Below are 57,671 nucleotides of genomic sequence, written 5' to 3' on the forward strand. Positions count from 1 at the left end.
ATTTATAGGATGCTCCCTGTGCCAATTTCTCATATTTGGCCATACACTCCCTACTAAGTGAGAGCACGAACGATTCCTTTCTGTCCCTGAAACTTTCCGCTTTTAGGAACTGTTCGAACTTTTGTACAGCATATCCATTGCCTTCCGGTGCATTTTCACATTTTTGGGGTTTCGAATTACCAATAGCCGTAGTTTCGTCCTTTTTCTTAACGGATTTTCGCTCAAAATGTTGTTTGTTCTCCATCGTGGACTTGCTAGGCACCCGTTCGTTTTTCAACTCTTCCAGAACATCCACGGTTTTCTTGTTTTTCTCCGCCATTTTTTGAATAAGTCCTAGCGTATCCATTTTCCGTTGTTTTTTCATGATTCCACTTTTAACGCGTTAATTGGGCAACTTCCTTAAAAAAATGTTTGATATCCTTCTCCCCCAGCTCCTTATGTTGGGGAATGGGGTAGAGGGTATTTCGGTACCGTTCCTTGTAAATGGTTTTGTCCTTGACCACACTTTCCATCATCGGTATGTCCGCTTCAAGGAATTGTTGGCGCAGCACCGCAAATTTGTTTTTCTTGACCAACTTGTATTTGTTGAAGAACAGGTGGATACTCTTTAACATCCGTTCCTCATTGTCCAGGAAATTGTTTTTCAGGGTAAAATAAAAATGGGAAGTGCTATCGATTTCCAGTTCGTCATGATCGAATGGTACAAAGACATGCTCCACATATAAAAGACCTTTGACCATTTCCACGTTCAGGCTTCCGGGAAGATCAAGTATAATATAATCCACCCTCCCGTAGTGCTTGACAATGGTATCCTGTAGGGTAGCAACCGTCACAGGTTCTATCGGATAAAGTTCTATGGATTGCCTTTCTTCTTCATCCAACGATTCCAATTCGCGCTGTCTTTTATTGTAAATGGAATATTGAGGATTGTCCAAATCCAATAGTACCACTTTTTTGCCCTTGGCATAAAAAAGGTCGGAGGCCAAAATGATGTTCAAGGTCGTTTTTCCGATACCTCCTTTTTCGCCGACGACACTAATAATCTTTGTTTCCATAATTCATTATTTAGTTCGTTCGATAATTATTTAAATGACGTATTGATCAATGCACTAATCAATGATTTATACACCTAAATAGTTATATAATTAATGATGAATATAGAGATATAAAATGTTAATATACAAGCATTTATGAATTATTTTCCAACACAAGACCATATAAGACCATAAGGGTTTAAATGGGTACAGGGACTGAATCGATATGGTGTTACGGAAATTCTTTTCTATCTAAAAGGGAAGAAAACGAGATCGGAAACCGTGACTATTCCATACTACTTTTTAAGTGCGGGTAGCCTATTTGTTTGAAGAGATAAAATAGACCTTACTTCGGATAAACGTCAAAAGATACTATCGCCATGGAACGGTAAAAATCGATTGATCAATGCTCTCCCAAAGTTCCTGCGGAAGCCAAGGAAGCCTATCGGCGCCCTTGGCACCCTCGAAACCGCGCAAAAGCCCATGGGACGAAAAGGTCCCATGCACTTTTTTGGCCAATCACTATTTTTTACACTCAATTTACCGATTGAGACTTTTTTGGATTTTATATATACCGAAACAGCCGGCGGAAGTGCTACTAAATGACCGATTACGCTTTGAAAAGAAAATTAGAAGATGTCAAACAACTCCTTAAAAATTTGCATTGATGTATTTTATCCAAGAATCGATACACTTGTCGAAATACCAATTACTTAGCTAAAATAATAGCTTATATTAAAATTCGTAGAATTTTGCAAGATATGTTTTAAGTAACTTAAAACTACTACTTCTTACGAAGTGAAAAAACACAAAAGCGAGTAAAATCGGCTCCGAAATGGCACAAAAAACAGGTAGAAAACCGTTAGGCAAATACAAGAGGAAACATGATATCATGTTGCGCTTCAATGATAAGGAGCTTGGAATGGTCAAGAAAATTTTGGCATCCTATGATCTGGATTTTGAAAAGCGCGGTATTGCTGCACCATTTCTAAGACGCCTGATATTGGACAAAGAGGCGGTAGAAGAAAAAAAGCTACCTGATTTCTCGGCCAACCTGATCTATCAAATCAACAAAATAGGTATTAACATAAACCAATTGACCACAGTGGCACGGGCTAAAAACCTTAGAAGTCCGTCAGCCAAATTGGAAAGCGAAGTAGAAAGAGCGAACGAATTGTTGATGGGAATCATGGAGCTATTGAATGAAAAACTGCATAAATGATAGCCAAGATATTGTTTCGTGAAACTGTACATGGCGTGTTGAACTATGTATTCGGTAAGGAAGGAAGCATCATTTTGGGCTATCCGAACACCTGTTCGGAATTTGGGCTGTCGCCTGAATTTTTCACGAACGTACTTCATTTTCAAGGCCAACGCCATGCTACCGAAAACAGGTATGTACATATTACGATCAACCTTCCCCATGGCGAGCGGCTAGACGATGCCACTTTTTACCAACTGGGAAAGGATTATATGGCAGAGATGGGCTTAGGAAACCAACCCTTTTGTGTAGTCCTTCATGAGGATACAAAACATCAACATATACACCTTGTTTCAACGGTAGTTACCGAATCTGCCTCCCTGATCTCTATGTTCAATAGTTACCGGAGAAGTATGGCAACGCAAGCGTACCTTGAAAAACGCTATGGTCTTTTGCCATCGCCCCAAACCCGACAAAAACAGCACAGGGAACTTCCGATATACCGATTTCCGGAATTCCAGTTCAAGCCCGATGATTCAAATGGCACAAGGTTCTATATACAGGATGTAATGAACGGCCTCCTTCAAAAGCACAAGGTGCGCAGTTTTGCCGAACTAAAAAAATTGGCCAGACCCTACCACATCATCGTAAATACCATGACCCATGAAAGTGGAAGGGTAGGGGTGGCCTACGGAATCGATAACCAAAAAAAATACAAGACGCAATTTATAAACGGCTCGACCGCGCATCCGAAATTGAGCGGGCCAAAACTTGTGGCTATTTTTGAAAAGAATTCCAAATCGAAATTATTGGCGATGCACAAAAAGCGCTTGGAAAAGCAATGGATGACCACCTTAAAACTTTTTAAAAGCATTCGTCAGGAAGATCTACCGGATGTCCTGAAATCATATCAAAACATAGACTGCGAATTATCGTACGGAAAGAATAGACAATTGAACGAGCTAATCATTTATGACAAATCAGGTTATGTCTTCTTAGCCTCCGAGATCAGCTCCCAAATGGATTTTATCCATCACCCACAATTAGAGGACGATGTGAACGGTACAACCTGTTTGGACGAAAACGGGAAGCAATTTTTACTTGAAACCCGAAAACTCATAAAAAATGCTTTTTACGAGGCCTATTTACAAGCCAACAAAAGTGATAGGTCGTTATCCGAGTTTGTAATAACTAAAAATCTGAGGGATTTGTTGCCTCATATCGCAGGCTCTGAACGCTATTCTTTCCTAAACCATTATATGAGCCAGGATAAGGGTAAAAACCTATTGAAAGTTCTGAAAACCGAATTTGAGGGTACACGTAGGGAACTCCACAAAACCGAATCAAGAAAGGAAATGAAAACCTTGGAAGACAGAGTTTCACTATTCAAAAACGTGTTGGAAGCCAATGTGTTCGATGCTACCAAAAGCCTCTCATTTAATCTACTTCAGGGTTTGGGTCTCAAATATGTCGGGGGTAAAGTTTTCTTTAGTAATTCCAAAGCCCATTCCGTTGAATTACTTATTGAGGATTACAAAATGCCGGAAGTGGGCTCATCCTATATATCCACGGGTAGTATCAACCAAAACGTGAAAGTTCTTGAAACGCTCACAGAAACCGGAACAAGTAAGCCATCGGATTTGAACGCAACTTCTTTATTCCTTCCTTTATTGCTGCCCGAACTTTATGAATCGATGAACCCAGAATACCAAAAACAGTTTGAAGCACTCAGTTTAAGGGCATATCTCAGAATGGCCGAACAATTCAACTTACCTCTTGAAAAATCGCCCGTCGATTACATTAGGTTGTTCAATGCCAAAGGGTTTTATTTTGAGAAAAAAGTAGGGAAAGTTTACCTACGCTCACTTTATTCAAAAAATGAAACCAATATTCCGCTTTCTACGAAAACCCAGGCATATCTAAAATCCAGCACGGATTTGGATGCTGTCTTGGCTGCTCAAATGGAGACCGTCAACATATCAAACGAAAACGGTCAAATGAATCTTAAAAATTTATGGGTTTCATATCTCATCGAAAGAGGCGTTTACGGCAGGGCAGCCTACATGATGGTTTATGAGGGTGTACGACCGAATTTACATCGTGAAGCACTGGAATATCATAAGAAGAACGGGTTGCGGGAAAAAATACACGCTGAGTCCCAACAAAAAATCAATACCCAACAGGCGGCTATTTTACGCAAAAGTGTTTATTCGTTCAGTTCGCTTTTAAGCGGAAAATACAAGGAAGAGATGTTTAACGGCTTTAGGGACGAGCTTACGGATTATACAAATAAAAAAGGTCTTTTTAGATAATTGGGTTGTGAACTTTAGTTTCGAAATCGACCTGAACGATCATCCCAAATTTTTCCAGTTCTAGAAATGGTTGTATCCTTACGGAGTATATTGCTTAGTTCCATCATGAGCGTTTTACCAACTCCCCTGACTCTTTTAAAATCATACAAAGTAATGTCTTCCAAATAATCGAAAGGGACTCTGGATGTATATCGGGTGTTCTTCAAAAGGATATTTTGCAATCTTAAAGAAACACCTTGCTTGGACTGCAACCATTCCTTTATCGGTTTCTTTTGCGTCCTAAGAAGTTCACGGTCCCGATACATTTCAATAACATCGACCAGATGATCATGCAATTCGATGACCTCTGAATCATCCAAACACTGTATGAGCTTTTTTAAATCCATGTTGACTATACTATAATTTTAGGATAACCCGTTCCTTACACATTGGTCGCTTTATAACCAATGCTCTTTCTGGGTTTTCTCTCCTGCACGATAAGGTCTTTAATCGCATCGAAGACCACCTTGAATTGTTGGTCGTATTTCCGTTCCATGGACACTATTTGTTTTTCCAACTCCTTGTTCGATTCGAGTAATCTTCTTAATTGGACGAAGGTTCTCATAATTGCGATATTGACATCCAATGCCTTTTGGCTTCGCAGCACACTTGAAATCATGGCGACCCCTTGTTCCGTAAAGGCCATCGGAGCAGCTCCGCCTAAAACCCTTTTATTTTGTATCACATTACGTGATACCAAATCATCGATCTCGCTTGGCTCAAGTTCGAACATGAAATCTTTCGGAAATCGGTCAAGATTTCGTTTGACCTGTTGCTTCAGAGACCTATTTTCCACCTCGTAAAGCTTTGCAAGATGAAAATCCAGAATAACTTTATGGCCTCTAAAATATTGTATGGTTTCGGCGATGTTTTCAGGTAATATCTGTGTCATTTTCTTATACTGTTCTGAGGTATCACAAATTGTGATACCTCAAATAACTGTCCATTTTTTTGCATGTTTCAAATGTTTCATAAAGTACAATCTTGTTAGTCTATAGGTAACGGGCTCAATGGGGTCATTATGGGCTCAGAGCTTCTTTTTAAACTTCATCAAAGCCGAAACGATATCAGATTCCAATTCACGATATTCTTCCTGAACATCGGTCTGGTATACCACATTTTCGCCGACATTGTGCTTCATTATAAATTCGTTATCGGGCGAAAGGATCCAAGCGGGATTGTAGCCCAAGGTGTAATAGTACAGCACCATCTTGATGGAGGTATAGGAAAACGTCCCTCGTTCCACATTGACAAGAGTATAATAGTCTATACCAAAGCGCTCGGCCAGATTTTTTCGAGAAAATTCACTATCCCGTTTGTTTCCGGAATCTTTTTCGATCAGTTCATCGCGTATAAGGCGCAAACGTTCCCCGATGTAACTAAAATCCTCTGAAGAGGCCTTCATAATTTCATTTATATCTTTCATAATAGTATGTTATTGTGTTTGTTCATCTACCATTTCCGCGGGATAACTTGAATATAGATCGCCTAAATCCCCAATATTGGGGTTATCGACTACTTCTGTTTCTTTAACCGCCGAGACCCTTTCAAATGTAGGGATTTCATGTGCTTTCCTGAACGCATCCGCCAACTCCCTACTGGGACGTTTTTTATAATGTTTCATAAAATTTTGGGCGATCTCCTCTTCCTTTTCCAAGGATTCGCCGATCTGGTCGCCCGTTTTTGATTTGTCGAATACAGTAAATTCCGGTTTTTTCCCCGTGCAAATTTCATATTCCTCGGTTACCAGACCGTCAATATCCTGTATGACTTTTAGGAAATTGGCATCAAGTATCCGTTCGATTTCCTTATTGACGAACATCCTGTCCACCAATGTTGCAAGGAAGAGTTTCAAGGTGTCCTCGGTTCCCTCCTTTTTATTGATATGCCCGTCCAATGCCTGCAAATGGTCGTACAATTTGAGTTCGCGTGCCAATTTGATGAACTGCACCCGTTTTATGCTGTTCGGATAGTGCTTTTCGGCAAATGCGTCGATGTAGTACTTATAGAAACCGAGATAGTCCAATTGATTACAATCGATTTTTTGGATGGTTGCATGAAAATCAAGAGTCTGCATTAATTTCAAACGATCCTTGACAAATTCGCTATGGTTCTTGCTCCTAAAATCGGCATGGTCCGGGATTTCATATTTTCCCTGAATCTTCTTTGAAGCCATGTTGGGCCTGAGCAGCCCAAAACATAATTTCTGTTCGATTGGATGTTCAAAGGTATCCGCCACTATGCCCCCGAAATGCCCCGTGGACATGCTTGTGATCTTACTTTTCGGCAGTAATTCGGAAAGTATCGTGCTGAAATTGACCGTGGTATCGTTATTGGAAACGGCCTTGCTCTTTTTTTCCTGATGGATACGCCCGAAAATATCGCTGATACGCCGAGCCGTTTCCCCTTTGGCCGCACCGCTGAACACATTGGAGCAGTTATCGAAAATGACTTCCGCCAGTTCCCTGCCGTAGTCCGCAATCAATTGGGTTATACTCTGAATACCAAGCACGGTGGCCACATAATGCGACCTTCCGGTATCGATAATTTTTCGTAATCCCATAATGAATACGGTGGGCAGTTCGTCCAAAATCAATCCCAAAGGCCTTCCGCCAGGTTTGTTGACCACTTGTAATATTTTGTTGATATAAAGACCTATAGGTGCAGCGTAGATTTCCGAGCGATCAGGATTGTTCTGGATACAGACGATCTTGGGTTTCTTTGGGTTATTGATGTCCAACCTAAAATCGTTGCCGGTCATGATATAGTAGATTTCCTTGTTGGCCAACATCGATAGGGATATCTGTGCACTTGCGGTCTGTCCCGCCAATTGCTGGCCCGCCTGTCGTTCCATAGCATCCTTAAAGGGAATCATCAGGCTGCGTACCTCTACCTCACGCATCATAATGGTCAATAAATATTCAATATTGACCGTGGAAAGGGTAATCACGTGGGGCAGGGTGCAGATATTTTTACCCGATTCCTCCGATTTTTTCTTCAAGTACCATATCAGCCCCGAAACAAAACTGATGGCGCTTTTAGAGAAGAAATCGCTGCGCTTGATCCAGTCCTTGTTCAGATTCTTCATGATGATGGTCGCGGCGTCTGCGGCATCGGTCTGGTTGCGCATCAAGTAGGGGTCGATGGGGTTGCAGCGATGTGATTTTTCGATATCGTCAAAGCTCAGGGTATAGAATTCGGGCAGTTCGATAAGTTCGTCTGACTTTGCGGCCATTAGTCTTTCCTTTTTTCGCATCCAATAGTTATAGGCGATTTTGCTCAGGGTATCGAACTTAAAATCATAGATCAGCAGCGTAAATCCCTTTTCTATAAACTGCTCGATGATTTCCTCGATCAAGGCGAAGGACTTGCCACTACCAGGTGTACCGATAATCAAGAGCGCGCGAAAGAGGTTTACAAAATTGATCCAACCCTTCCGTAGTTTTCCTTTATGACGGTATTCATAGGGTATGTTGACGGAGTATGGGGTGTCCACCCGTTTTTCGGTCTGCCGAAAGGTCTCGTTCTTGTCGTTGAACGGGTCGTCCTCGGCCTCGTTACCATAATCCATTACCTGAAAAAGGTGTACTGCGCCTGAGACCGCGAAAATGAACCCGAGTATGTACAAAACTGCGGAACACCAGAACAGCCCCAAGTTGGCCGGTGCCAAATAGCCCGTTAGCAATAGCAACAGAACACCTAGGCCGAAATATAGGAGGCCTGTAAGAAATGACTTCCCTTCCCTTTTTCTGGGATTGTAGAGCATGACCGCGCCCAAGATGCACATCAACAACAGCCCACGGCTGTGCAAGGGTCGTTGTAAGGCCTCAAAACGCAATAAAAAATGGAAGCCGATTTCAGAGAGTTTGGAATCCCATTGCTGGTATTGCAAAATAGGATAATAGGCCATAAACCCGATAAGGGTAAAGACAGCCACGGATAATAGCATAGCCGAAAATGCGAGATTCTTGTCGTTCATGACGAAACCTTGGAATTGGAAAGCTTGTTCCGGTATTATTGGAACATCCGCACCTTCCATTGTTCGACCACAATTGAGGAGGCAATAGGGAATTCGACCTCCTTTTTTTCGATATAATCGATAGTCTTGTCCATTAAAAGACCGGCCTGTTCATTGATGAACCGAGCATAGGTATCCGCTTTTTGCAAACGGTGCTTTAGTTCCATATCGTTTTCCTCGATAAGTGCGTTCAAAAGGGAAACGTAGTATTGGTTGTCCTTTAATTCTTCGGATAATGGTTCCATGGTCTTCATGACAAATTGTTTTGTAAGGTATTGTTTTTTGAATTCATTTTTGATTTTTCGCTGCCTTGTTCGATAACCTGGGCAGCACTTTTCTTAAAATGGGAGTGTATGGCAGAATATGGAATGGCGTAGGTATAGTTCAAGCCAAAGTCGCATACCACACTATTTTTCTTTATGGATTTTACTAAACCTTGGTTAGTGCCACCTTCAGGGCCTTTGGTCGTATGCAGTTCGATTTTATCCCCAACTGCGATAACATTTGGAACAACTGCGTCCATTTTTAGGTAGGTTATGCTTTTGGAAGCGCGAAGGTCATCGTTCCAGTCTTTTCCCTGCGATTTGTGGAGGTCGGTCTGAAAAGGCAGATATAGCGCATTAACCGTATTCAGCAAGGTTTTGAACACGTTTTGCTTTAGTTCGATATGTGGCGTGTTGACTACTTCGTTCAGGGAGAACTCCAAAAGGATCTTGCCCGAGAACCCGACACAGCGTACAAGGTCAAAAACCAAATAGTCCTTTTCTATATCGCAAGTCAATTTTTCGTTTAGAATAGTCGTATGATGGGACAATTGCCCCCTGACTTTTTCGGTATAATGAATGCCCATACTCACTGTGCCATACCGAAATGCGGTTTCTATATAGATGTTCGGATTGTACCGATTGATGACCGCAGTAAAGATCTTTAGGTCGAACTCATGGCCTTTGAGGTCGTTGTCCGTGATGGATATCAGTTCTGTTTTCTTGGTTTGCAGTATTGGTTCGATCAGTTGAACGAAGAACTGCAATTTTTCTTGGTACACATTTCCCCCAAAGGACACGTAAAAATTATCGGGTTTTCCGTAAAGCTCGTGATAGGACAGCAGGTCGATACCACTTTCCCCGAATAGTATGCGAGCAGGTCGGTCAATAGGCTTGGAATGAAACAAAAAATGGTCTTTCTGGTTCAGTACCAATCGAAACTTTTTGATTTCATTGTCTTTTTTACTTCGGTAGGGTCTGTTGTAGAGGATGTAGTTTTTTGCGTTTCCTTCCAAATCGTATTTCGGAAAGGCAATATTGGCGATTTTTCCGCCATTGTCCCGAATGTGATAGGCGTTAAAAATTCGCCCCTTGAATGCTTCGGTGTTTAGCGTTTTTCTGGAAATACTTCGCTGTACCCTCAAATATTGGGAATTCCGCAAGGGCACAATATTGTAGTTGTCTTCCAAGGATTTCACAAAGGTGTTCGGTTTATTGGCCCGCAAAGCGGTATGTTCCAGGCCATAGGCTCTAGCGGCGATTTCCAGCCCCGCCTGCACGGCTTTATAAAAATTTTCGCTGCGTTGCATCAGGTATTTAAAGAACAATCCATTGTCACAGGAATCGTTCCGGTTGAAATAGGTAACGGGATTTCTTTTGGTTTGCAGTACGATCCGGTCTTCGTCATTTTGAAACTCCATGGAACCGGCACTTTTGGTTATGAGTTGATAACCGTTTTGGTGCAGGTACATGGGAAAATTGACCTCTTCATTGATCTTGGCGATCGACCGTTTATAATGTTCGGGATCATCCCTATAGTTCGGACTTTTCATGGGAAGGGTTTAAAATGGCCGACACGCCAAGCATATCGGCCTTTGCATTGAGTTAATTAAAAAAAGGAACTATAGGCTCATGGCGTTGCTAGGCTGTTTCTTTTTTTTTTCGCTGTCAAGGGTTGTCCCCGCTTTGACCTCCATATCCTTGAGTTTCGCTTTCTCCAAATCCCTGTAGAGAAAACGTTGCCCTTTCGCACTCCATCTGACCATATAGGTCAAAGGCCCTTTTTTGGTCTTACGGATAGTGATTTTGACTTCTTCCCCTTTGTTCATGGTGTCGGCCTGCTCCTTGGTCAATTGTTGCCCGAGTACGTACATATTGGCGGAAACTGCCGGTTTTGTACGGATATCGTTCAGTCTTGGCTCATAGTAGGCCAGTTTTTGGAAGGTGTCCCCGTTCAAGGAAGTACCGGTAAATTGAATGGTTTTGCCTTCTTTAACCATGGCATTGTATTCCTCCTTGGTAAATTGATATTGGTAGGCATTCGCATCTTCCAATTTGATCTGTTCGTTACGTCTGATCTGTACGTCCAATTTGGAACCAGTATTGGGATTATAGACCATTTGCACCATTTTGACAGAACTTTTCAACTGTCCATCACTGATATAGGTGGTCTTGATCAAACGCTCCTTGCCTTCCAAAAGGGATTCCTGAACATTATCGTCCAACTTTTGAAAACTGATATAGGCTCCTTCCAAACGCCTTTTTACGTCTTCCTTACCAAATTGATGGTCCAAGTTTTCCCGGATCTGTATGTCCTCGTTTTTTCCACCTTCCTCGTTCATCTTGGGCATTGTAAAGGTTCTGCCATCATCGGTTTTGACCTTATAGGTGTCCTGATCCTTGGAAATGGCTTCGCCCTTAAACCAGACCTGGCTTACGTTGACGAAGACTTTTTCGATTTGTTTTTCTGCTTGTTTTTCCATTTTTGAGTGATTTTTAATTGTTACGAAATTTGAATTTGTTACTTTTGAGTACATAACTGCAAATCAGGAGTGATTTGTGAGTTACGGAATTTGAAGGAAAGAGGGCGGGAGCGTCCTTTTTCCATTTTATAGTGCGATTCTATACTCTTTCCACTGCACCTCCTTCCTTTTTTTGGTTTGGCTTTCTGCCAATTCCCATTCCGAATACCAATTGTGGGATGTCGGTTTTAAGATTTCGATGGTCTTGTCCAAATAATTTTTATAGTACGACCAAACCAATAACCTTATGGCATTGGTCTCCAAAGGCAGGCGCACTTTGATCTGCTCCCCGTCCTTGGATACCATGATGCTATATCGGTTCAATCGGTTCTGGTCGATGATCTTATTGTATTTCAGAAAACTCTGGGCAAGTTCGGTATTGAACCGCCGCGTATGCTCATAAAATCGGGAAAAGGATTTCTCGTTTCCCATTGGGAAATCGATTACCATATCCCTATCGGTCAAATGCAGTTTAAAATCCGAATCCTCCACATAGGATATAAAATGCAGGTCGCGTAAATACCCCTCCAGTTTTTTATAGCCTGTAAAGCTCAAAAAAAGCTTATCCACCTTGGTCAAACGCTGGATTTGAAAAAGAATTCGTGTCGTTTGGGCATTGATAGCCCCCAAAGCGAGATATACGACGTTTTTAAACTGGAATTTTCTATGGAACGCCAACGCCTCTTTAGGATCTTTAAAAAGGAACAGTCCATCGATTTTTTTGGGAATATTGGAATACCACAACGAATGTTTGATGGCCGATTCCTTATAAGGGAGCACCTCTTGCTCGGTATCCGTAAAATACCCACAGACCTCGTTCTGGATATTGAACAGTGGAAATAGGACTTCGTCTTCCTTATTTTTGAAGATGCGCCCCTCAAAAGGTGCCATATCGTCCAAATTTTTGTAGAGTCCATCGGTGTTTTTATCCAAGGGTAAGGCATAACCAAGAAAATGGTTGAAATCTTTTGTTACTGTTTCAACGGTGCTTTCCGTATTGTCGCTAACCAATAAACTTTCTGTCCGTAACACCTCTCTATAATAGGTGTCCACTTTGTCCCAGAGCATTTCTTTGTCCATTCCCTCGGTTTTCGATACATGTTCGGTAATCAGATCCGAGGCCGATAGTTTTTCATCCGGGCGTTCTATTTTATAGTACAGATAGCCCTTTTCGGTGTTGAGGATAACGTATTGCGCGCCGTTACCTTTGTATAGATAATGTGTTCTTTCCCGTTGTACCGCTCGAAAGCCAAGATGCTTAAAAAGCTTCGGGAGGTCGATGCGATGGTCTTCTGTTAGCCAATTTTTTACCATTTCTTGCTTATTTGCAAATAATTTATAAATTTGTATATAAAGCAAATATATGAATTTTTTTGAATCTGCAAATTTATTAGGGAAAAAATTGCGAATAGTTGGACATTGCTATATCAGCGGTATGGGTCGAAAGGAACTGGCCCACGTGCTCTTTCTGATACTTCTTTGTCTTTTCTATGTCATCGGAAATAGTTTCGGTTTTTCGGATTCAAAACTTCGGGAAACAACCGTTGCCATGGAAAATTACGGGGAGCGGCTAAAGGACAATTTTAAAACCGACCGCTTTGATAGTACCATTTTGGATAAGGAACGGGAACATTTGTTATTGGCAATTGAAGAACGGATTGCCAAGTACCTGTATCAAATTCCGGATTACTCCTATATAGCTGCTTTGGAAACGTATTTGACATACCGACCGGAACTCCTGCACCAGTTTCCCTCGTGTGTTCCCTTGGAAAAGGGCAATTATTCATTGTCAAGTAGGTACGGCATGCGTACCCATCCCATTTCCAAAAAAACGAAAACCCATTTTGGTATCGATCTGGCCGCTCCATCAGGCAAGCCTATATATGCATCGGCCGCGGGAACCGTGTCCGAGGTCATTTATTCAGAAAATGGTTATGGCATCCATATTATCATCAGGCACCGGTTCGGTTTTAAGACCCTCTACGGACATTTGGAAAAGGTATTGGTCGCCAAAGGACAGACTATTGACCAACATGAGCTTATAGCAACGGTTGGTAGTTCGGGTAGTTCCACGGGATTTCATCTGCATTACGAAGTTTGGAAGAATGAAGTCAAAATCGATCCAAGGCCATCCTTTAACCTGAAGAAAACTATCTATGCCGAAGTCATGGATATTAAACCCAATACTCATGGAGAATAAAATCCCAATTTGGAAAAGAGCTGCACGCTTTGCAAGGCGCTTGTACCATACTGTCAATAATTACAGTCAAATGTCGAAAGATATAGATTTTAGGGCTTTTGGTAAGCTGGAATATGACCCGATAACCACTGATGAAGTCAAAGACCTTAAAAAGCTCGATTATATCAAACGGCTAAACCTTGCCAAAAAGGGCTATATCGATGGAAACCTTAAAAAGCTATTGGCCCAAGGCAAGGAAAAGGAACTACTGGTAAACCACGACCATAAAATCGTTCCTATCGGGAATTTTAGGATTTTGGAAAGCGATTCGCTTTTATGCACGATAAAATTCGGGTTTCAGTTCAATACCCAAACCTTTTTTATGGCCAGCACTACCCACGGTAATATTCCTTTATGGAAAACCTATGACGTTCGAAGCTTGCGTCAATCGGTTTCGGCCTTACATCCGGTAGAAAAAAGTTCGCTTCGATTTGAGCATTCCTTTTATGGGGCCGACCGATTGCAAAACGAAAGAAAGGATAACAGAAGTATTGCAGCATTTTATAATGATGCCGTCCAACTGACCTTCCAAAGCAATCCCTATTTCAAGGAATCGATTTTACTACCAAGCGAGCAGGTGGTATCCGATCCCATACAATATGTAGGCAAACAGTTCCATCTTTCGGAATTCGAAGGAAAATACAATATCATGACCCTTACGGAAGCTACGGAGCGCTACTTGGTGTTTCAGTCCTTTCTGGAGACGGCACCAAAATCCGAATCCCTCTATTTCGGCATGCAGGAATTCAAGGAACGCTTTCTGGACAGCAAGATAGAACTCATAGCCTATCTAAAGCACGGTCTACAACTTGGTATCCACAAAGGCATCCTTTATGTTCGGCGCAATGAGGAAGTTAACGGACATTCACGATTGCAATGGGAAACTTATAAAAAACTCATGCAATCCAAGGAAATTTCTGCCCAAGAAAGACTGTACCTCTCGAAAGAGGTCATTATCAAAAAGAATTTTGTGGTCGAAAAAGATGCCATTGTGCTAAAAAACAATGAAAGAACGGCGTTCCTCAAAAAGCATTACGGTACGGGGGAATGGCGTTTTGCGGAAGGCGAGAAAAATCAAGAGGAAATGAACTTTAGACCCATTGTCGGTTCCGTACTGCGGCATATCGATCGGCATTACTCGCACAGCAAAAATTTTCCAATTGCCTTGGTAAAACTAAAAAATAATCTAGCTGTACAGACTGTGCAAATGAAACCATCCTAAAATGGAAAATAAGTACAAAAAAATCGACGGACACGTTTTTAAAATGGCCATGGTAACAAATTCGTTCATTTACTATATCGGCGACAGCGAATGTGATGACAATGGAAGTATGAGGATGTACGAAAAAGAAACGGGCCATTTGGTATCGGATAACTATATGGCAAATCGGGATATGCACCAAAACCTACTGTATTTCAATTACGAGTGGATTTGTGAAAGGCTCAGATACTCAAGAAAATGTATGGTAGAAGAATGCAAAATCAATCTTGCCCAAGAATATTACCATGAAAATGAAATAGAACACAATGGAATTCTTGGTTGGTCCGAGTTTGCCAAGCGTAAATTCAACGATGCCCTTTTGACGAATTTAGGTTTTACACTTTCAAAATATGATTTGCGGGAAGTCCGTAAACAAATTAATCCAGATAAAAATAAAGGTCTGACTATGTAGCATAAGCATCCAATCAAATTCCTTAACTCACTCACTCATGAAATACTCAAAGAAAAGGTACCTCGACCATTTGGTCAGAACCTTGGACGCCCTCCACGCGCCAGAATCGGATCCGCATCTATTTATTAACAACCTTGGTTTTGGCAATATTTACGACATCCTCAAGAATGAGGAATATCGATCCGTTTTTTTGGAACGGTTGGAACGTTATTTCGGGCAGGAATATGCCCCGACCGTTCTGGCAAGCTTGGAAAAAAGTTCCCTCAATTCCTATTTTACACCTGTTCCCATTATACGGTCCATCGGTTCGTTCTTGAATGGTTTGCAGGGTTTTAAACCAGAGACCGTTTTGGAACCGAGCGCGGGCAACGGGCTTTTCATCCGGGAATTATTGAAGCAGTTTCCTGCGGCACGATACACCGCTTTCGAAAAGGAAATCCTGACCACCCGTATTTTGGAACACAATTTCAAACCGAACACCAATGTCCAGATTTTTGGGGTTCCCTTCGAAAATATGGCACAGACCGATGCCGGTAGAAAGTATGACCTTGTGGTCGGCAACATTCCCTTTGGGGCGAGCAAGATTTTCGATACCGCGTTAAATGGCCATCCATTACAGGCCCGGATTTCCAAGAACATCCATTCCTATTTTGTGTACAAGGGATTGTCCTGTCTAAAACCCGCTGGGGGTTCCGTTTTGATATGTACCAAGAATTTTTTGGACAAGGCCCAATATGCGCCCATTCGGAAGCACTTGATGGACACCAATAATTTTTTGGGCGGTGTCCGCCTGCCCGATACGGCCTTTGCGCAGGAAAATACTGCCGTGGTCACCGATATTTTGGTATTTCAGAACAATCAGGGGATAGAATCAACTGCCGAACAACAGAAGATCAATGCGCTGTTTTCCGATACCATAGAACAGGTGGTGGGCGAGAACACGGTCCAGTTCAGTTCCTATTTCTCGATATACGGGGATCGGGTCTTGGGCGAAATAGCTGAAGGCGGAATGTACGACCAAACCGATTACACCGTGCAAAACGCGATCGATCTAGAAGGCCTGCAACTCGCCATAACCAAGAAGTTGAGCAATCTTGGACTGGCCCATAAAACTAGGACAATAGAAAAAAAGCCGATTGAATTTAGCCCCAAGGAACCTTTGGCACCCATTCCGCAGTTGCAGTATAAAGGCATCCTAAAGGCCGGTAATCTGGTCATCAGGGAACAGAAAATCGCCAAAATCCTTGAAAACGGAACGTTGGAAGTATTGACCGTCAAACCCAAGGAATTCGACAGGCTTTCCAAGATATTGGGCTTGCGCGACACCTATCTTGAATTATTGGATACTGACAGGAGTAAGGGGCAACGGACTTTGGACAGCCTGAACTATCAATACGACCTGTTCGACTTTCAGTACGGGAAACTGCACGACAAGGCCAACTACCCCTTTGTAACCTTGGATATTCAGGGACCGATGCTCCTGGCCTTGGAAAGACCTGAAAACGGCACTTTCTTAAAGGCCGATATTTTGGTCAATCCTTGGAGCGGGATGGCCAAAACCCCTGAAAAGCTGTCGTTGGAGGATGCCCTCTATTTTTCGTTGAACAAATACAACGGCATCGATGCGGATGTCTTGGCCCAAATGACCGGGGAAACCAAGGAATCGCTCATCAAGGATGCCCTGGAACGGCAATTATTGTTTCTGAACCCGGAAGGGAAAAGGGTCGTTTTGGCTCCAAAATTCCTTTTTTTATCGGGAACCATCTACGAAAAAATCAATTTTTACCGAAGGAACGATTTTGGCCCGTACCAATCCTATGTCGATAAGAATTACATCGACAGATCCCTATTGACCTTGGAAGGGGTAAAACCGCCCATCACGCCCTTTGAAGATCTCGACATCAAACTGCACGAACCGTGGTTTCCGTTGGAAATTACCCAGGCCTTTCTCTACGACACCTACCAGACCTTGGCGCACATTGCCTATAACGAGAGTACATCCAAATACATGGTCAAGATCGAGACCTACGAATATCAGGAAGTCAGGAAGTTTTATGTCCGGAGCGAGAACCGGAGCTATTATTTTACAGATATTTTGGAAGGTGCCCTGAACTCAACCATTCCCTATATATCGAAAGGGCCAAAGGGGAACAAGAAAACGGATAAGGCTAGGATGCAGGAAATCCGGATCAAATTTGAAATCCTTTATAAGGATTTTCACAACTACATCATGGGGAAGCCCGATCTGAGGAAAGAACTGGAATTTATCTTTTATAAAATGTACGACGCCAAGGTACATCCCAAATATGATGGCAGCTATCTCAAATTCGAGGGGTTGCAACAGTTTACCCCATACCCCAGCCAAAAAGATACCGTGGCGGGCATCATCATCAACCAAGGGTTGTTGGTCAATAAAGAGGTGGGTTTCGGGAAGACCTTGGACATGGCCTTGGCCTCATACAAGTTAAAGGAACTCGACCTTTCGAAGAAAACCTTGGTTATCGGGCTGCGCTCCACAATAGTGCAGTTGAGGAACGAACTGCTCAATGCCTTTCCGAACATGAAATTATTGGTCGCCCATGACAAGGTGGTCAGTGGCCTCGCCAATCGCAATGCTTTTTTTGCCAAGATCGCAAGTACCGATTGCGATGTGGTATTGATGAGCCATGATACCTTTAAGTTCATTCCGCAGTCCCCAAAGGTCATCCACGACATCATCAGCGAGGAACTGGTGAACCTGGAACGCGACCTGAATGTCATCCATGAGGATAAGTATTCCATCAGCAAAAGGGTACTCAAAGGGCTACAGCAACGGCGCGAGAATTTGAAGGCCACTTTGGACGAGGTGTATTTCCAGATGCAACAGAAACAGAGCGAGGTCATCAATTTTGACCAAATGGGCTTTGGGCATATCATGGTGGACGAATCCCATAAGTTCAAGAACCTCATGTACACCACACGGCACAGTAGGGTTGCCGGGCTGAATACCAACAAGGGTTCGCAGCGCAGCAAAAACCTGTTGGTCGCCATTCGAACCCTTCAAAAGGCAAAAGAAAGGGACTTTCAGACCACTTTTCTATCGGGTACGGCCATTTCCAATTCGATTACCGAGGTCTATGTACTGTTCAAATACCTTATTCCCCATCGCATGCAGGAGATGAACATTACCTCCTTTGACCAATGGGCACAGGTGTTCGCCAACAAATCCTATGAATTTGAACCTACCGTTTCGGGCGATTATAAGGTTCGTGAGCGTTTCCGTTCCTTCAAGAAAATGAAATTGTTGTCCTCGCTCTACAACGAGATTTCGATTATCGTCAACGGCACCACCCACCAAATCGATAGGCCAAAAATGCAGCTCGATGTCCATACGTTAAAACCTACTCCCGCCCAATTGGCGTATTTTGACAGGATAAAGGAGTTCCTGCAAAGAGGGGATAGTAGCTTGTTGTACGGCGGAAAGCAATATACCGAAGAACAAAAAAGCGCTTTGTCACTGATCGCGCTCCATCATATGCGAAATGCCTCCATCGATCCGAGATTGTTGAACCAAGAATTGGACGACCCCGGGGAGGCCAAATTGCGGACCATTGCCTCTGAAATCTATAAAACGTATGTCGAAACCAATGCTTTTAAGGGTACACAGGCCATTTTTTCTGATTTGGGGGTTCCCAAGGAGCATTTCAATATCTATGACGAGCTCAAGCGTATTCTGGTCGAGGAATATGGTGTTCCCAAAGAAGAAATAGTGTTCATCCATGATTTTAAGACCGATAGAAAACGCTTGGAATGCTTCAAAAAGGTAAACGAGGGTTCCTATCGGGTCATCATCGGCTCCACGGAAAAGCTGGGGACCGGAACCAATATCCAGCAACGTTTGGTACGGATACACCATGTGGATATTCCCTACCGGCCTACGGATATCGACCAACGCAACGGAAGGGGGGTGCGGAAAGGAAACCTTGGTGCCAAGAAACATTTTGACAACAAAGTCGTGGTATCGTTTTACATTGTCGAGAACTGTACCGATGCCCTGATGCTCAACAATGTCAATATCAAAAAGAATTTTATCGAACAACTGACCAATGGCACGATACAGTTCAACAGATTGGATATGGGGCCGGTCAACGACGAGGGCTCCATTGATTACAAAACCCTGTTGGCCGTTGCCAAGAACGACCCTTTGTATCTGGAAAAGGAAGAGTTGGGCAAACAATTGGACGAACTGAAACTCGAACGTGCCATTTTTAAAAAGAACCGTTTGGAGGCGCAGAACAATATCCATTTCTATGAGAACGAACTACTGAAAACGGACAAAAACATCGCGAGTCTTCAAAACGATCTACCCTTATGGGAATCCCTCGCTGATAAAAGCATCTATTTTTTGAGTTTGCTCAGAGTGTTAAAAATAGAAGGTTCGACAGAAACGCTGGTCATTGGAAAAAAACTCCAGCATCTTTTAGAATCCAAACGAAAAACGATCGGGGAGCATATCATAGTCTCCCTCTTGGATGCCGAACTGAGGCTCAAGGTCATCGATAACGATGAACATCGGTTGTTTGTCAAGACCCCGAATGCCAGCTACGTCCATGGTTCCCAGAAAATCGTGGCCAATGCCCTAAGTATTGCGGAATATATGCACAATGCCTTGGCCAAGATACCCAAGAACCTCAATATGCAGACGGAGCTGAAAGACGATTTCGGCAAGGCGGTAGCGGCCAATAGAAAGGTGTTGGAACTGGAATTCGACAAGTCGGAACAGTTGGAACAAATGGAAGAACGATTGGAAGAAATCAATCTTTCCTTAGAAGATAAATACGATGTTGAACCCGAGGAAAAAGAAGAAGAATCAACTTCACAAACGAAGTCCGTCCAAAAAGTCTCCCATACGCCAAACATCTCTTTATAGGTTTTTGGGCGTTGGCCGGGCTATCCGCTATATCGCCTTTGCGGACCCCCAAGGTTTCGTAAGTCTTGAAAGAGCTCCGCTGTCGCTTTTCAAGGCAACGAACCCTAAGGAGGCAGCTGCGGTCGATGTCGCTGCTATCCCTAACGCTTGCGCCCTATCGGGCGCTTTTTATGGACTATGAGAAGTTTATTTTTTCTTTTTTCTATTGTGTCTTTTTTTAGTTTTCAAATAGTCATTAAAATCCGATTCGGCCAAATAATTGATTTGTCGTAATCCGGCCCGAAAAGCCTCCATTGGCGTTTTATAGAGTTCATTTTTTAAAAAACCCGTTTCTTTGTCTTTATCAAATTCTCGAAAATCATTCAGTACTAAGTAGCCTGTTCTATTGTTCACCTTGTCCACTCCGCCAATAATATTTATGTAATAGAATTCATCAGTGTCACCTAAAAGCACTTTTACTTGAGGGCTAAATTTTATAATCTTTTGCTGAGACCTTTTAACCAAGTACTTCGTTTCATCTATTGGATTTTCCAAGGGTCGGCCCCAATTATCAGAAGATAAACTTGATTGTTGTCTTGAAAATTCTATTCGTATTTCTTTGCGGCCTTTTCCTAAACTTTGGGTAAACTCATATTCAGGAAAAGCTTTAAGTATTTCTGATTCCAATTCCCATTGCTCATATTCACTTGTGAAATTAATCTCATACCTATCCTCGAATTCTACGATGACAATGGGTGCTTTAATTTCATGTTCCCTTAATAATCCTTGAATAAGTTCAATATCAGTTTTTCGATTTACAGTTAGGTTTAAGTAGGTTTCTATCATCACAAATTATTTCTCTAGATTGAACCTATCATTATACATAGATCGTCCAATATCAGATTTCCAGAAACTTTCAGGATCTTTCATTATTTCTTCTACAATTCTATCTTGTTGAGCTTCGCTTGGAAGTGGAAACTCTGCTATTTTTTTAATTCGATTGGTCATAAAAGTTGTTATCGGTTCATATTCTAACCTCTGGGGGATTTCAATACTCCCCCCTTTTGGATGAATTTCAACATCATAAAGTTCATCCAGATATCCAGGGCTTTTGATGACACTCCAAAAGACAAAGCGGTTGAACTTTCCATATACTATTACATACTCTTTAGATGGGCCACTTACAATTGTTCCGTCTAACGCTCTAGTGAAGTAAAAGTCGACTCCCTTTAAATCTGTTGAATGTGATTTTATCCTATCCGTCAAAAATAGGTTTACGTTGTGAAACTTTCCGGGAATAGTGTCTGTCCGCAAATAAAACTTCCATTCCTCTTCTACCTCTTGAAGTAGTTCAAAATACCATCGTTTCTTTATATTTTCCGTCGTTCTGAATTCGGACAATAGTATTCGCCATAGAAACGAAATTGAGAAATAGTAGAGATTTTCGTTGTATTCTAGTTCTGTAGTACCTTCCAAGAAAGGATGAAAAATTTTCTCGGCGAACCATTTTTCGCGAACTGCAAAATCTTGCTCTGCTTTAAAACTTAGCAAATGATGTTTAATTCCATCTTGTTCCCGTTTATTGGGTTCAACCAATTTTCTCAAAAATTTTGACCCCGTTTTCTTGGTATGCTTGATGACAAATTTTGGAAAAATGTGGCTTTCCATCAAATCTGTCTCATTTCCATATAATGCACAAATTCCTTTCATGATTTACTTTACTCAAAATAAAAGAGAATCCAGATTTTAGACGTAGAGGAAGATTCAGGTTTTTTTCGATAGTTTCAAACCAATCTCCAATAACTTTCGATTACCGACCTCGTTTTTTACCTTGTCAACCAAAGCACGCTTTTTTTCTTCAACCTTTATGAGGAGTAAATTGGTTAAAATAAAAAAGTTCTTCAGTTGGACTTCATCGAAACTAAATACTTTGATAGAGTAGTGACTGAAGGTGGAATTCAGGGTTGTTCCATCATATTCAAATTCAATATGAGCCCTATCGGTTTCATAAATATTCCTATCCGCGTGTGCAATGAAGGTATTTCTTAATCCCATAATGTACTTATGAAATCGTAATAAATCGGCAACTTCTATATCATTGTACTTTGGAAAATCTTTTCTGATGAGTTTGATGTCAATAGAATTTCTTCCGTCCTTTTTAGTACTATTAAAGCATCGAGCATAGTTGATAATAGCGGTTATAAAAAGTGCTCTCTTAATCAGTCTCTTTTCCTCTTTATTTGCTTTTACCTCTTTCTCGCGGATAACCACAAGTTCCTGAATAAGATCCTTTACGTTTTCTAGGTCATCAATAATCGAGATGTAGTTATTTAGTTGCTTAACGAATTTAATTTTTTCATCAATCAGCCATGAATTTTTTGGTAATTCCTTCAAGAGTATCTCTTCAACGGATTTTGGAGTGACATCGCCAAATATTTTTTCTGTTCGTACAGGCATATTTTTAATTGAGGTATAGTAAACCGAAAATGATTAGTATTTAAAGCCCTGAGAGGTACCACTTATCAAGTCTCTTTACTAGCCCTACGGTTTCAAGTTTGTCGGAATCAGGCCCAAAAGCGATTTCAATTTTTGCAGTTTCGTTCTCAATTTTTGCTTCTCCCATGATTCTTCCATTCTTAAAACTTTCGGCAAATTTATTCTGCATTTCCTTTGGTTGCATTTCCACCAGACAAATTCCTCGTACATCTCCATCGTTTTCTCCGTAAGGATCACACAAATATCTCAATTTGCCGAAATCATGATTTTTCGCAGATTCAAACAAATAGTTTATTACTCCTTCCGGGGTGTTTTGAAAATCAAAGGTTTCCCTTAAATTAATTAGAGAAACCTCGTTTTCTAATTTTGATATATAATCAGTTAAATTCCTAATTTTAGTGCTTTGATCATTGAGCTGCTTTTCTTTTGTCGAGCTTGATCGACCTATCTGAAATCTGTCAATCTCTTCCATTTTTTGATTTTCCTGGTCTAGCAATTTTTTAAGCCTTTCTAGTTCATTGGTCAAGTCCATTCGCAGTTTGGATTTTCCAACTTCAATTTTTTCCATGTGGATTCTCTCTATTTCCTGTTGTTCTGCCAATCTTTTTTGTTCCAGTTCAATTTTGGCCTGTTCTTTTTCAACTTCTTTCTTACTCTTTCCGCATGCAAATGCTAGCGTCATGAATCCAATTGCAAGTATCTGGTTTATTTTCATAGTCTAGATGGTTTCCTTTGATTTGTGTGTATGTTTTTTGGTTATGCATTTATCGCAAGCACAAAATACATTTATTTTTTTATTAGTAAAAGTCTTACTTATGCTAAAGATATAAACCCTATAGCGTTTAACTATTTCATATCCTTTATTGGAATATAGCGCCCTATCGGGCGCTTTTTTTGTGGATAGGGAGAAAGAAGATAAGGGTGGATTTTAGCCTGTTTTTCCGTAGATTCTCATTGGTATGGGCGTATCTTGAAAGTGAGTTAAGGAAGGAGCGGGGCAAATTCATGTGGTTTATACCAAGCCCCGCTTCTAATTAAAATAGTTTTTTAAGAACAATAAATACCGTTACTATGACAGACTTTTTTTCAACATTACGGCAAACGGGAATCGAACAATTTGGCATCAGTATTTCCTTTAATGAGGATAGGGTAAGCGTATCCGTACTGCCCAAATCGAGTGCCAAGGACAAGGCACTCCAATCCCTAAAACCACTTACCCTGCGTGGAAACGTAACGGAAGTGGACGAGAAATTCTTTCAAATCCTTCAAAAACCTTTGGAGCAGACCAAGGCACTTTTCAGGAATACCGTGGCTTTCGAGAAAACCTTAGCGGAAACCGAACAAAAGACACAACAGGCCAAGAAGAAAAAAGAATCTACTTCCAAAAAGGCGACCGAGTTAAAGCAACTTCTGAAAGAGAAGGACTTTAACCCCATGAGCGACCATAAGAAGGCAACTGACCTTGCCAACGAAATCTTGAAGATAGACCCGAGCCACCAGGAAGCGCAAAAGGTCATCAAGGATATGAAAGCATACGAATCCCCTAAACTTTTTCAATAATGGAAATCGCAACAATAGAACGTAAGTACATCTACCAAAACGGAAACAACAACTCCATCGAGTTGGATGATCTGGATAGCCAATTGACCCATCAGCAGGTGATGGAACACTATTCGCAGATCTATGCCGAACTGACCAACGCCAATATTATGGACAAGGGGATTGTCAATGGCTATCATGAAATCCACTTCAAGACCTTGGCAGGAACAAAGGGATAGAAATATGAACATTGATGAATTTCTAAACCACGAAAGATGCACCCACAAACCGACACCCATATTATCAAAAGAACTCAAAGAGTTCCACGCCCAATTGTTCAAGACGGTTCAACAATCCCATTACAGGTACGGAACGAAAAGACCGAAAGTCCTTCAACGAAGAGCCTTTCCCTTTCTGACCTAAGCGTATTGCCCATGCTTTCCAAACCGATACTAGAGGATGAATCATCGGTCGATACAAAGGCACTTGCCAGTTTAATGGTGGATGCGACCCGTAACTTTTCGGGAAAGATTGACGATTGGCGGTTTTCAGCATCCGATAGCTTGGATGATCTTATACTGCGATGCGCCAATCATTTAAAAGAAAGAGCTAAAATAGACCATATCGAAGTTTTACGGGAAGATTCCGATTTGCGCTTGGTTTTGAAACGCCATATCGGGAATCGTAGCACGGTCTATTGTATTCCGTTGGAATCCGTTCTGCCCCTGCGATGGAAAAACCCCATGCTTTTTGATATACTGATGTCCTTCATCAAAAGCCTGCCCTATATCAACCTTTTTCATACGGGCGAGGATAGGGTGGACTGGCTCTGGGAATATCTTTTCGAGGAAGAAGCCTACCACAGAAAAAACGGTAGTGTTTTTGGTAATTGCAATTCGGTCAGGTTCTTCGGTCGCTACCAAAAGCTTTTCAATGAATACGAACCACAGGATTGGAAATCCCTTTTGTTAAAATACCGTCCTCGCAAGTCCCTGCACAAACGAATCAAGGAACTGTTATCAAAAGCCGATACCATTGATTTTCAGGTGCCGTTCCGTATCGGAACACGGGATGCCTATGAAAGTATGTTCGAGCATTGGGAATCATTCCTGATTGTTGACGATGCCGATAGCGAGTTTAGCCGTTCCTATATCGAAATGCTCAACGAATGTTCCAACGAATACGAAATAATTTCGGCTTATGAACTTACTACGGTCGAAAAAGGAAACATTCAACCTTTTGAAGAAGGTTTGATTTACAATCTCAATCGGTTGGAAGAATTTCTCTCCGATCTCAACGAACTTTTAAGACTACTTTGAACATGGAACAGATTGCTATTTTACAGCCCGAAGAACACTTTCTTCCAAAATTCGCCATAATAGGCTACTCCCAAGAGGAAGATTATTACAACAGGGGACACTACTTTTCATATCACAACATCGTAGGGGCAAAGCTTACGTCAGGGATGCCGTTGACCAAAGATACCGCCCGAAATCTCTTTAGGTGTTTAGAGGGCGATTTGATAAAGTTCCGTTTTAAGGGAATGTTGCCCAAAAACCTTATCCATTTCGACTTTAAGGGAAATCTACAGTTGGTATGGTACATTCATCCAAAACAGCATACCCTGTATTTTGATACACGAACTGGTATCGCTTCGGGAAATTATGCCTTGCCAAAACTGATTTTCAAACTCGAAGGAAATAACCTCAAAGTCTTTGCCCTTCATCGAAAGGATACGTTGACCGACACTATGCCATTGTACCACGCACCCTTATTGAACGTAGGACGGCACGGAAAGGTATGTATGGGCAACGCCTCGATGGATTATGACGGCTTCGAATATTACGAGGACATCATGGGCTTTGTCGAGCAGCAATTTTTCCGTTCCGTCTTTACGGCTACCCATCATAACAACATTGCGAAAGGAAATATCGTCGATGTAATGAAACGGAATTTTGGGAAAACGTCCTTTGATGATGGGCTATTGAATGAAAACAAATTGATTTTAAAGGATTTATATGAAGACTAGAATACACTTTGCGCCCAATTATTTCTATAACCCCACCCATCCAATTACAATCGCTTTGATTGGGGTGGGGGGAACAGGGTCATTGATGCTGGCACGGTTGGCAAGGATGGATTTTGCCTTGCGCCAGATCGGACAACCAGGGTTGCACATAATCGCTTATGATTCCGATGTGGTGGAAAACAACAATGTAGGCAGACAACTCTATGCCCTTAGTGATGTAGGGGAGTATAAGGTTTTCAATGCCGTCAATAAGGTTAATATTGCCTTTGGTCTGCAATGGGAGGGTATTCCTATGGATGCACTGCCTAATGGCGAGGATATTCGGGCGAACATTATCATCACTTGTGTGGATAATGCCCGATTTAGAACACTGTTATCAAAATCGCTTGAATTTCCCTTTAAAGGTTCGGATTATCAAAGCATGTTCTATTGGTTGGACATTGGAAATAGCAGGGATAGTGGGCAATTCGTATTGGGAACGTTGTTTGAGGAAGAACGAAAAACAGAACGGGAGGATTTTGAAATGGTGGACAAACTCAAAAACATCATCGACTTTTTCCCCGATTTGGATGCGCATGATACGCCCAATTTGCAGGGTAGGGGATGTGCCTATTCCGACAAGCTGAACGAGCAATCGTTGTTTATCAATGATGTTTTGGTCGCCCATGCAGCCGATTGTCTGTTTCGGTTGTTGTACCATAAGCAAATTCAGAAACACGGGGCATTCGTGAATTTGGAATCGGGTAGGGTAAATTCGATTTTGGTGTGAATCTAAAAAAAGGAACTATTGTACATTGAATATTTAATCCCTTTCCTCATCTAAATTTTCTCCCAATTCAATGTGAATAGTGCTATCGTTGTTATTCCAGACCACTGCGATAACAATGGAGGCATCATCAAAAGAACACCGTTGCCCTCCATAAATCCATCTCTTGTATCTTTTTTTCAAGGCTTCGGTTTGCTCTACCTTTCTCTCTAAATGTTTGTAATCTTGAGGGTCAATAAAGAGGCAATCTCCGATTCTGGGCACAAAGGGCATCTGAATCTCAAGTTGCACTGCCTTATCCATATAATCCTCAGCACATGGAAAGTGGACATAAATAGTGTACATCTCATTCATTTTCAAGGGATTTTAATTCTTCTATTTCGTTCATTCTAGCATGGAGTTGCTGCCAAACAAATTTTTGTTTGGAGTGCGTATTTTTTCAAGTAGAAGGTATGTTTGTTGGAATTTGTACCTATTACTTTCGATTTAGTTTTTTAAGCCTTGTTTGATACGACTGTAAATAATTTCGTTTGGAAGTATCACTTAGATAGGAAGCGTCTATTAATTTTTCGACCGCTTTAGAATTTGACAGCAATTTGTCCAAGACCCCATCCAATTGGCCTTGGCCAATTTCTGCGTGTTCGGCAAGCGAAAGAAATTGTTGCATAACCTTGCCTTTGGACAAGTTCTTAGGTAACAGGCCGTCATCCAATGCAAAATCGGAATCCTGTATATGCATTCGTGTATTGAGCAGGTCATAGGCAGGACTTAACCTGAAATCTCCCAATTCTGTTTCCAATAACGAGAAATTTTTGAAATGGGCATCCCCATTGGAAAAAAGATAATTGAAAACGAGTAGTCGGAAAAGTTTCGGTGCCTCCAATTGATAGGCAGGCAGGTATTTTTTCATAAGTTCGAACAATTCAAGATAATTGCCCGAATATTTATAGTGTTCCCCATGGGTCTGGGGAGTCCTTCCCGCCAAGGAAGCAAAATCCTCTTTGGCAAGTTTTCCACCGCCTTTCTTTACATCAAATCGCTTGGTAATGTAGGCCGGTGTGCCATCTTTAAAAAATATGAGCGCATTTTCGGCGGTCTCGATATCGAATACCTGTCGTGCGATCTGCATCGTCAAATGCTCATTAGCAGGCATCTGGTCAGGATTTTTACCTGCACCGGGAATTGGTTTTAATATATAGGTTCCTTGCTCCCCTTCGTTAATAAGCCGAAGTTTATTTTTCTCCAAAAGGACGGAAAATTTTTCCTGTACCCCGGAAATCGAGATCCTTTTTCGGTTCTCAACAAAGAGTTCATCCGTAGCTTCGTTGCTGGCCGGGGAATCGTAAGGCAACATATGGTTTACCTTTCTTCCATCAAACACCCTTCTCAAACAGGTCGTGCTGTAGGTTTCATACCCCTCTGCCAAAGTGCCGGGACAATATTTTATCATCGGTAAACTCATATCGGTTGCTCAATTTTCTTTACGGTTATGGCACCAATCGTATCATAACGTGCCGTTGTCAGCAACAGGCCAAAGTAATCGTTTTGGTCTATCTTCATATGTCTGCACACTTCCTGTTTGTTTGTTCCCTCTGGAAGCATATTATAAAAAAATGGGAACAGATGTTCGGAACGGTACTCCTGTTCGGTTTTGGGCAACGTTAGGCTTATGGACGGCTTTCCCGAATCGCCAAGCCATTGATCATGGTAGCGATACGTAAAACTTCCATCGTCATACTGGGTAAGTATGCCTGCTTCTTCTCCCTTAAATAATATTTTGGCCTGCCTCATATGATCAATTTAGAGCTTCTTTACCTCTAAGCATACCTCCATTCCCAATACATCCGCAATTCCATCCAAGGTTTCAAGGGTAGGGTTTGCCTGGCCACGCTCAATTTTATAGAGTGTGTTAACACTTACATCGGCGAGTTGGGCCAATTGTTGTTGGGTTACCCGTAGCGCTTTTCTACGTGCTTTGATGCTATTGCCTATCTTCTTTTTTGACACTATAATGTGATTTAGGTGTAAAATTAGCTATAAAATTCAATATTTACAATAAAAATCACATTATACTGAGATAATAGGGTAAAATATGTGATAGAATGAGTGAACAGGAGTAAAAATCACATTATAATGTGATAATTGGGTTTTTTTGAATTTGGAACTTAAGAGTCAAGACTTTTCAATTTACGAGAGTAATTTTGCCATAAATGATGGGGTTAACACTTTACAAAAAGCGGATTGTGTAAAGAGTTTTGCTTTTCTGAAGTATGTTTAAGGTTGTTCAACTATAATTTTGAACCAATGTTCAATTGGTGTAATGTGAAGAGTATAATTAATCAAAGGCATTTGAATAATATTTTAATGCTAATCCTAGATACGGGTTTCGTTGTGGTTTGTATTTGAAATTAATAGAAATGTTTATTTAAAATTGAACTTCTATTGTGTTGGTATTTGATTGAAGCAAGTTCAGCGAAGTTCTTGATTTTGGTCGTATCACTTTCATCCATATCAATGTAATTATCCTCATTAAGTTGAACTTCGATTCGATCGTAGACAAAATTTGGATTTTCCTTTTCGGTTTTATCGATTCCTTGGTACAAAAGACTAATATAATTTGCTACAAGTTGCGACTGACTTTGCATAAATAAATCGATAAGCCTCTGGCGTTTATCTTTTCTCATCCAATAGTAAAGCCCCCATCTTTTTCGAGAATTACCATCAGTAAAATTTTTATATCCGGTACCTAAAGAGAGTATTTCCAAATCGGATATTTCAACTTTGAAAGCTTTAATGGCTTCCAAAAAAGCGACTAATGTTGGATTATTTGCCATTACCCCGCCATCAACTTTGTTTACGAAATCTTTCTTCGTTCCATTCAAGTCAACATACTCCGTCGTATATGGGTCAAAATAAGTTGGGGCGGCAGAAGTGGCCATTGCAACCTGATAAGCAGGAATATGATAATCTCGTTCAAACGCAGGATGGTATTTTGTTTTCAATACACTAGGGTTGCCCTGAATCAAATCGTAAATAGGGATGCAGACATGGGTTTTACAGTCTTTTAACCTTGGCTCAACGGCACCATTGGCTTCCTTGAATTTATTCCGAACCAATGTTTCAAGATGATCTCTTTCGTGAGCTGAACTACGGATTTGCCCAAATAAAAAAGACCTTTTATTTCCAAAGATGCTCTTCGCATTATCCAAATACAAATGATAAATTTCTTTCGCGGGAATACCAAGAGCCAAGGCAATAGCGATAATACCACCAGTCGAGGTGCCCGCAATCAGGTCGAAATGTTGATAGATCTTTGTTTTGCCATCCGAACGATTTTTCAACTCATCTTCCAATAGCATTAAGAACATTGCCGGAAAAACACCTTTTATCCCTCCACCATCAATGGATAATATTTTAAACTTTTTGTTATTCATCTTTTAATATTTCTGTAAAATCTTCATTTGGATATTCATTGTGGCCACCCCCATACCATTTTCCTTCAGGTAACCACAATTCATAAAAATATAGCCATTCACTCGCCCAAGGAATAATCGTGTCAACAATATAATTGTAACCACTCCATTCATTTCTGCTTGGCGAATACAAACAAAGTTCTTGTCTTTTACTATTATAGACGTGGGGTAACTTAACCCTGTTTGGTGCTATTTTGAGTTTTTTGTTAATCACATATGCTTTTACAGATCTATTCTGTTCATACCAAATCATAATATGGTATTTTTCACTTAAAGCAGAAGGCTGTATCTCTAAAATTATTTGAAAACTATTCCAAGTATTCTTTACAATTTGGGCAACCGGAAAAGCAGCTTTTATTTTTTTTAGCTGTTCGGAGGAAAGAAGCCCTTTTAATGTCCTTTTGCCATTTGACCTAAAATATCTGCTGCTCATTTTCTAATCACTACCTTCAAAATTATGGTTTGGCACCGATTTACCAGTACTTCCTAAAATCCCAGTACCAACAGCCATTTTTCTCTGCCCCATCTCTCTTAGCTTCCTATTCTTTTCTCCATAGGCGGCAAATGTTTTTTTGATAACATTATCGCCATATTGCGCGGAGAAAGATTCATTGAGTTTGTGTAAGCCTATATTCTGACTACTTTTAATTGTAGATAGATCATCCTCCAACTTGTCCAGCCAAGCATAAAAATATTCCTCTTTTTGAGGGACATCTGCCCATTTGTCGGCGAAATTTTCTTCGTCGTTTACCGGATTGCCTACCCATCTTTCCTGCTGACCCGTTTTCGGATTACGTCTGGTTTGAATATAGCTACGCATTCTACTTGCAATATTAACATAGGCATCAACGATATTCTCACTTTTATCGTATGCTCTGCTTGCCAGCGTAGTAATAATGACGGAAATAGGTTTGTTTTCACTATCGTACTCTTCTGAGGAAAACATGATGTCCCTGTGCCGTTTTAACAGCTGAATTGCCCTTTGCAAAGGCATTTTGCTCTTCTGATATGGGCGAACAGGATCAATCGATTCGCTTAGGGTAAACATTTTGGTTGAATTGTATATGGCCCTTTGGTAAAACCATTTGGCATAGCCGAAAGGGTTGCTTTTCATCCACCATTCTGTCTCGGTCATAATCGAATAGAAGACCTCTTCCTTATCGGTAATTCGGATTGCCAATTTATCGGTATCAAGATTTTGGCTATTGTTAAATGATTCACTCAACAATACAGTAAAGTTCTTATCCGAAATTGAAGGGAGGACATCTAAATGATAGTTAGCATCGTCTGAATATTCGAGTGTCCAACATCTTCTGCCGCCGTCTTTATCCTCTAGCATATCACTATAATTGGCATTCTCTTTAAGTCTATCGCCAACGGCTTCCTTTAAATGCTTTTGTGTCCAATGAGAAGGTTTCCCTTCCAATTTGCAAACAAGGTCTATGTCGATATCGTCTTCATCATTGATGGGTCTGATTATTGTTCCAAGCATAAAAGATCCTTGAGGAATTATCCTCGGGGAATATGGGTATAGCGGAGAACCCTCTTTAGAAAGCCAATCTCCGACAGCCTCGTAACTTTTTACCGCCGCTTTGTATTGGCTTTCAGAGATGTCCAGATTTTCGCTTAGAATCTCTAGGATTTCATTGATTTCTTTTTTGTAAATATCTATCATAAGAATTATTTATAAGTTTTATGGTCAATTTTTGAGCCATCCCATAGTCTTATTTTTCATATGACAAAATGACCCTATTAATATATTATTTCCTAAATATGGCAGCCTTGATACCAAGGCCACCATAATCAAGTTTTTAATTAGATTGCTCTAACATTGAAGCAATGCCGCCAATAACAACAAGAGTTGCAAGGCCAAATACGATAACTTTTGCAATATCGCCTCTAACATTCATACAATTGTTTTTATGACATACACTAAGCTCTCCCTTGGAGAAATTAATACTATTCATAAAATGAATTTAAGATTAAACAATCTCCATTTAGAGCTGTGGAGTTCCGCTCGTTACTATCCCTTGCTGTCTTTCCTATTGCTTCTAATATGTTCCTTGACGGTTATCGTTTTGCCGCCTACTTTTCGTTTGTGCTCTGGTATTCTGTTGAACTTTTTACCTGATGAATCTTTTTCGCCATAATTTTAATTTTTAAGTTTGTAGGGATTTTCTTTATATTTGAATCTCCCCAGGAATTATTTACCAGCATTTTACTGTTTAAACCGTGGTTTTATGAGTGCCACTCACTTATATACCTTAATAGATATATCCGTTTTGGTATATAGATGAATACAGATACCAGTCAAGACATAGATTTTGAAAAAATGCCTAGCGTTGAACTGCTAGAGTACATTTCTTTTAAAGAAGAATTCCCCGCTGAAGCGCAGTTGGCCTTTGCGCAATTCTGCTATCGTTTTGAGAAGGATGTAAAAAGGAAATCTGAAATCTACTGCAACAAATATGGATATAACGAGGTCGTTGCTTTGGAAATAGCGAATTGCACATTCTCTAGGGTATGGAAGTACCCTACCTTCAAGAAAGAGAAAGCTAAGGCCAAAGACTTTGATAAGGCCATTCTGCTGTGGATGTATCCAATTTTGTATACCCAGATTATAAAATATGGAGAGCAAAATACTTGTGCGGAACCTACAGAGGAGGAAGATTTAAGTTTGGTCAATGATGCTGAAGAATTGGTTGAAAGATTAAATATAGATGGTGTTGAGGCCAAAAGGGAGATAGTGGCCAAAATGAAAACTATAGAGAGCGCCTTAACACAATTGACCGAGAAACACCGTATTATATATTTTACCTACCGAGCCTATCAAAAAGAAGGTAAAAAAGTCCCGAGAACCATTACCCGACTACTAAGAGAAAAACTCTCTTTGACCCAAAAGTCCGTGAACACTTATTACGGAGATGCGAACAGACACGTTACGAACTACTTAAATATTATTAATGGCAAAGCCTAAAAAAATAGGATTAATCGAAATCGGGCACTTGGATAGTTGGTTGAGCTCCACAGGTTTTCTGTTTCCGAGTAGCGAACGAGAACTTGACAGATTTAACAAGCTATATGAAGATTATAACTATAAGTTAGACAATACCTCCATTGACCCCATAGCTATAATCAACAGTACCTTCCATAGAGAACCCAAGGTTATCACTATGTTTGAGGAAGATATTGATGTTGAAATAGAAAGTTTACGAATGGTAGCCCGAAAGGGAAAGGAAAAACTACCACAGCATATCATTGATAAGATGCGTAAAAAACACGATCAGGACTCAAGTGATTCCAACTAAGCCAAGCATAAAAGAATTAGCTGAAACCATAGCATTGGAATATCAAGAAAAGGCAACGCCACTTGATAGCATAATTGATGATGAAGGTTTAGCTGTTTACTATGATTCCTATGGCAAAGATACTGTAGATGGAATGACATTTTATGAAAATGGAAAATTCTATATACATTTAAACACGGACTTAGGGAATAAACCAAACTCGGCAAAAGGTAGATTCACTTTGGCCCACGAGCTTGGACATTATTACATAGACTCCCATAGAATAGGACTGAAAAAAGGTCTGCTGGAACCGCATCCCTCACGTACCAACCGAAAACAATTCAATCAAATTGAAAGAGAAGCTGATTATTTTGCGTCTTGTTTGTTAATGCCGGAAGCTAGGTTCAAAAAAGATTGCTACCGTAAGGAATTCAGCATAGAGCTTATCGATTTTTTGAAAGACGAATATAATGTCAGTAGGACGGCCTGTGCTTTTAGGTTTGCGGGAATTGGCAATCATTCTATTATGATAATCTACGGCGAAAATGGGAAGGTGATTTGGAGGCATTGTAGTGAAGACTTTCCATACAAGTATTTGTTATATCAAAATAGAGTTGCACCGAAAACTGTAATGGGCGAGTACTTTGCAGAAAGTATTGAAAACCTATTCAAAAAAGAAGAAATCTGGGCTATCGACATATTCGACTACGTAAAAGATGATGATTCACACAGGAAGTTCTTTGAGCACTGCATCTCCTATAAGGGTAGAGCCCTCAGTATAGTTTGGGAGGAGTGATATGAAGTTGAAATAAAGGATTGTATGAGTAATAAGTCAATACAGAAAATTAGGGAGCAAAGAATTCAGATGAATTCTCAAATCGATAAAATTTATGACTCCGTTAAATCTTTAATGACTAGTAGAGAAGAGGCAATACAAATATTAGAAAGATTTGAGGATCTTGATTCAAAGAAAATAGATAAGTTACAAGAAGAACTTAAAACTCGAAGGCTAGTTCATTCATTGGATAGAAAAATCGAAGATGCAGAAAGGGCTTTGGCTAATGCGGTTTCAGAGAGATTTAGTTTAAATACAGATTTTCTAAGCGTTCAGCTGCTAGAGTTAAGCATTCGATTTCAAGAACAGACAATAGCAAGCAAAGAAGCTTCAAAACGGCAAAGAAATCTTGCAAGGGCGATTGTAATAATTGGGGTTTCTAGTTTACTAGTGACCATATCTCAATTATTTAAGTTGATTTAAAAGTTCAAAAGAGCGAAACTCTTTACAGAATGTGTCTTTCGTAAAGAGTAAAATAGCCACTCCTCAATGATTTGCATGAAGAATAACAATAATTCAGTCTTGAATTGACTCGTTAGTAATAGATAGGTAAAACACCCAAATGTTTTACCTATGTTTTACCTAACAAAAAAACCCAAGATTTTCATCTTGGGTTTTTTATCATCAAAAAGTAGCGAGAGGGGGACTTGAACCCCCGACCTCTGGGTTATGAATCCAACGCTCTAACCACCTGAGCTACCTCGCCATTAACTACAATATTTCAATTTTGTCCCCGGGTTATGAACTTTAACCCTTTATTTTCATTTTTTCAACCTATTGAAAAACAAGTAGTTATAAAATATAATTTTTGTTTTTTTAGTATTTATCGTATACGGTAGTGTATACGGTTATTCAATAGTAAATATAATTAAAATATCGTTTTCTCTTGAGTTATAAACGTTCTGAATATCATGTTTTATAACTTAACTTACTTATTTTCAATATACTATATTATATATTATTGAAATTTGTTCGTTATTTGTTCGAATTTAGACCACTTAATTAGCCAATAATATTTTCCTTTAAACTAAAATAGCTCCTTATTTCCTAATCTTGAAATCAAAATCTTATAGGACACGCTCAAATGTTTTTAAATATGTAATGTGAATTTGGTTACTAATCATTTAATGAAACTCTATATTGAAATAAATAATTAAATTCATAAGTATTGGATTATTTCTCCGCTAACTGGGAAAGTTCTTTAAACCTACAAAAAGCATTTGCCAACCTTATATGGTAGGGGCTTTTACATTCTGCTTCAAAAATAGAGGGGTTTGCTATCATAATGAAACGAGTACGAGCCCTTGAAACAGCTACATTTAAACGGTTCGGACTAAATAGGAAGTCCATTCCGCGTGGGGCTTCTTCTGAACTAGAAGTAGCTACAGAGTAAATAATTACAGGGGCCTCCTGGCCCTGAAATTTATCGACCGTACCAATCTCTAAGAAGGGCAAACGTTGTTTGATGGCATGTACTTGCGCATTATAAGGGGTTATGATTTTTATATCACTGGTTGTTAAAGTAGCTTTTTCATTTTTTTCATTAATAAAAGTTACATCACCGTTAGTAAGGTGCGCCACAATTTCTGAAACTTTATCCACTTCTTCAGGAGATGCGTTGGTATTTCCAGAATGCTCAACTTCTTCCAAATATAATCCTGCTCCAGCATACTTTGAGCCTATAATTTGCTGCTTATCGAGATGTTTTTTTGATTGCAATCTATTCTCATAAAAAAGTTCTGATACAAACGTATTGATGGACGAATGCATACGCCAGGTTTCATCTAAAAATACCCCTTGCTTATCAGAAATGGTTTTCTCACCTTGTAATATATGCTCTAAAGCAGAAACATCGGTACCGTCTGGATGAACACCTTTTTGTGGTTGTTTTAATTGTTGTGGGTCGCCTAAAAGAATGATGTTTGAGCAACAGTGTGAAACAGCAAGGGTATCAATCAAGGACAATTGGCCAGCTTCATCAACAAATAAATAGTCCACACTATCTTCATATGGTGGTTTGCTCCACATAAATGATGTTCCTGCAATAACATCCATTTTGCCTATTACGGATTGAATAACATTTTCGTCATTACTTACGTTCCAAGAGCTAGGATTATCTTCATCAGGCTCGGTCTTTTGCATCATTTGAATGTTAAACCCTTTCTCTTGAGCTACCTCCCTAACTTTGGTCAGCAAGTTTGTAATTACCTTATGGCTAAGTGCTGTAATCCCGATTTTCTTGCCTTGTTGCGCTAATTGTACAATAAGGTGACCCCCCGTAAAACTTTTGCCCGTTCCCGGAGGGCCTTGAACTGGCAGATAACTACAATTTAGTTTGGATGCAAATTCAAATGTTCTCTCTAAAATATTGTCATTGGTGGTAAGTTCCTCGATTAAACTTGGAGGAGTATTCAAGAGCAATTGTCTTGCTGCGCGGTACATCTCATCCTCACTGTCCATGCCATTGGCCACTACCCACTCCGCCAACCTGATAATAGCTTCTTCTTTAGTACTTGAATTAACGTTTTCCAAGCTCATAACGGAACTTGGATGGGGCAGTTCAATTTTAGTTGGCCCCTTTTTGATTCTTAGTATGCCCGAATCGACATCAATCTCATGAATGGCCCCCAACCTGTTGTTTTCTTGATCCTCTACAGAATTACCCGGACGCAAATCACATTCCTGAGATGGAAAGGTATACGTATCAACTATACTTCTTTTTTCTGGCTCTCGATGGCCAGTATATGTCAGATAGGAAATTGCTTTTCGCTCTTCTAGGAGTTCATCATCAGGAAGCTCCTTTAATCGGAAAAACTCCCACCAAAATGACTTTTGCTCTCTGCGATACCAATCTAGCATATGGGCCAGAATATAACGGGCCTGCTCAATTTCATTTCGTTCTACTTTTATTGGTGGGACTCCATCGAGCAAAGCATCCATGATTGGCTGTATGCGCTCCTGGTGTGCGGTAATGTTATCGCTAGCATCTCCAATTCCATCTTCAGGTCTTGTAATGTTTTCTCCTTCACTATTTAACTTTGTTCGAATATCTTCTAACCATAGCTGAAGGCGAACCAATGATTCGCAGTCATCTTGGTTGTACAGCTGTACGGCATCTTTAGTTTCCTTTGTTAATTTATCAATATTACCGGTTTGAAGTAACAACTCTAGTTGTGATTTTTGACTTGAGAGCTCTCGTAAATCCATCATGCGCTCATAGCCAAAGAAGACTTCCAAATCTTTAATCGAATATTTCTCCACACTAGCTCTTACAGACTGCCGAACAACACTATATAGATCAACAAATGTGTCTGATCTCAAGAAAGTATCAATCTCATTTTCCCGAGATGCATATTTGCCCATCAGCCGCTTTAAGGCTGTAACCTCATAAGGTGCATAATGGTATATATGGAGTGAGGGGTCTTTTTGTTTGAGCTTAAAAGCAAAGTCAATGAACTGCTCAAAAATCTCTTTCTCTTCCGCTTCATTTTTGGCCCATAGGGCATGATATTCACCCTTCTGTACATATCCAATCATGTATTCCAGGCCATCCGGGTCAACCATCCTGTCTCCTTCAAAATCAAGATAGATATCATTTTCAGAAGGTTCTGGCAGTTTATTTAGTCCTTTGCCTTCTTCAATTTCAAGGGTTTCGTAGATGGATTCATAGCCATTTTGTCTGCTTGTAGATTGAACACGTGCCTGTTCGCGCAGTTTATTGTAAGTCTCTTTAACTCCCTTAGTAGGTTCAAAAGGAAGAGGTATATCAAGAGTGGCAAGTTTCTCTAAGGTGTTAACATCATGTAATTTGAGTTCCTTCATTTGTGATTTACCCATGCCTGCTACAAAAGTTAGATGGTCATCTTTTCTTCTAACTGCATTGCAGTTCTTCCACCACTTGCAGATGTCACAATGGCTAACTGGATCGGGATAGGTCACTTCATCATTGGCAAGAGCATCTTCAAGCTTTTGTTTCGCCAAACGGATATATGCTGCATGTTCATCATAACGGTAGTATTCTTCACCCTCAGGTTTTATAACCCCCATATACTCTGGAGTTACACCTTGTATTTGGGCTACACGTTCTGAATAAAGACCAATCTGAAGTATTGTGCCAGCTTTGGTTTCATTCGCCAACTTAGTATCCCATACCTCATAAGACCATTGTCCTAATTTACTTGGCTTGTCTGTCCTAATTAGAAAATCAGCCCATCCGCTCCATTTACCATCCTCTTTCAACCTTGCCTGATAAATAACATCAACACCTGCTTTCATGGCATCTACTGTATGCTTCTCAGCATGGGGATCATCATTACTAATTTCTGATACAGTCTTTCCTTGATTCTTGATATCCTGTAAATGATTCTCTTCAAATTCAATGCCTTTCTCTTTAAGCATTACCACCACACGATTTGTATATACCTCTGGTTCTGCAATTTCTCCTCTTACCTGTTGTTTATTTAGTTGAGTGAGGTGTTTACAGCTACTGTGAGCAGATAAATCAGAAGGGCTATAAATGTGTTGATTGTTACTAAACTTCATATTTTACTGAAAAAGGCTATTTCGAATCAAATCCGGATAATGAGCAGCTTTATATCGACCTTATTTTACCATGTAGGCTTGTGAGAAAACAGATTAACTTTTGTTTTAATTTAAAATGTCAATTACAAATAATAGAATCTATAAAGTAGTATTTCAAATCCACATTGGATTAAACTATTAAAGTCTCCTTATTCCAGTTCCAAAGTGCTCTGGGCAGAGTAGACCTGCTGTTAATGCTTCAACTAGTGCCCTGGTCCTTGGGTTTTTAATTTCTATATACCTAAATTTTCCCTTACCTCTCAAACAAACATTTTTAGGTTGTAAGTATTCCCTGTAAAATACTCCTGTTTTGGTAATGTGGTCATCCAATATAATCGCTGATTCAAACCATTTTTTCCATAAGGAGTCATTCCAACATGTAGTACTTTTTTATTTTCACCATAAACTATGTAAACCCCATGTTTTGAACTAACAACTACTTTTCCCTTTGTCGGAAATACATGCAAAGGCGATTTTATAAGCTCATTGTAAAGCTGCAATATTCTATCACTTTCCTCCATTTTTTAAATTTTAGCCAACACCCCATCTAACCAATATACTATCATCCCATGTTGAAGCAAAACCAATGACTTCTTCATCATCGTTCAATATTTGTTCTAAATAGTCCCATCTATTCCGAGTTAAATCGGCAGCAGCTTTAGGAAGAAAAAATATAGCTCTGGAAAAACTATCCAGTACAAATTCTGAAACCCACTTAGATGGTACAATATAAACATCAGGACACTCTCACTATTCCATTTAAAGTCTACGAAACAGTACCAAAAATCAATTGAATTTCTTCCAATAACACCTTTATTCACATCCCATTCATAACCTTCCGAACCGTATCTGTTTTTTCGGTAAGCACCTTTACTTGTTTTTACTTGTAGTGACATACTTTTTAATCCCAATCCTGAACTTAAAATTATGTCTATGTTAGGCATATTTCCTAGCGTTAAACCAACATAATATTCTAACCTGGAAAGCTTATAGGCTACAAAATGTTCACCTGCCTCACCTATGAATTTGGATTTGGACATAATTATATTCTAAACATAGAAATCAAAATAGCACAAGTTTGGAAAAAACCCAAAAGGATAAAATCTCATTTTATTAAGTGGACTTATACAAAATTTTTAATTTAAAATTAATTTTAGTCTACTTTTTAAATCCTGAAAAATTTCTTGGTCCGCTAATGCAAAAAGGAGCATTTCAAGTTCAAAGGGTTTTGAGCTATCACCAAATATTTCTCGACCGGCTATTTTGACAAAATCACAGAATTCAAAATAAGCATTTTGTGAAGCTAAAAATAAATCATCCTCCTTTAAATATTCTTCAAGATGGACCAGATTCAATATAGTTTTCAAATCAAAATCATTAATTTTTTTATTTCTACCGTTTGGGATTGGGAAATATTTTTGGTTGATACCATTTGAATTTTCGCATGTTAGTATTAACCAGTTGAGAGCGTAAATCACTCTTGAGTCATAAATCACATAATTATCAGGCTCCAAGAACGAAGCGATTTTTGATAAAGAAGATATTGTGCCGAAACTTTCTAGTGATAATTTCCCATTTTTAATTTCTTCCTTGAACTTTTTAATTTTTTCTACATTACGTTTATTCGATTTAAAACCTCTAATACCTCCCCATTTATTAATTATCCAAAAATCAATCTGCTCTTGGTCAATATGGTTCCTATATTTATTATTTAAAATCTGCTTTAGCTTTACATTTAAATCATATCCGTTTTGGATGGGTTTTAACTCACAAATTTCCGATGAAGTGAAGAATGAATCATTAGTCCTAAAGGTCACACTAAACCTTTTTCTTAAGTCAATTTGCTTGCTAAAATTTTTGAGGGTTTCAATTGTTTGTTTCATTAGAATTCTTCTTAAAACCTATGCTTCTTCTACTTGAAACCCCAATCTTTTTGCTAATTCAATAACTTCAGTGATGTTATGCTTGCCCCATTGAGTAGAGACCATAAATTGCACTCCATCACTACTTTCTAATACTTCATCAGTTGCAGTAAAGTGTCTTTTGTCAGATTTATTGGCATATTTAGTTTTTACTAAATCCAGTTCATTTATAAAGCCTGTAGAACCTTGATATTCATCCTTGAATAAATTCTTTAATTGAGAAAAGCTAGTAGGGTTTTTTGCTAAGTATTGCCTAACCAATTCTAAAACAAATCTATTTTTTGCCAGCCGTTTACTTTTGCCATTTATGCGATACTTGGTAGTATCCCTTGTTTGACTACCTTCTACTGCATCCCTTTCATAATTGACCGGCTTTGTTGTCCCGGTATTGCTTGTACTAAAAATTTTTAATGAAATTTCCTTTAGTGCATTATCAATCAACTCGGCATCAAATTCATTTAAAAAATCTTGTTTGATTAATTCCTTTACAGTCTTCTGATAGTCGGGGGATAGTATTTTTGAAATAAGAATTTTTTGATCATTCCTTCTACTAATTCTTTTGAGTGAGTTTTGAGTGAAGATGAGCAAGCTTTCAAAACTGAAATTGTCCTTATAAAATAACTGAACAAACTTCTGTCCTTTATTATCATCTTTATTTATTTGAATTGTCTCTAGTAACACTGGATCATCGTGCTGTGATAAATCCCCATCATAGAAAATCTGGATAACTTCACCAATCAAAATTCCATATTGAAGTTTCAATTGCCGCATGTAGGAAAATAACTGTTTCTGAAAGCCGGAGGTTAGTGGAATACTTGGTTGCTTTATCTCTATAACAAACAGATTCTTTTTATCAGCTGAATTAATAACAAAATCCGGCATCAACCTATTAGAGGAACCTATAGGAAAAGAAGGCCTGATTTGAATATCTCCAGAATACTCCTTCCAATTTAAGACTCTTAGTGCTTGTATAACCTGGTTCTCGAAATCACTCTCACTGATATCGTTTTTGATATTTTCTGAAAGTAAGAAGCATATTTCCTGCCATTTTTCATTCATCTAATTATATTATCAAATTGTTTAAAAGCCCATTATCGTTTCTAAATTTATTCTAGAAAAATCTTCTAAGAATTAGTCCAACATCCTTGTAATGATTCTTGTTATGTACGTTTCCTTATCCTCATGCTGAAAATACACATTGTTTTCATGAAATTGTTCAATTGGCAATTCCTCCTTCCAATGCAAGCTGAAATAGGCAGTATTGCTAACAATAAATGAACTGAGATTGATATTTTCCGAAATTACCTGAGGTTCAATTTTTTCTTTTATTAGTTTATGAAACTGTATTTTAGGATCACTCAGTCCTTTTGAATTTCGAATACCTTTAGGGTCTACAAAAGCGATATGTTGCTTTTTTCCTTCAACTACCCATAATATAAAGTCTGGATAGAAATTATTCGTGTCAACAAAGAAGCCTATTCCTTTTCTACTTTGGTTGCGTAATAAGAACAACTGCTTACCATTAAAGTAATCTTTATGGGAATTGAAATTGGTAATCAAATCATTCGTAAACTCCCTTTCAGAGGCATCCAAGGCAATTGGAGAGACACTTACGATATTTTTATAGCTATCCGCATTTAAATAAAGAAGCGGTTTATAAAGATGCTTGTCATTGTCAAAAGCTACAAAGTTAGAACCTATTTCGAAAGGGTTGTCAACTGTTTCCGATGTTATTTGCTTCAGTAAGGCATCCAATCTTTGTTGAACTGTTTCAATACTATTTTCAGTATTCAACTTTACCTCATATTCTTGGACCAAATTTTCATCCTTTTCAGAAAGTATCCTGGTTTCCATATGTTCGCTATTGAACAAATTCTTATGATAGTTATAATACTGTTCAACATATTTTTTAAGTAGTGCAATAACTAGCTCTTCCCAAATTAAGGTCTGGGTAAAGGACTTCACTTCCAATTCCGCTTGGGGAATATATAGGTTGTACCAATCTCTATTGGAAATAATACTTTTTAAAGCTTCAACATCCACAGAAAGATTGTACCAATGTTTTTCCACTTTAAATCGTTCAATTGAAAAAAACACATTGTTCCAATTTATAAATGCCAAATGGGGTTCTAAGAGACTGCCAGTATGCTTGACCGCACCTAAGGAAGTTGTATTTCCTGTTGATAATACTTGGATTTTAGGGTACCAGTCCAAGTCTATCTTATGATTGTCATAGACGATTTTATCTAACCTCAAATCCAATTTGATTTTGTCCTTGAATTTTTCGCCTTCCTTTACTTGTAGTACTTTAAGATTATGACTTAAAAACTCTTTTTTAATGGTGGTTGGCAACTTAACCGTAATCCATTTACTATCATTGGCCGGCAAGCCCTCGGCTTCTAAATATTTTTTGAATTGCTGCATGTAATCCGCTCGTACTCCAAAAATGTTGAGCGTTTCCAAGGGCAATAACAATTTTCGTCTTTCCCTTAAGTTTTCAGGTCTTTGGTGTTCATCCAAACCACCTGAACGTTTTAGACTAAAATTATAGCCTTTTAAACGCACGCCACGCCCGAACAACTGAATAATCTGAGAGCCTTCGCTTCTACCGATATTCATCAAACCCATAGAACTGACACGCCAACTGGACCATCCTTCTGAAAATTTCTTGGAACCTATTAAAAGGTTGATATCAGAATCTTTATCATTTATGGTTTGAAAAAGGGAATTTGAAAAATCTTTATCAGCCCCCATTACTTTTTGGTCCATCGCCAATTTGTGTAATTTGGCCTCGTCGCCTACATTGATTACACCAAAATATGGGTTGTCCCCAACACGCAGTGCAAGTTCCCCATCAGCGCCTTTTAAATTATCCAAATATAAATTGGCACCTAAAAACTCACTATTGAAAACACGCTTAGTAATATCCAGATAAAGCGCTTCGGAAGTCATTTCCGAGGCGACAATGTAACTAAAACTATCATAGAAAATGGAGTTTCCCTTATCATCTATTAAACCCGCCTTGTCATTGATAATATCTGAAATATCGGAAATGGCTGAACTACGGTCTTTAATAAATTGAGTCAAGAACGTGATGATCTGCAAAACATCAGAGGTGTCTTCCCCTGCAACTTTACGTACTGCATTTACACTTCCCCCAACAAATATCCAAAGTGGTTTGGCCAATAGAAATCCCTTGGCCATATTTTGGTTATCCCCAAAAATCAACAACTGTTGATAGAAAGATAGTAAGTTGGCCGTTAGGTATTTTCGTATAAAGGTAGTGTTACTATCATCGTTTAGGTTCAGTATTTTATACTCTTTACCATATCCATCATTGTAGAAATATTTGTAGGAATAATCAAAAATAATGGACTTGGAATATTCCTGCTCCAAGGCTTTTTGGGTTTTACCATTTGCCGAACTAATGGCCTGCCCAAAGGTCGCAGAGTACTCAAAAGCAAAACCAGTTTCACTCAATTGATCACGGTACATTTTCCATTTGTCACCACTGGAGCCTCTGTGGCCCTCGTCAATCAATACAAGATTATTGGTTTCAAAAGCATCAACAGCCACGGTTTTGTCACCATTTTCCTCAGCCAATTTGGTAATTTCAACAACTTCTACTTCAGTGCCCGAGAACATGCCCCCTGTCTTGTCTTTCGAAAATTGTGCCGCCTCTATATTCGATAATTGGAATTCCTGTAAATGCTGGGCAGACAAGCCCTCATTTGGGGTAATGAGCAATACTTTATTATGTGCTACTTTATTGTATTTCTCGGCATAATGCAGGTATTGTTTTATATGAACGTGCATTAACAATGTCTTGCCACTTCCCGTTGCATTCCAAAGTGCGATTTTATTTAGGTCGTTTTTTCTAAAGGGCTCTACCGTAAATTCATCTGGATTCAATCTTTGGTAATCTTCATCGAAGGGATCATTGAAACGAGTAACAAATAGGTTAAGCTCCGATAACAAACCAGTTGGGTTGCTAAAATATTTTTCCAAGTAGATTTCTGTAAATACTAGGGATAAATATTGAAAGTACTTCCACTGAATATCTTCCGGTCTTTTATGGGAAATAGCTTTGGTGTGGCGCACGATATTCTCGTCATACTCCTGCAGCATTTCCTTGGTCAGCTGGTCGTTGTCAAACAATCTATTGATCAGTGCCGCCAAGTATTTGGTATTCCCTTCTTCTGTATACCCTTCTAAATGCGAACTTTTTAAGTCTTGTGCCAATGACTCAAAGCCCAATACCTGAAATTGGGACAATAGATATTTACTGAGTACTATTTTATTATGAAATGTGGCCATTAAACGTCCTTTACATCAAACATTGCCGTAAGGAACACTTCCTCTAAAAGTAACACCTTCCAAGTTTCCTCATCTTGGCGCAGGTTGGCTAAATTGTTATCACCATTTACGTAAATGGTATCGAACTCCCCATCACGAAGGTTATAATCCATTTTCTTAACAAATGCGTTCAAATCGTCGTTGTTACTTTCCTCTAGATTACGCCAAATGACCAAAACCTTATCACCGTCATTGGTTACTCCCTCAACGGTCTTGAATGCGCCCGTGCGCTGTATTCGTTTAACGTGGAGCCCTATCAAATAATTAAAGGTTTCCACCAAATCTACAGTGTTGGGAATTAACTCATTATTTTCGGTAATGTTTAGCTTATAATCAAAAGGATTCTTAAATGCATCAAGGGTCAACAATTGGTCCCGTGCTTCTACATCGAGCATGTACTGCAGCAAATACTCTTCCTGCAAATCCTCTTGGGTATCCAATAATTTTTGCTGCGCTTGATTAGGCTTTAAATGCAAGTTGTTCAGGGTATCTTCATAGCTTTCTAGGCTAAAGTATTTGAACATTTGGCTAATACCTTGCTTATCTTGTGGCTTTCCATTTTTCCAATTATCCGTATAAATAACCTTTTGAATTCTTGGTTTAGTTACTGAGCTAAAATACTCCCCCATTTCAACCAGCATATATTTACGATTGCCTTGGTCTTCCCTATTCAGTTTAATAGTGGCGTGCCCTGTGGTTCCTGAGCCTGCAAAGTAATCTAAAATGCTCCCTCCCTCATTTGGAAGACTAATCCGAATTGAGTCTGATACTGCATAAACAGATTTGGGAAAATCGAAAGCAGTACTTTTACCGAACAAATTCCTTATATCTCTAGTACCTCTATCCCTTGCAGAAAATTTTGAATCATCCCACCAAGTTCTGGGGAGTGAACCTTCCATATTAAGAAATTTTTTTCTGTAAACTTTTAATCCATCCGAGTTTTCTTTTACTAAAAAATTAGAAGTATTTTCCCGAGTTCTCTCCTCGCCAAACTTCCAAACCTTTTCGAATCCATTTTCGTCAATAGGATAGATTTCAATTTCATTCTCAAGTGGTTGCTCTAGAATGTCCCACATCTTTTTGTCTTCAACAAAATCCATTTCTGGAAGTCTAAGACTTTGGTTTTCTTTATTATAGTAAAAGGGAAAATACTGTTTAGGTCTATTAGCTCTATCCGAATCCGTACCATTTTTCCTGAAGTTTTCCCATTCAAAATAATTTCCGTCTGCATCCTTTTCTTCGTATCTATTTGTTTGCTTTTTAGAATGAGGCAGTCTACCAAGTGTAACTAAATCAGAATCCTTAGAATAAAAAAGGCCATACTCGTGATTAATGGCAAATCCTTTTACTGTTGCTCTTCCAGAAGGATTATTTCTTATTACAACAGTAGCTTGATGATTGTCTTCACCATAAATCTCATGGAGAAGATTATTTAAATGTCGAAACTCCAAATCATCAATTGTAGCACAAGTAATAGATTTTTCATTTAGGATTGAATATGACAATTTTAATCTATTTGCCATTAAACCCAACCAAGAGGAACTTTTATAACCGTTCTTATAAATAATTTCTGAAGCATTGGTATTGTATGGTGGATCAATGTAAAGCGAATCAATTTTATTCTTGTTGGTATTTTGAAGAAGTGATAAAGCCTGAAAATTATCTGAATTAATCAATAATCCATTGGTTTGCCCATCCAAATCATCGAACTCCGCCAAAATTCTATCCTTGAATTCTTGAGAGAAAAATTTGGTGTCCAAAACCAAATAGGTCTCATTTTTTAAGGCATCCAGTTTTGTAATGGACACATCGAACAATTTTTTCCATTCCTTCAATTGTTCCTTATTCTCGAAAATCTCTGCATGGTAGGTTTCAGGTATTCTATCAAGCGTTATACAATAATCACATTTAATAACGAACTTTTTTTTAAGCCAGAGTTTCTTCTGAAAATTCTCCAACTGCGCCAGGAACGTAATAATCTTGTTGGCGACCTGCTTTAGAGCCCTAATTTTAGCTAATTGTGTAGTTAATCCCTGTTCATTTTCTGTATTTATATCGTCAATGAACAGTACTTCGTTCTTAATATAAAAATCAAGTTCCCTAGTCAAAAAACCACCTAAATCCTTGTGTATGAAATAGTCGAACGTATTGCGCGCACTAAAGTCGTTCAAATGCTTCTCCAACAAAGTCCGGTTTTTGTTCTTTTCCGTTGGGGCAAGGGTAAAGATTTTAGAAAAATCGGTCGGCACCTTAGAAGTTAGCTGCTCAATGGCATGCTCCAATAATTTATCTTGCTTTATCGTCTTTTTGTGTGGCTCGTAGGTGAAATTTATATGGAGGGTATTGCCGTCTATGGTTATAGGCTCGTATTGGAACAAGGCAAAACGGCGCTCCATATCCTTTTGTGTCTTATTGTTATTTTGTTCCGTACTGGCTTCTTTTAGCGTAAAGCGTACCGTTTTATTACCTTCAATCTTAAATGCATAATTCTTTAAATTTTCACTAGTCTTAATGTAATACTGGTCGTGGTTTGCCCAGTGTAGCTTTACTTCTTCACCTTCATAGGGTATGGCATAGACGTCTTTTTTATACCGGCGTAACGAAATAAAATCACCGCCTTGATAATAACGTTTAAAGAAACTTGCCAAGTGGGAGAATACTTCTTGCTCCAATTGGTCCACACTTCCGGCACTTTCATAAGCTGCCTTAGCCGCTAAGACCTTGCTATTGGTTTTTGGGTCTACGCCAAACTCCTTTGCCGTCTTAATGGCATCTTCCAATTGCTTCTTCAATGTAGCACTATCGCCCTTTTGTTGGCTTTCGAGAATACTGCGAACTTCTTTGGGCAATTTATTCTTTAGAAAATCGACTACATCGTCCCGTTTTTGGTTCATGATGCGATAGATACCAAAGTCTAGTTCTGCTTTATCCAGTTGAAATAATTCGGTAAGTACTTTTTCAAGTTTTTCGTAGTTGGTCATAAATATGCTGTGGTGTTCAAGGGTAAGAATCGAAAACTAATCTTGAATTAGGCCTTGAATAAATTTTTATTTTTTTCTAAATGATTATAGGCCACTTTTACATGATGCAATTTAATAAGGTCTGCCTTGCGTTTGGTCCATTGGGAAATTTCAGTATGTACTTCTTCGTACGAGAGTTCAGGTCTTTCATTTTTAATCCAATCTACCGTAGCTAATAATTCTAGACTAAAAGCAGTTTCAAAACCATAGATAAATTCTTTCAGTGTCTTTAAACGATTTTTTTGTTCTGAATCAAGGACTGCCAAATTCCGTTCGATTTCTATCTTTTTATCCGGCACCAAGGTAATAGTAGTTGAAGGTTTATTGAATTGTGCCTGATACAAAAGATACGAACCGTTCATCGCTTGTAACACCTTTTCTAAATTACGAGCGTATGGCCCATACCATCCTTTTGAAAAATCCAAACGAAGCGGTTCTCCTAAACGCTGAAGAAAATAGGCAAGTTTCTGAGCCACCAACAAGTTTAGGCTATCTTCAATACGGTTATAATAGCTAAAACTATCCAATAACATGGCCCTAATAGGTGTAAGATTTTTTTTGGCCTTCTTAATGTTATCCCGAGCTTCGAACCTAACCTGAGGCTCGTATACAATAAATTTTACATCAGGCAAAACTGAGAGTTTGTCATTCAATATGAGCTTTACCTTGTCCCATTCTAATTTACCGTTACCAGCACCCAGTGGGGGCATGGCGACCGACTTAATATTATATTCTTTGATGGTATCAATAAGCGCATCCAAGCCCTTGTCTACATACTCATATTTTGATGGATTACGCCAATGTTCTTTGGTAGGAAAATTAATTATATACTTAAAAAATAGGGTGTTGTTTTTGGTAATCAATACTTCCCCAGTTTTCACCAATCCTTTCTCACAAGCCTCTTTATAAGTGACATAATTCTCTGGAAATCGTTGTTTGAATTGTAGAGCGATTCCCTTTCCCATCACCCCAACGGTGTTAACCGTATTTACGATTGCCTCTGCTTGTGCATCAAATAAATCCCCTGTGGTATACGTAATCATTGGTAATAGAAATTAGGTTTTGTCTTTACTTCAATTTTTCTTTGGTACTGTTCAACAAGCTGAGTTACCCTTTCATTGCAAGTATCATTAAATGTAGCAATACCTTTTATCAAATCAATGGAAAGTGGTTGTTTTATCCAAAATTCAGCTTGTTTTCTACGTTTTCTATCCGGGTCTTCTTCTGTATTCTCCCAACGGATTCTTTTGATATCTTCGGTATCCAAAAACTTTAAGGAATCAATATCCTCGAACCAATTAGACATACTTGCATATCCATGGCCATCTGTAAAAATATATTCAATTCCATCGATAATTTCGTCTAACTTAAAAACGATATAGATAATATCCTCCGGAGGCCTTTTCGTTACATTGTAGCCCTTTTGGATTCGATATAACATCACTGATTGAATATAAAAATAAAAGGGTAAAAAATCCCTTGAAGGAAAATATTCATTCCCTAGATCACTGGTAATTATTGCTTGATCTTCCCTTTTGCCTATTAAATCACTTTCTCCAATGCCAATATAGGATGAATCCCTATTTGGATGGAATTTATTTGTAATGAAACCGCTTCTGAGTATATATTCAAGATTATCAATATGAATTATTCGATATATGTAAGTATCAGCAAGTATCATTTTAAATAATTTCCCATTCGATGGTGAAAATTTCTTCTTCGGTAGTCGTTCTATTTAATTTAACCTCTGCCTCTTCTATCATTTCGTCACGCTCTGCCAAGATTTGGTCTTCAACATCAAATATTTCACGCCGCAATCTGGATTTCTTTCTGTCCAAAGCTCCTATTTTCTTTTGAATTTCCAGCAAGTTATCGGCATTAATTCCTTCTTGACGCGTAGTACGTTCAAGTTCCTGGATTTTCTTCTTAACATCCTTTAATTCCTGCTCGCTACCAAATATTCTGTCGTTGGCCCATTTTTCAAATTTCTGTATTTCGTTTTTCAACAGATTGGTATCTGTTTGCTTTACAAAGTCCAAATGTTTTTGTTTTTGCACAGCATAATATTTCTCAATTTTTGGCTGATTTACATTTTCAATATAACTATCTAGAGTACTGGGTAAGGTCAATAAAAACTGGCAAATTTCATCTTTCAAAACTTCATTTTTATTGGTTGCACCTGCAAAAACGATTAAATCCAGGTCTTCTACTTTACTATGCATGGATAGATTAACGACCTTAAGAACTCCACTTTTTGACTTTAATTGATTAAGTTCAGCATAGTTAAGGTTACTGGCAGAATAGTTAAATGAAATCTTAGCCAAAGGGGTATCCAGTTTTTTACCTTTTTCAATTAAATTTTGTGCCAATCGATGCCCCAAGCGATAATGGATGGCATCATCTCTTTTTTTATCCAATGAATAAGTGCCTTCTTCAATATTTTTCGATGTAGATTTTAAAAGAAATGAAAGTGATTGGTCATCAAAAATTGCATGTTCCCGTAACAGATATTTAGTGATTTTCCATAACCACTGCTCATATTTTGTTATGTATAGCTTAATGGCATTTTCAGTTGTTTTAAGCTTTTGAACCACTTGGGCATCAAAATTTTGAAATAATTGTTCTTGAGTTTTTTTTACCTTAGAATCAATTTGATCCTTAAATTCTTCTTGTAGTTGATCAAATGCCTTGGTTATCTCTTCTTTTGTTCGACATTGCTTATATATATCGGTCAATCGTTTTTCAAAATCAACCCCACTAGTTATACTCCCCAATACTTCATCAGAAGCTCCAAATACGCCACTGAATAAATGAAATTTTTGTTCTAATAATTGAAATACTCGCTGGTCCGTTTCATTTGCTGCATTTAAAAAATTAATCACAACAACATCATAATCTTGGCCATAACGATGGCACCGGCCTATTCGTTGCTCAATGCGCTGTGGATTCCAAGGCAAGTCATAATTCACTACCATTGAGCAAAACTGCAGGTTTATACCTTCTGCAGCGGCTTCGGTAGCAATCATAATTTGATGATTTTCATCCTTAAACGTGTCAACAATGGCCGCTCTAATATCCACTGTTCGAGATCCTGTTATTTTACCTTTATTTCTTTTATCATTTATCCAATTGCGGTAAAGTTCCTTTGACTTTTCATCATTATTACTTCCATTGAAAAGAACAATCTTATTTTTAAATTCAGTTTGTTCTAGAATTTCAAAAAGATAATGCTGTGTTCTTACGGATTCTGTAAAAATTATAGCTTTAGGTTTAGCCCCTAATTCAGATAGCTTTACAAAACCCTTGTCTAGTGCTACCTTAAGTTTCTCTCCTTTAACGTTATGCTGAATAGAATTTGCTAGTTTAAGAAAGTCTTCCAAATCAGCTATTTCATTCTGAATGTTTATAATATCTTCTCTGGAAAGTTCGGTATCGTCTATGTCATCTGAATCCTCTTCCCATTCTTCAATATCCTCATCAAAAAGCTCATAATCTTCATCGATTTCGTCAATAAATTCATCAATCTCAATTTCTTTGCCTCTAATTAGTTTTTTTAGTCTTTTAATTAAACTTTCTAAGGTTCCCGAAATCGCATATGAAGAAGAAGCTAACAATTTTCTTAAGACCGAGGTCATTAAGTGCTTTTGTGCGGGAGGAAGTGCAAAATTGGTTTCTCGCTGAAGATACTCAGTCACCTTCTCATACAATTCTTGTTCTTTTGGAGATGGAATAAAGGTTTCTGTTATAGGAATGCGCTGTTTGTAATTTATGTACTCGGTCACTTGCCGCCTGAGTGTACGGTGGCAAACTTGACTTACCCTTTCCTTTAAATCGTCAAAATCTATCCCCCCTTCCGTTCTTAGAAATTGTCTTTTAAATGACTTTAAATCACCAAAAATGGAATCATCTATAAAGCTGACTAAACCATATAATTCCTCAATTTTATTTTGAAGTGGAGTAGCGGTAAGTAAGACCTTTTTATAAGGCAAAATTGCCTCACGAATTTCATTGGCAATTTTATTACTTCCACGATAAACATTCCGTAAATAGTGTGCTTCGTCGATTACGATTAAGTCCCATGATACTAATTGTAAATAATCTGCTTTATTCCGGGCGAAGTGATACGAGCATATTTGAATATTTTCTTTACTTTCAAATGGATTTTTAATGCCATCCTTAATCTTTTTGTTGAAGTTCCTAGTCTCCATGACTTCAGACGGCAAATAAAACTTATCCGCTAGTTCCTGCATCCATTGTTTCCTTAAACTTGAAGGACTTATGATAAGAATTCGCCTGGAGCCCTCTGCCCATTTTTGGGACAATACGATTCCAGCTTCAATGGTTTTTCCAAGCCCCACTTCATCGGCCAAAATTGCTCCATTACTAAGAGGGGATTTAAAAGCAAACAGCGCAGCTTCCACCTGGTGTGGATTTAAATCCACTTTGGCATCCATAAGGGTAGCTCCAAATTTCTCAGAACTATCAGATTTGCACTTTTTACTTAACTCGTATGCAAAATATTTAGCTTGGTGATTGGTTAGATTCATTTATAGCTAATCTCTAAAACTTCTACTTGTTATATAATTGACTAAACGATTGGGGAACCATCTGCAAATTATGGCTTTTTTACTAATTTTTTCGTTTCTGTGTAGATACCCCAAAAAATTACCACTTCCGCGGAAGTTGGCCATTCTGGACTTCATCAAATGATAATATCCTGCTACTAAAAAAATATAAATCAGTATCTTTTGTTTCTTAATTATAAAAAGTGGCAAAATCACAATACCCAAGATGGTTCAGAATTTTAAAATACAATATGAATTGTATGTGGTATCATGTTTTGTTCCCATTGGGTCAAGAAGAGGACATGCTTATGACAGAATTGAAAAAGATGACAAATAACAATAAGTCAAAATATAAGGAATAATCCCCTGTGGAAGTTGGCCAGCTGCACCCTCCAAAAGGCGGGTGTAATGACCAACCCCCTCGGGTGCGCGGCAAGAGCTTTCTATGGCACACGCCCCCTTTGCGGTTTCAAAGCTCCAACGGCACCATCAAATACCCTTTAAAACAGCAGGGCGCATACCAAAGAAGCACTTGCCTTTGGCCATTCTGGACTTCATCAAATGATAATATCCTGCTACTAAAAAAATTATAAATCATTATCTTTTGAGTCTTAATTACTAGAAGTGGTAAACTCCATTTATCGTATTTGGATCATATAGTAATGGTATCTTTTATAGGTTTTAGAATTCACTCCAAATCATAGTCATCGTTTTATTATATTTATTGTAATGGAATTAGAGATATTATTTGATGGTATAAAAGAGCGAGTTCTTACTTCTTTAAATAGTGCTTCAATACATATATGGGTTGCAGTAGCTTGGATAACTGACAAAGATTATTTAGACATGCTAAAGAATAAGAAGGACAGTGGTGTAGATGTCCGATTAGTTCTTATGAATGATGAATTTAATCGTTCCAATCAAAGCTCAATTGATTTCCTAACTAAAGATGAAAGTCTTTTTTACTCAAATAGTCATCACAAATATTGTATTGTAGATGATGAATTATTAATTACCGGATCTTTCAACTGGACCAAGAGTGCAAACAGAAGAGTATTAGGAGAAAACATCATAATTACAGTTAATAAAGAATCCATAGCAAGAACTAAGGAGAACTTCAGGTATCTAACATCAAGAGAAATTTATGACCCGCCTGGATTTGTTGATCATTGCATTGAAAAGGCAAAAGAACTAGGCTACAATGAAAGTGTAAATGAAGAAATTATAAATTGGTGGGTTTCATTAAATTCTATATGGAAATTAGATTTATTGAGAGAAGTAGTTGAGGATTTTAAGGATGATGAAAAATTTGAAAGGGCTATGGCTTTGGGGTTTAACTACTTATATATTGACGAAAAGGATATTAAAAAGATTGAAACTTATGCATTAAATGAATTTTTGATTCTGATCTTGAACATTGTTCATTTCAAGAACGAAATTATAGTTGACAACGGTAGTAAAAATAGCGATATATCTCCATTAACTTTCTTGAAAAAACTAAAATCAATAGAAAAGTTATCATTGGACAACTTTATGCAATTGGTAACTTTGAAAGCTTCCAATAAAAACCTTGCGATAAAAAACCTTACAATATTTGAAGACTTGGACCCTAAGGTTATTACTGCCGATATTTTTTATCAATCTAAATCTCTCAACCTACGACTTTTATATTTTGAAGAAACTTTTATAAAAATTTTACCACATAATTTAGTTGAATTTGAACTTCACCTTAATAGCAAGATAAAAGATGCGCATTTGAGCCTGTCAATTTTGAATTATTTAAACGATTTAAAGAGTTTAGTTTTATCAGGTTTTATAATAAACTTTGAATTAAATAAGATTGAAAAGACTTTTGTAAATCAACTCGAAATTGTAAGACTGTCTTATTGTGAAATAGATGTTTATTTAAGTAAGAATATTTTTGAATTTTATCCTAACTTATACATTGAACAAAGTTGTCTTTTTTTACCTTTTTTTGCTGATTATCAAATGGAATTTAATGATAAAACATACCGATACATCAATAATTCTAATAAACAAATTATTGGAGACTCAGATTTCAAATATTTTGATGAGAATGGTAAACGGTATAAACTAGATTTGACAAACGAACAATTTATTGATATGAATGGCAATACTAAGAGTTCAATGATGCGTAATTTAAATGGAGACTTTGTATTTCCGGATGGAGACATTCATCCTTTTTAATGTTCTTTTTTAAAAAGTGTTTCCGCGACATCATAAATTAAATAATACGTAAACAGTTTGTAAATTATCTAACTTGTTCTCCACGATCCATTTGTAGCCTTACCCTTTAAACAATTTAAAAAAGATGAAAAGGTTACATTAGAATGTTGCCCTTTTGAATTGATTCTTCGATAAAACCCTGGTTCATCATCTACTTTCTCATATATAATATAAGGTTTTCCAAATTTGTTTTTATAAATAACTTCATTATAAAAAAGAAGACCGTTAGTAGAAAATCCCCTTGTAATCTCAAAATACCTTGTCTCCTCCTTTTCAAAATAAGTTGATGGCACAAAAGGTCCATCATAGGAAAATTCTACCTGTTTGTTCATGCTAGGCTTATTCAAAAGATTATTCATTAAAATAGTTTTTTAATTTATTGAAATAAGATCATAAGAAAATTATTTCTACAACAGTGGAATTGTAAGCATTCCTTATTTATTCCTCTGCTCTTTATTCTTGGTAATAAGCTTATTATTCAATTATCTTGTGCAAAATACCCGTTCTTGACTTTCCATTCTATTAAGCCTTTCCCAAAGATTTGGGAAGTTTCACTTCATTCACGAGCAAAAAGCGTCAATTAAGTCCGCATGAACTCAAATTGATGTTTGGCGTTTTGTTTCCAATAGGTCAAGAAGAGGACTTGCTTATAACCGATTTTTAAAAAAAGTTGACAAAAAATCAAATGTCAAAAATCAACAATATATCCCTGCAGAAGTTGGCCAGTTGCATCCTCCTTAAGTCGGGTGCAATGACCAACCCCCTCGGGTACGTGGCAAGAGCTTTCTATGGCACACGCCCCCTTTGCGGTTTCAAAGCTCCAACGGCACCATCAAATACCCTTTAAAACAGCAGGGCGCATACCAAAGAAGCACTTGCCTTTGGCCATTCTGGACTTCATCAAATGATAATATCCTGCTACTAAAAAATTATAAATCATTATCTTTTGAGTCTTAATTACTAAAAGTGGTGAAATCACAATACGCTGGATGGGCGGTTATTTTGATGTTATTGTGCCATCTAGGGAATATAAGAACCGTTTTGGAGAAGAATTCTTCCATTAAACGGATAACATATACGATACTTTTAAGAATTTAGTAATCTCCCTAAATGGGTAAGGCTATAAGAAGGCCAACTCTTAATGTATATTAATATGATAAATTTAGAGGTGTAGATTATGCGAGTAAAGGACCTTTTAGAAAAACTTGAAGTCTCATTAAATATTTTGCGTTTGATTGGGATAAAGGCAAATGTTGATATCAAAAATGAACAGCAACTTTTGCTGCCTTACCAAGTTAATGCTCTGCAAAGATTTGTATTAAAGGATGACTTTGAAACCTTACTATCAAAACTTAAAAGGAATTATTCAAAAGCGACAGATGACGCTTACAAGGATGGTACAAATAGCTATTTTATTGGCCATATCAAATGGTTTTCAGACCCTGATGGCACTAAAGATTTCGGTTTTGCATATATAAACGATATTGGGGATGTTTATTTTAAACGAAAGAATATTTTTAATTCTAATCCGAAAGATTTTGAAAAAGATGAAATAGTAATAATTCGGATAATGAGCGAAGAAATTTCGTTGTCCAAAAAATTAAGCGCCTCAAGGATAAATTTCATTGAGGATGAAGATAATATTACATTTTTGTTACACCTTAAAATTTATAATCAAGTACCTTCTAATAAAAGAAGGCAATTGGACCTCCAGATTACAGATAAACTAGTTAATTTTAATAAAAACCAACAAATAGTATTAGGCCAGTTTATAGATGCGCTTCCGTCGAAAATATTTCAAATTGACCAACTTGACTTTTATACCAATCTGTACTCCTTAGCGGAAAAAGAATTGGTTGGAAGCCCCTTCATTGAAGGCCTTGGCCCTGCAGAAAAATATAAAATTTGGAAAAAGGATAGTAGTCTTATATCGTACAGTGATATCAAGGAAATACTAGTAAAAGAGATTTCTTCTCATTCTGAAATATGCAATAGTTTAAAAGAACAAGACCAAGATGCACGAGAAGAGTTGTTTGAGACAGCGTTAGCTCAGTTAAATGCTATAGGGGGGCCTTATAATTCCTATATAACCTTGTGTTCAAATGCTTTAGTGTATGAGGTATCCTTAAGTTACGAGGAGCTGCCAGATAATATAATCTTCAAATTGTGGAAGGATTTAAATTTTGATATATCTATTGATTTGGTAAAAGACCAACTAGCCAATGAACTATTTGAAACTAATACTGTTTTGGCTTCAAAATTTAAAAAGGAATCAAAAGAAAATCAAAAAAAAGTTTTAGAATACGCACTAGAAAAACTGCTAACGGAGATTAAAGATACTGAGGAAACAGACTATCTAAAGATTA

Annotated in this window: 51 protein-coding genes and 1 tRNA gene (2 of these 52 only partly in view); 17 read left to right on the forward strand and 35 right to left on the reverse strand. The window is 38.4% G+C overall.

The genetic code is table 11. The features are described from left to right. The 3 genes from ACZ41C_RS15650 to ACZ41C_RS15660 form a co-directional block, all read right to left on the reverse strand. Window positions 1-364: the 5' portion of a hypothetical protein gene (locus ACZ41C_RS15650; RefSeq protein ID WP_464562753.1), read on the reverse strand. It extends 101 nt beyond the left edge of the window; 364 of the gene's 465 nt are visible here — the first part of the coding sequence; the start codon lies at window positions 362-364; the stop codon falls past the left edge of the window. 10 nt (window positions 365-374) lie between these two features. After that, complete coding sequence (locus ACZ41C_RS15655; protein ID WP_464562755.1) at window positions 375-1,055, reverse strand: ParA family protein; 681 nt, start codon at window positions 1,053-1,055, stop codon at window positions 375-377. Window positions 1,056-1,406: 351 nt separating this feature from the next. Further along, window positions 1,407-1,553 carry a hypothetical protein gene (locus ACZ41C_RS15660; protein WP_464562757.1) on the reverse strand — a complete coding sequence of 49 codons (147 nt, stop codon included), beginning with the start codon at window positions 1,551-1,553 and terminating at the stop codon, window positions 1,407-1,409. A 316-nt stretch (window positions 1,554-1,869) separates the two neighbouring features. On the opposite strand from ACZ41C_RS15660, the gene ACZ41C_RS15665 reads away from it, so the two are divergent. Together ACZ41C_RS15665 and ACZ41C_RS15670 are read left to right on the forward strand one after the other, a co-directional pair. Beyond that, window positions 1,870-2,256, forward strand: a complete 387-nt coding sequence (locus ACZ41C_RS15665; RefSeq protein WP_464562759.1) for a hypothetical protein — start codon at window positions 1,870-1,872, stop codon at window positions 2,254-2,256. After that, window positions 2,253-4,547, forward strand: coding sequence for a relaxase/mobilization nuclease domain-containing protein (locus ACZ41C_RS15670; RefSeq protein WP_464562761.1), 2,295 nt, complete (start codon window positions 2,253-2,255; stop codon window positions 4,545-4,547). Before ACZ41C_RS15665 ends, ACZ41C_RS15670 begins: the two co-directional genes overlap by 4 nt. A gap of 14 nt (window positions 4,548-4,561) precedes the next feature. Here the strand turns inward: ACZ41C_RS15670 and ACZ41C_RS15675 are convergent, their stop codons facing one another. From ACZ41C_RS15675 to ACZ41C_RS15710, 8 genes are all read right to left on the reverse strand, one after another. Further along, window positions 4,562-4,933 carry a hypothetical protein gene (locus ACZ41C_RS15675; protein ID WP_464562763.1) on the reverse strand — a complete coding sequence of 124 codons (372 nt, stop codon included), beginning with the start codon at window positions 4,931-4,933 and terminating at the stop codon, window positions 4,562-4,564. A gap of 35 nt (window positions 4,934-4,968) precedes the next feature. After that, on the reverse strand, window positions 4,969-5,478 hold the full coding sequence (locus ACZ41C_RS15680; RefSeq protein ID WP_464562765.1) for an ORF6N domain-containing protein: 510 nt from the start codon (window positions 5,476-5,478) through the stop codon (window positions 4,969-4,971). A gap of 135 nt (window positions 5,479-5,613) precedes the next feature. Continuing rightward, entirely contained in the window at window positions 5,614-6,012 is a 399-nt protein-coding gene (locus ACZ41C_RS15685; RefSeq protein ID WP_094998913.1) for a hypothetical protein, read from the reverse strand. A 9-nt stretch (window positions 6,013-6,021) separates the two neighbouring features. Continuing rightward, entirely contained in the window at window positions 6,022-8,565 is a 2,544-nt protein-coding gene (locus tag ACZ41C_RS15690) for a type IV secretory system conjugative DNA transfer family protein (protein WP_464562768.1), read from the reverse strand. Between the two features lie 35 nt (window positions 8,566-8,600). Beyond that, window positions 8,601-8,858 carry a hypothetical protein gene (locus ACZ41C_RS15695; RefSeq protein ID WP_464562770.1) on the reverse strand — a complete coding sequence of 86 codons (258 nt, stop codon included), beginning with the start codon at window positions 8,856-8,858 and terminating at the stop codon, window positions 8,601-8,603. Further along, window positions 8,855-10,420 (reverse strand): hypothetical protein, encoded by a 1,566-nt coding sequence (locus tag ACZ41C_RS15700; protein ID WP_464562772.1) that lies wholly within the window; start codon window positions 10,418-10,420, stop codon window positions 8,855-8,857. The genes ACZ41C_RS15695 and ACZ41C_RS15700 overlap by 4 nt, the downstream gene beginning before the upstream one ends. Before the next feature lie 69 nt (window positions 10,421-10,489). Continuing rightward, complete coding sequence (locus ACZ41C_RS15705; protein ID WP_464562774.1) at window positions 10,490-11,350, reverse strand: hypothetical protein; 861 nt, start codon at window positions 11,348-11,350, stop codon at window positions 10,490-10,492. A gap of 126 nt (window positions 11,351-11,476) precedes the next feature. Continuing rightward, window positions 11,477-12,703 (reverse strand): hypothetical protein, encoded by a 1,227-nt coding sequence (locus ACZ41C_RS15710; protein ID WP_464562776.1) that lies wholly within the window; start codon window positions 12,701-12,703, stop codon window positions 11,477-11,479. A gap of 49 nt (window positions 12,704-12,752) precedes the next feature. On the opposite strand from ACZ41C_RS15710, the gene ACZ41C_RS15715 reads away from it, so the two are divergent. The 4 genes from ACZ41C_RS15715 to ACZ41C_RS15730 are packed head-to-tail and all read left to right on the forward strand — an operon-like array spanning window position 12,753 to window position 20,210. Beyond that, the gene (locus tag ACZ41C_RS15715; RefSeq protein WP_464562778.1) at window positions 12,753-13,589 is read left to right on the forward strand and encodes a M23 family metallopeptidase; all 837 of its coding nucleotides are present in this window, start codon (window positions 12,753-12,755) and stop codon (window positions 13,587-13,589) included. Next, window positions 13,579-14,850 carry a hypothetical protein gene (locus tag ACZ41C_RS15720; RefSeq protein ID WP_464562780.1) on the forward strand — a complete coding sequence of 424 codons (1,272 nt, stop codon included), beginning with the start codon at window positions 13,579-13,581 and terminating at the stop codon, window positions 14,848-14,850. The genes ACZ41C_RS15715 and ACZ41C_RS15720 overlap by 11 nt, the downstream gene beginning before the upstream one ends. 1 nt (window position 14,851) lies before the next feature. Then, entirely contained in the window at window positions 14,852-15,301 is a 450-nt protein-coding gene (locus ACZ41C_RS15725; protein ID WP_464562782.1) for a hypothetical protein, read from the forward strand. A 37-nt stretch (window positions 15,302-15,338) separates the two neighbouring features. Next, a complete protein-coding gene (locus tag ACZ41C_RS15730) occupies window positions 15,339-20,210 on the forward strand; it encodes an Eco57I restriction-modification methylase domain-containing protein (RefSeq protein ID WP_464562784.1) in 4,872 nt (1,623 codons plus the stop codon). Window positions 20,211-20,396: 186 nt separating this feature from the next. Here ACZ41C_RS15730 and ACZ41C_RS15735 read toward each other — a convergent pair whose 3' ends face one another. The 4 genes from ACZ41C_RS15735 to ACZ41C_RS15750 are packed head-to-tail and all read right to left on the reverse strand — an operon-like array spanning window position 20,397 to window position 23,400. Continuing rightward, window positions 20,397-21,035: a hypothetical protein gene (locus ACZ41C_RS15735; RefSeq protein WP_464562786.1), complete on the reverse strand. Its 639-nt coding sequence runs from the start codon at window positions 21,033-21,035 to the stop codon at window positions 20,397-20,399. A 6-nt stretch (window positions 21,036-21,041) separates the two neighbouring features. Further along, on the reverse strand, window positions 21,042-21,899 hold the full coding sequence (locus ACZ41C_RS15740; protein WP_094998902.1) for a hypothetical protein: 858 nt from the start codon (window positions 21,897-21,899) through the stop codon (window positions 21,042-21,044). A gap of 54 nt (window positions 21,900-21,953) precedes the next feature. Beyond that, the gene (locus tag ACZ41C_RS15745) at window positions 21,954-22,646 is read right to left on the reverse strand and encodes a hypothetical protein (RefSeq protein WP_464562789.1); all 693 of its coding nucleotides are present in this window, start codon (window positions 22,644-22,646) and stop codon (window positions 21,954-21,956) included. Between the two features lie 40 nt (window positions 22,647-22,686). Then, the gene (locus tag ACZ41C_RS15750) at window positions 22,687-23,400 is read right to left on the reverse strand and encodes a hypothetical protein (protein ID WP_464562791.1); all 714 of its coding nucleotides are present in this window, start codon (window positions 23,398-23,400) and stop codon (window positions 22,687-22,689) included. A gap of 356 nt (window positions 23,401-23,756) precedes the next feature. Here ACZ41C_RS15750 and ACZ41C_RS15755 point away from each other — a divergent pair, with 356 nt between their 5' ends. From ACZ41C_RS15755 to ACZ41C_RS15775, 5 genes are read left to right on the forward strand one after another with little or no spacing between them, the layout of a single operon-like run. Beyond that, window positions 23,757-24,245: a PRTRC system protein E gene (locus ACZ41C_RS15755; RefSeq protein ID WP_464562793.1), complete on the forward strand. Its 489-nt coding sequence runs from the start codon at window positions 23,757-23,759 to the stop codon at window positions 24,243-24,245. Further along, window positions 24,245-24,463 carry a PRTRC system protein C gene (locus ACZ41C_RS15760; RefSeq protein ID WP_094998898.1) on the forward strand — a complete coding sequence of 73 codons (219 nt, stop codon included), beginning with the start codon at window positions 24,245-24,247 and terminating at the stop codon, window positions 24,461-24,463. Before ACZ41C_RS15755 ends, ACZ41C_RS15760 begins: the two co-directional genes overlap by 1 nt. 36 nt (window positions 24,464-24,499) lie before the next feature. Continuing rightward, window positions 24,500-25,543 (forward strand): hypothetical protein, encoded by a 1,044-nt coding sequence (locus ACZ41C_RS15765; RefSeq protein ID WP_464562795.1) that lies wholly within the window; start codon window positions 24,500-24,502, stop codon window positions 25,541-25,543. Between the two features lie 2 nt (window positions 25,544-25,545). Further along, on the forward strand, window positions 25,546-26,253 hold the full coding sequence (locus tag ACZ41C_RS15770; protein ID WP_464562797.1) for a hypothetical protein: 708 nt from the start codon (window positions 25,546-25,548) through the stop codon (window positions 26,251-26,253). Next, the gene (locus tag ACZ41C_RS15775) at window positions 26,243-27,022 is read left to right on the forward strand and encodes a PRTRC system ThiF family protein (RefSeq protein ID WP_464562799.1); all 780 of its coding nucleotides are present in this window, start codon (window positions 26,243-26,245) and stop codon (window positions 27,020-27,022) included. The genes ACZ41C_RS15770 and ACZ41C_RS15775 overlap by 11 nt, the downstream gene beginning before the upstream one ends. Window positions 27,023-27,055: 33 nt before the next feature. Here ACZ41C_RS15775 and ACZ41C_RS15780 read toward each other — a convergent pair whose 3' ends face one another. The 8 genes from ACZ41C_RS15780 to ACZ41C_RS15815 form a co-directional block, all read right to left on the reverse strand. Continuing rightward, on the reverse strand, window positions 27,056-27,373 hold the full coding sequence (locus tag ACZ41C_RS15780) for a hypothetical protein (RefSeq protein ID WP_464562801.1): 318 nt from the start codon (window positions 27,371-27,373) through the stop codon (window positions 27,056-27,058). A gap of 121 nt (window positions 27,374-27,494) precedes the next feature. After that, window positions 27,495-28,469 carry a type II toxin-antitoxin system HipA family toxin gene (locus ACZ41C_RS15785; protein ID WP_464562803.1) on the reverse strand — a complete coding sequence of 325 codons (975 nt, stop codon included), beginning with the start codon at window positions 28,467-28,469 and terminating at the stop codon, window positions 27,495-27,497. A gap of 8 nt (window positions 28,470-28,477) precedes the next feature. Next, window positions 28,478-28,810, reverse strand: a complete 333-nt coding sequence (locus ACZ41C_RS15790; RefSeq protein ID WP_464562805.1) for a HipA N-terminal domain-containing protein — start codon at window positions 28,808-28,810, stop codon at window positions 28,478-28,480. A 9-nt stretch (window positions 28,811-28,819) separates the two neighbouring features. Further along, complete coding sequence (locus ACZ41C_RS15795) at window positions 28,820-29,026, reverse strand: helix-turn-helix domain-containing protein (RefSeq protein ID WP_464562807.1); 207 nt, start codon at window positions 29,024-29,026, stop codon at window positions 28,820-28,822. A gap of 401 nt (window positions 29,027-29,427) precedes the next feature. Beyond that, the gene (locus ACZ41C_RS15800; RefSeq protein WP_464562809.1) at window positions 29,428-30,453 is read right to left on the reverse strand and encodes a CBASS cGAMP-activated phospholipase; all 1,026 of its coding nucleotides are present in this window, start codon (window positions 30,451-30,453) and stop codon (window positions 29,428-29,430) included. Then, window positions 30,446-30,925 (reverse strand): hypothetical protein, encoded by a 480-nt coding sequence (locus ACZ41C_RS15805; RefSeq protein ID WP_464562811.1) that lies wholly within the window; start codon window positions 30,923-30,925, stop codon window positions 30,446-30,448. The genes ACZ41C_RS15800 and ACZ41C_RS15805 overlap by 8 nt, the downstream gene beginning before the upstream one ends. Window positions 30,926-30,928: 3 nt before the next feature. Next, a complete protein-coding gene (locus tag ACZ41C_RS15810) occupies window positions 30,929-32,167 on the reverse strand; it encodes a nucleotidyltransferase domain-containing protein (protein WP_275615763.1) in 1,239 nt (412 codons plus the stop codon). 136 nt (window positions 32,168-32,303) lie between these two features. Continuing rightward, the gene (locus tag ACZ41C_RS15815) at window positions 32,304-32,459 is read right to left on the reverse strand and encodes a hypothetical protein (RefSeq protein ID WP_275615762.1); all 156 of its coding nucleotides are present in this window, start codon (window positions 32,457-32,459) and stop codon (window positions 32,304-32,306) included. 326 nt (window positions 32,460-32,785) lie between these two features. Between ACZ41C_RS15815 and ACZ41C_RS15820 the strand changes: the two genes are divergently transcribed. Genes ACZ41C_RS15820 through ACZ41C_RS15835 form a run of 4 tightly spaced genes read left to right on the forward strand, consistent with a single transcriptional unit; the run spans window position 32,786 to window position 35,037 of the window. Then, on the forward strand, window positions 32,786-33,469 hold the full coding sequence (locus ACZ41C_RS15820; protein WP_275615761.1) for an RNA polymerase subunit sigma: 684 nt from the start codon (window positions 32,786-32,788) through the stop codon (window positions 33,467-33,469). Continuing rightward, window positions 33,456-33,800 (forward strand): hypothetical protein, encoded by a 345-nt coding sequence (locus tag ACZ41C_RS15825; RefSeq protein WP_275615760.1) that lies wholly within the window; start codon window positions 33,456-33,458, stop codon window positions 33,798-33,800. The genes ACZ41C_RS15820 and ACZ41C_RS15825 overlap by 14 nt, the downstream gene beginning before the upstream one ends. After that, window positions 33,787-34,575, forward strand: coding sequence for an ImmA/IrrE family metallo-endopeptidase (locus ACZ41C_RS15830; RefSeq protein ID WP_464562815.1), 789 nt, complete (start codon window positions 33,787-33,789; stop codon window positions 34,573-34,575). Before ACZ41C_RS15825 ends, ACZ41C_RS15830 begins: the two co-directional genes overlap by 14 nt. A 24-nt stretch (window positions 34,576-34,599) precedes the next feature. After that, on the forward strand, window positions 34,600-35,037 hold the full coding sequence (locus ACZ41C_RS15835; protein WP_464562817.1) for a hypothetical protein: 438 nt from the start codon (window positions 34,600-34,602) through the stop codon (window positions 35,035-35,037). A 209-nt stretch (window positions 35,038-35,246) separates the two neighbouring features. Here ACZ41C_RS15835 and ACZ41C_RS15840 read toward each other — a convergent pair. The 11 genes from ACZ41C_RS15840 to ACZ41C_RS15890 all read right to left on the reverse strand — a co-directional run bounded on the left by ACZ41C_RS15840 (window position 35,247) and on the right by ACZ41C_RS15890 (window position 53,040). Continuing rightward, a tRNA-Met gene (locus tag ACZ41C_RS15840) sits at window positions 35,247-35,320 on the reverse strand. A gap of 467 nt (window positions 35,321-35,787) precedes the next feature. After that, window positions 35,788-39,156, reverse strand: a complete 3,369-nt coding sequence (locus ACZ41C_RS15845) for a TM0106 family RecB-like putative nuclease (RefSeq protein ID WP_464562819.1) — start codon at window positions 39,154-39,156, stop codon at window positions 35,788-35,790. 299 nt (window positions 39,157-39,455) lie between these two features. Then, entirely contained in the window at window positions 39,456-39,716 is a 261-nt protein-coding gene (locus ACZ41C_RS15850; protein WP_464562821.1) for a hypothetical protein, read from the reverse strand. A 120-nt stretch (window positions 39,717-39,836) separates the two neighbouring features. Next, window positions 39,837-40,235 (reverse strand): hypothetical protein, encoded by a 399-nt coding sequence (locus ACZ41C_RS15855; protein ID WP_464562823.1) that lies wholly within the window; start codon window positions 40,233-40,235, stop codon window positions 39,837-39,839. Between the two features lie 96 nt (window positions 40,236-40,331). Then, complete coding sequence (locus tag ACZ41C_RS15860) at window positions 40,332-41,078, reverse strand: hypothetical protein (protein ID WP_464562825.1); 747 nt, start codon at window positions 41,076-41,078, stop codon at window positions 40,332-40,334. Between the two features lie 18 nt (window positions 41,079-41,096). Continuing rightward, a complete protein-coding gene (locus ACZ41C_RS15865; RefSeq protein ID WP_464562827.1) occupies window positions 41,097-42,176 on the reverse strand; it encodes a type I restriction enzyme HsdR N-terminal domain-containing protein in 1,080 nt (359 codons plus the stop codon). 72 nt (window positions 42,177-42,248) lie between these two features. Continuing rightward, a complete protein-coding gene (locus ACZ41C_RS15870) occupies window positions 42,249-45,434 on the reverse strand; it encodes a DEAD/DEAH box helicase family protein (protein WP_464562829.1) in 3,186 nt (1,061 codons plus the stop codon). Further along, window positions 45,434-48,454, reverse strand: coding sequence for a site-specific DNA-methyltransferase (locus ACZ41C_RS15875; RefSeq protein WP_464562831.1), 3,021 nt, complete (start codon window positions 48,452-48,454; stop codon window positions 45,434-45,436). Before ACZ41C_RS15875 ends, ACZ41C_RS15870 begins: the two co-directional genes overlap by 1 nt. Window positions 48,455-48,501: 47 nt before the next feature. Continuing rightward, window positions 48,502-49,536 (reverse strand): type II toxin-antitoxin system antitoxin DNA ADP-ribosyl glycohydrolase DarG, encoded by a 1,035-nt coding sequence (gene darG / locus ACZ41C_RS15880; protein WP_464562833.1) that lies wholly within the window; start codon window positions 49,534-49,536, stop codon window positions 48,502-48,504. Next, entirely contained in the window at window positions 49,533-50,174 is a 642-nt protein-coding gene (darT, locus tag ACZ41C_RS15885; RefSeq protein WP_464562835.1) for a type II toxin-antitoxin system toxin DNA ADP-ribosyl transferase DarT, read from the reverse strand. The genes darG and darT overlap by 4 nt, the downstream gene beginning before the upstream one ends. A 1-nt stretch (window position 50,175) precedes the next feature. After that, entirely contained in the window at window positions 50,176-53,040 is a 2,865-nt protein-coding gene (locus ACZ41C_RS15890; protein ID WP_464562837.1) for an SNF2-related protein, read from the reverse strand. 747 nt (window positions 53,041-53,787) lie between these two features. Here ACZ41C_RS15890 and ACZ41C_RS15895 point away from each other — a divergent pair. Further along, a complete protein-coding gene (locus ACZ41C_RS15895) occupies window positions 53,788-55,266 on the forward strand; it encodes a phospholipase D-like domain-containing protein (RefSeq protein WP_464562839.1) in 1,479 nt (492 codons plus the stop codon). Between the two features lie 68 nt (window positions 55,267-55,334). Here the strand turns inward: ACZ41C_RS15895 and ACZ41C_RS15900 are convergent, their stop codons facing one another. Then, the gene (locus ACZ41C_RS15900; protein WP_464562841.1) at window positions 55,335-55,637 is read right to left on the reverse strand and encodes a hypothetical protein; all 303 of its coding nucleotides are present in this window, start codon (window positions 55,635-55,637) and stop codon (window positions 55,335-55,337) included. Window positions 55,638-56,482: 845 nt separating this feature from the next. Here ACZ41C_RS15900 and ACZ41C_RS15905 point away from each other — a divergent pair. After that, on the forward strand, window positions 56,483-57,671 hold the 5' portion of the coding sequence (locus ACZ41C_RS15905) for a hypothetical protein (protein ID WP_464562843.1). The gene runs 1,841 nt beyond the window's last position; only the first 1,189 of its 3,030 coding nucleotides appear in the window; its start codon is at window positions 56,483-56,485; its stop codon lies beyond the right edge, outside the window.

The sequence above is a fragment of the Maribacter sp. C-4077 genome (assembly GCF_055378385.1).

Coding starts and splice junctions, on each gene's coding strand:
- ACZ41C_RS15655 (WP_464562755.1), bottom strand. CDS start 1,055: ATGGAAACAAAGATTATTAGTGTCGTCGGCGAAAAAGGAGGTATCGGA.
- ACZ41C_RS15665 (WP_464562759.1), top strand. CDS start 1,870: ATGGCACAAAAAACAGGTAGAAAACCGTTAGGCAAATACAAGAGGAAA.
- ACZ41C_RS15670 (WP_464562761.1), top strand. CDS start 2,253: ATGATAGCCAAGATATTGTTTCGTGAAACTGTACATGGCGTGTTGAAC.
- ACZ41C_RS15675 (WP_464562763.1), bottom strand. CDS start 4,933: ATGGATTTAAAAAAGCTCATACAGTGTTTGGATGATTCAGAGGTCATC.
- ACZ41C_RS15680 (WP_464562765.1), bottom strand. CDS start 5,478: ATGACACAGATATTACCTGAAAACATCGCCGAAACCATACAATATTTT.
- ACZ41C_RS15685 (WP_094998913.1), bottom strand. CDS start 6,012: ATGAAAGATATAAATGAAATTATGAAGGCCTCTTCAGAGGATTTTAGT.
- ACZ41C_RS15690 (WP_464562768.1), bottom strand. CDS start 8,565: ATGAACGACAAGAATCTCGCATTTTCGGCTATGCTATTATCCGTGGCT.
- ACZ41C_RS15695 (WP_464562770.1), bottom strand. CDS start 8,858: ATGAAGACCATGGAACCATTATCCGAAGAATTAAAGGACAACCAATAC.
- ACZ41C_RS15700 (WP_464562772.1), bottom strand. CDS start 10,420: ATGAAAAGTCCGAACTATAGGGATGATCCCGAACATTATAAACGGTCG.
- ACZ41C_RS15705 (WP_464562774.1), bottom strand. CDS start 11,350: ATGGAAAAACAAGCAGAAAAACAAATCGAAAAAGTCTTCGTCAACGTA.
- ACZ41C_RS15710 (WP_464562776.1), bottom strand. CDS start 12,703: ATGGTAAAAAATTGGCTAACAGAAGACCATCGCATCGACCTCCCGAAG.
- ACZ41C_RS15715 (WP_464562778.1), top strand. CDS start 12,753: ATGAATTTTTTTGAATCTGCAAATTTATTAGGGAAAAAATTGCGAATA.
- ACZ41C_RS15720 (WP_464562780.1), top strand. CDS start 13,579: ATGGAGAATAAAATCCCAATTTGGAAAAGAGCTGCACGCTTTGCAAGG.
- ACZ41C_RS15725 (WP_464562782.1), top strand. CDS start 14,852: ATGGAAAATAAGTACAAAAAAATCGACGGACACGTTTTTAAAATGGCC.
- ACZ41C_RS15730 (WP_464562784.1), top strand. CDS start 15,339: ATGAAATACTCAAAGAAAAGGTACCTCGACCATTTGGTCAGAACCTTG.
- ACZ41C_RS15735 (WP_464562786.1), bottom strand. CDS start 21,035: ATGATAGAAACCTACTTAAACCTAACTGTAAATCGAAAAACTGATATT.
- ACZ41C_RS15740 (WP_094998902.1), bottom strand. CDS start 21,899: ATGAAAGGAATTTGTGCATTATATGGAAATGAGACAGATTTGATGGAA.
- ACZ41C_RS15745 (WP_464562789.1), bottom strand. CDS start 22,646: ATGCCTGTACGAACAGAAAAAATATTTGGCGATGTCACTCCAAAATCC.
- ACZ41C_RS15750 (WP_464562791.1), bottom strand. CDS start 23,400: ATGAAAATAAACCAGATACTTGCAATTGGATTCATGACGCTAGCATTT.
- ACZ41C_RS15755 (WP_464562793.1), top strand. CDS start 23,757: ATGACAGACTTTTTTTCAACATTACGGCAAACGGGAATCGAACAATTT.
- ACZ41C_RS15760 (WP_094998898.1), top strand. CDS start 24,245: ATGGAAATCGCAACAATAGAACGTAAGTACATCTACCAAAACGGAAAC.
- ACZ41C_RS15765 (WP_464562795.1), top strand. CDS start 24,500: ATGCACCCACAAACCGACACCCATATTATCAAAAGAACTCAAAGAGTT.
- ACZ41C_RS15770 (WP_464562797.1), top strand. CDS start 25,546: ATGGAACAGATTGCTATTTTACAGCCCGAAGAACACTTTCTTCCAAAA.
- ACZ41C_RS15775 (WP_464562799.1), top strand. CDS start 26,243: ATGAAGACTAGAATACACTTTGCGCCCAATTATTTCTATAACCCCACC.
- ACZ41C_RS15780 (WP_464562801.1), bottom strand. CDS start 27,373: ATGAATGAGATGTACACTATTTATGTCCACTTTCCATGTGCTGAGGAT.
- ACZ41C_RS15785 (WP_464562803.1), bottom strand. CDS start 28,469: ATGATAAAATATTGTCCCGGCACTTTGGCAGAGGGGTATGAAACCTAC.
- ACZ41C_RS15790 (WP_464562805.1), bottom strand. CDS start 28,810: ATGAGGCAGGCCAAAATATTATTTAAGGGAGAAGAAGCAGGCATACTT.
- ACZ41C_RS15800 (WP_464562809.1), bottom strand. CDS start 30,453: ATGAATAACAAAAAGTTTAAAATATTATCCATTGATGGTGGAGGGATA.
- ACZ41C_RS15805 (WP_464562811.1), bottom strand. CDS start 30,925: ATGAGCAGCAGATATTTTAGGTCAAATGGCAAAAGGACATTAAAAGGG.
- ACZ41C_RS15810 (WP_275615763.1), bottom strand. CDS start 32,167: ATGATAGATATTTACAAAAAAGAAATCAATGAAATCCTAGAGATTCTA.
- ACZ41C_RS15815 (WP_275615762.1), bottom strand. CDS start 32,459: ATGAATAGTATTAATTTCTCCAAGGGAGAGCTTAGTGTATGTCATAAA.
- ACZ41C_RS15820 (WP_275615761.1), top strand. CDS start 32,786: ATGAATACAGATACCAGTCAAGACATAGATTTTGAAAAAATGCCTAGC.
- ACZ41C_RS15825 (WP_275615760.1), top strand. CDS start 33,456: ATGGCAAAGCCTAAAAAAATAGGATTAATCGAAATCGGGCACTTGGAT.
- ACZ41C_RS15835 (WP_464562817.1), top strand. CDS start 34,600: ATGAGTAATAAGTCAATACAGAAAATTAGGGAGCAAAGAATTCAGATG.
- ACZ41C_RS15845 (WP_464562819.1), bottom strand. CDS start 39,156: ATGAAGTTTAGTAACAATCAACACATTTATAGCCCTTCTGATTTATCT.
- ACZ41C_RS15850 (WP_464562821.1), bottom strand. CDS start 39,716: ATGGAGGAAAGTGATAGAATATTGCAGCTTTACAATGAGCTTATAAAA.
- ACZ41C_RS15855 (WP_464562823.1), bottom strand. CDS start 40,235: ATGTCCAAATCCAAATTCATAGGTGAGGCAGGTGAACATTTTGTAGCC.
- ACZ41C_RS15860 (WP_464562825.1), bottom strand. CDS start 41,078: ATGAAACAAACAATTGAAACCCTCAAAAATTTTAGCAAGCAAATTGAC.
- ACZ41C_RS15865 (WP_464562827.1), bottom strand. CDS start 42,176: ATGAATGAAAAATGGCAGGAAATATGCTTCTTACTTTCAGAAAATATC.
- ACZ41C_RS15870 (WP_464562829.1), bottom strand. CDS start 45,434: ATGGCCACATTTCATAATAAAATAGTACTCAGTAAATATCTATTGTCC.
- ACZ41C_RS15875 (WP_464562831.1), bottom strand. CDS start 48,454: ATGACCAACTACGAAAAACTTGAAAAAGTACTTACCGAATTATTTCAA.
- darG (WP_464562833.1), bottom strand. CDS start 49,536: ATGATTACGTATACCACAGGGGATTTATTTGATGCACAAGCAGAGGCA.
- darT (WP_464562835.1), bottom strand. CDS start 50,174: ATGATACTTGCTGATACTTACATATATCGAATAATTCATATTGATAAT.
- ACZ41C_RS15890 (WP_464562837.1), bottom strand. CDS start 53,040: ATGAATCTAACCAATCACCAAGCTAAATATTTTGCATACGAGTTAAGT.
- ACZ41C_RS15895 (WP_464562839.1), top strand. CDS start 53,788: ATGGAATTAGAGATATTATTTGATGGTATAAAAGAGCGAGTTCTTACT.
- ACZ41C_RS15900 (WP_464562841.1), bottom strand. CDS start 55,637: ATGAACAAACAGGTAGAATTTTCCTATGATGGACCTTTTGTGCCATCA.